The 55,610-nt window shown below is 71.0% G+C and carries 55 protein-coding genes (2 of these 55 only partly in view); 27 read left to right on the plus strand and 28 right to left on the minus strand.

Translation table 11 applies throughout. The features are described from left to right. Positions 1–1,318, minus strand: partial view of an ATP-dependent Clp protease ATP-binding subunit gene (locus CFK41_RS10670; RefSeq protein ID WP_096799633.1) — the beginning only. Its footprint begins 1,361 nt before the window's first position; only the first 1,318 of its 2,679 coding nucleotides appear in the window; it begins with the start codon at positions 1,316–1,318; the stop codon falls past the left edge of the window. 292 nt (positions 1,319–1,610) lie between these two features. On the opposite strand from CFK41_RS10670, the gene CFK41_RS10675 reads away from it, so the two are divergent. Further along, entirely contained in the window at positions 1,611–2,996 is a 1,386-nt protein-coding gene (locus CFK41_RS10675; protein WP_096799634.1) for a PrsW family intramembrane metalloprotease, read from the plus strand. A 121-nt stretch (positions 2,997–3,117) separates the two neighbouring features. Here the strand turns inward: CFK41_RS10675 and CFK41_RS10680 are convergent, their stop codons facing one another. Genes CFK41_RS10680 through CFK41_RS10695 form a run of 4 tightly spaced genes read right to left on the minus strand, consistent with a single transcriptional unit; the run spans position 3,118 to position 5,895 of the window. Further along, positions 3,118–3,540: an RNA-binding S4 domain-containing protein gene (locus tag CFK41_RS10680; RefSeq protein ID WP_096801044.1), complete on the minus strand. Its 423-nt coding sequence runs from the start codon at positions 3,538–3,540 to the stop codon at positions 3,118–3,120. Beyond that, entirely contained in the window at positions 3,537–5,006 is a 1,470-nt protein-coding gene (locus tag CFK41_RS10685) for an amidase (RefSeq protein WP_096799635.1), read from the minus strand. Before CFK41_RS10685 ends, CFK41_RS10680 begins: the two co-directional genes overlap by 4 nt. Then, the gene (locus CFK41_RS10690) at positions 5,003–5,530 is read right to left on the minus strand and encodes a low molecular weight protein-tyrosine-phosphatase (protein ID WP_096799636.1); all 528 of its coding nucleotides are present in this window, start codon (positions 5,528–5,530) and stop codon (positions 5,003–5,005) included. Before CFK41_RS10690 ends, CFK41_RS10685 begins: the two co-directional genes overlap by 4 nt. Next, positions 5,527–5,895: a GNAT family N-acetyltransferase gene (locus CFK41_RS10695; protein WP_096801045.1), complete on the minus strand. Its 369-nt coding sequence runs from the start codon at positions 5,893–5,895 to the stop codon at positions 5,527–5,529. Before CFK41_RS10695 ends, CFK41_RS10690 begins: the two co-directional genes overlap by 4 nt. A gap of 24 nt (positions 5,896–5,919) precedes the next feature. Between CFK41_RS10695 and CFK41_RS10700 the strand changes: the two genes are divergently transcribed. Next, on the plus strand, positions 5,920–6,285 hold the full coding sequence (locus tag CFK41_RS10700) for a DUF952 domain-containing protein (RefSeq protein WP_096799637.1): 366 nt from the start codon (positions 5,920–5,922) through the stop codon (positions 6,283–6,285). 79 nt (positions 6,286–6,364) lie between these two features. Next, entirely contained in the window at positions 6,365–7,000 is a 636-nt protein-coding gene (locus tag CFK41_RS10705; protein ID WP_096799638.1) for an L-threonylcarbamoyladenylate synthase, read from the plus strand. A 24-nt stretch (positions 7,001–7,024) separates the two neighbouring features. On the opposite strand, the gene CFK41_RS10710 is transcribed toward CFK41_RS10705, so the two are convergent. Then, positions 7,025–8,302, minus strand: coding sequence for an MFS transporter (locus CFK41_RS10710; protein WP_096799639.1), 1,278 nt, complete (start codon positions 8,300–8,302; stop codon positions 7,025–7,027). A 115-nt stretch (positions 8,303–8,417) separates the two neighbouring features. On the opposite strand from CFK41_RS10710, the gene deoD reads away from it, so the two are divergent. Continuing rightward, positions 8,418–9,146: a purine-nucleoside phosphorylase gene (gene deoD, locus CFK41_RS10715; protein ID WP_096799640.1), complete on the plus strand. Its 729-nt coding sequence runs from the start codon at positions 8,418–8,420 to the stop codon at positions 9,144–9,146. 83 nt (positions 9,147–9,229) lie between these two features. On the opposite strand, the gene CFK41_RS10720 is transcribed toward deoD, so the two are convergent. The 7 genes from CFK41_RS10720 to gcvT all read right to left on the minus strand — a co-directional run bounded on the left by CFK41_RS10720 (position 9,230) and on the right by gcvT (position 17,690). Continuing rightward, the gene (locus CFK41_RS10720) at positions 9,230–9,487 is read right to left on the minus strand and encodes a hypothetical protein (protein ID WP_096799641.1); all 258 of its coding nucleotides are present in this window, start codon (positions 9,485–9,487) and stop codon (positions 9,230–9,232) included. 66 nt (positions 9,488–9,553) lie between these two features. Next, entirely contained in the window at positions 9,554–10,297 is a 744-nt protein-coding gene (locus CFK41_RS10725) for a gamma-glutamyl-gamma-aminobutyrate hydrolase family protein (RefSeq protein ID WP_096799642.1), read from the minus strand. Between the two features lie 131 nt (positions 10,298–10,428). Then, on the minus strand, positions 10,429–11,574 hold the full coding sequence (locus CFK41_RS10730; protein ID WP_096801046.1) for a glycosyltransferase family 4 protein: 1,146 nt from the start codon (positions 11,572–11,574) through the stop codon (positions 10,429–10,431). 213 nt (positions 11,575–11,787) lie between these two features. Continuing rightward, positions 11,788–12,999, minus strand: coding sequence for a cobalamin-independent methionine synthase II family protein (locus CFK41_RS10735; RefSeq protein ID WP_096799643.1), 1,212 nt, complete (start codon positions 12,997–12,999; stop codon positions 11,788–11,790). 71 nt (positions 13,000–13,070) lie between these two features. Next, complete coding sequence (gene gcvP, locus CFK41_RS10740; protein WP_096799644.1) at positions 13,071–16,013, minus strand: aminomethyl-transferring glycine dehydrogenase; 2,943 nt, start codon at positions 16,011–16,013, stop codon at positions 13,071–13,073. 113 nt (positions 16,014–16,126) lie between these two features. Then, positions 16,127–16,498: a glycine cleavage system protein GcvH gene (gene gcvH, locus CFK41_RS10745; RefSeq protein WP_096799645.1), complete on the minus strand. Its 372-nt coding sequence runs from the start codon at positions 16,496–16,498 to the stop codon at positions 16,127–16,129. A 58-nt stretch (positions 16,499–16,556) separates the two neighbouring features. Beyond that, positions 16,557–17,690, minus strand: a complete 1,134-nt coding sequence (gene gcvT, locus CFK41_RS10750; protein WP_096799646.1) for a glycine cleavage system aminomethyltransferase GcvT — start codon at positions 17,688–17,690, stop codon at positions 16,557–16,559. A 202-nt stretch (positions 17,691–17,892) separates the two neighbouring features. Between gcvT and CFK41_RS10755 the strand changes: the two genes are divergently transcribed. After that, positions 17,893–18,465, plus strand: a complete 573-nt coding sequence (locus CFK41_RS10755; RefSeq protein WP_227873046.1) for a GNAT family N-acetyltransferase — start codon at positions 17,893–17,895, stop codon at positions 18,463–18,465. 49 nt (positions 18,466–18,514) lie between these two features. Here CFK41_RS10755 and CFK41_RS10760 read toward each other — a convergent pair whose 3' ends face one another. After that, positions 18,515–19,747: an arginine deiminase gene (locus tag CFK41_RS10760; protein WP_096799648.1), complete on the minus strand. Its 1,233-nt coding sequence runs from the start codon at positions 19,745–19,747 to the stop codon at positions 18,515–18,517. Between the two features lie 176 nt (positions 19,748–19,923). Between CFK41_RS10760 and CFK41_RS10765 the strand changes: the two genes are divergently transcribed. Together CFK41_RS10765 and CFK41_RS10770 are read left to right on the plus strand one after the other, a co-directional pair. Further along, entirely contained in the window at positions 19,924–20,769 is an 846-nt protein-coding gene (locus CFK41_RS10765) for an aldo/keto reductase (protein WP_096799649.1), read from the plus strand. Further along, positions 20,766–21,545 carry an SIR2 family NAD-dependent protein deacylase gene (locus CFK41_RS10770; RefSeq protein WP_096799650.1) on the plus strand — a complete coding sequence of 260 codons (780 nt, stop codon included), beginning with the start codon at positions 20,766–20,768 and terminating at the stop codon, positions 21,543–21,545. Before CFK41_RS10765 ends, CFK41_RS10770 begins: the two co-directional genes overlap by 4 nt. 48 nt (positions 21,546–21,593) lie before the next feature. Here CFK41_RS10770 and epsC read toward each other — a convergent pair whose 3' ends face one another. Both epsC and cysK read right to left on the minus strand, forming a co-directional pair. Beyond that, positions 21,594–22,181 (minus strand): serine O-acetyltransferase EpsC, encoded by a 588-nt coding sequence (gene epsC, locus CFK41_RS10775; protein WP_096799651.1) that lies wholly within the window; start codon positions 22,179–22,181, stop codon positions 21,594–21,596. Between the two features lie 11 nt (positions 22,182–22,192). Next, on the minus strand, positions 22,193–23,122 hold the full coding sequence (gene cysK, locus CFK41_RS10780) for a cysteine synthase A (protein WP_096799652.1): 930 nt from the start codon (positions 23,120–23,122) through the stop codon (positions 22,193–22,195). Positions 23,123–23,320: 198 nt separating this feature from the next. Here cysK and CFK41_RS10785 point away from each other — a divergent pair, with 198 nt between their 5' ends. After that, entirely contained in the window at positions 23,321–24,865 is a 1,545-nt protein-coding gene (locus CFK41_RS10785; RefSeq protein WP_096799653.1) for a DUF5129 domain-containing protein, read from the plus strand. Positions 24,866–24,884: 19 nt separating this feature from the next. On the opposite strand, the gene trpS is transcribed toward CFK41_RS10785, so the two are convergent. Both trpS and CFK41_RS10795 read right to left on the minus strand, forming a co-directional pair. Then, entirely contained in the window at positions 24,885–25,961 is a 1,077-nt protein-coding gene (gene trpS / locus CFK41_RS10790; protein WP_096799654.1) for a tryptophan--tRNA ligase, read from the minus strand. Beyond that, positions 25,958–26,977: a LacI family DNA-binding transcriptional regulator gene (locus CFK41_RS10795; protein WP_151904735.1), complete on the minus strand. Its 1,020-nt coding sequence runs from the start codon at positions 26,975–26,977 to the stop codon at positions 25,958–25,960. Before CFK41_RS10795 ends, trpS begins: the two co-directional genes overlap by 4 nt. A gap of 157 nt (positions 26,978–27,134) precedes the next feature. Here CFK41_RS10795 and CFK41_RS10800 point away from each other — a divergent pair, with 157 nt between their 5' ends. From CFK41_RS10800 to CFK41_RS10845, 10 genes are all read left to right on the plus strand, one after another. Then, a complete protein-coding gene (locus tag CFK41_RS10800; protein WP_096799656.1) occupies positions 27,135–28,409 on the plus strand; it encodes a sugar ABC transporter substrate-binding protein in 1,275 nt (424 codons plus the stop codon). A gap of 134 nt (positions 28,410–28,543) precedes the next feature. After that, on the plus strand, positions 28,544–30,121 hold the full coding sequence (locus CFK41_RS10805; RefSeq protein WP_096799657.1) for an ABC transporter permease subunit: 1,578 nt from the start codon (positions 28,544–28,546) through the stop codon (positions 30,119–30,121). Between the two features lie 20 nt (positions 30,122–30,141). After that, entirely contained in the window at positions 30,142–31,041 is a 900-nt protein-coding gene (locus CFK41_RS10810) for a sugar ABC transporter permease (RefSeq protein WP_096799658.1), read from the plus strand. Between the two features lie 78 nt (positions 31,042–31,119). Next, positions 31,120–32,832 (plus strand): glycoside hydrolase family 13 protein, encoded by a 1,713-nt coding sequence (locus CFK41_RS10815; protein ID WP_096799659.1) that lies wholly within the window; start codon positions 31,120–31,122, stop codon positions 32,830–32,832. Between the two features lie 105 nt (positions 32,833–32,937). Further along, the gene (locus CFK41_RS10820; RefSeq protein ID WP_096799660.1) at positions 32,938–34,197 is read left to right on the plus strand and encodes a carboxylate--amine ligase; all 1,260 of its coding nucleotides are present in this window, start codon (positions 32,938–32,940) and stop codon (positions 34,195–34,197) included. 20 nt (positions 34,198–34,217) lie between these two features. Continuing rightward, a complete protein-coding gene (locus CFK41_RS10825; protein ID WP_096799661.1) occupies positions 34,218–35,501 on the plus strand; it encodes a carboxylate--amine ligase in 1,284 nt (427 codons plus the stop codon). A 93-nt stretch (positions 35,502–35,594) separates the two neighbouring features. Further along, complete coding sequence (locus tag CFK41_RS10830; RefSeq protein WP_096799662.1) at positions 35,595–36,080, plus strand: YbhB/YbcL family Raf kinase inhibitor-like protein; 486 nt, start codon at positions 35,595–35,597, stop codon at positions 36,078–36,080. A gap of 192 nt (positions 36,081–36,272) precedes the next feature. Then, positions 36,273–37,526 (plus strand): glycosyltransferase family 4 protein, encoded by a 1,254-nt coding sequence (locus CFK41_RS10835; protein ID WP_227873047.1) that lies wholly within the window; start codon positions 36,273–36,275, stop codon positions 37,524–37,526. After that, positions 37,523–38,245: a TVP38/TMEM64 family protein gene (locus CFK41_RS10840; protein WP_096799664.1), complete on the plus strand. Its 723-nt coding sequence runs from the start codon at positions 37,523–37,525 to the stop codon at positions 38,243–38,245. Before CFK41_RS10835 ends, CFK41_RS10840 begins: the two co-directional genes overlap by 4 nt. Positions 38,246–38,258: 13 nt before the next feature. Further along, complete coding sequence (locus CFK41_RS10845) at positions 38,259–39,392, plus strand: glycosyltransferase family 4 protein (protein WP_096799665.1); 1,134 nt, start codon at positions 38,259–38,261, stop codon at positions 39,390–39,392. Here the strand turns inward: CFK41_RS10845 and CFK41_RS10850 are convergent. The 4 genes from CFK41_RS10850 to dnaK all read right to left on the minus strand — a co-directional run bounded on the left by CFK41_RS10850 (position 39,376) and on the right by dnaK (position 43,565). After that, positions 39,376–39,816, minus strand: coding sequence for a heat shock protein transcriptional repressor HspR (locus tag CFK41_RS10850; RefSeq protein WP_096799666.1), 441 nt, complete (start codon positions 39,814–39,816; stop codon positions 39,376–39,378). The genes CFK41_RS10845 and CFK41_RS10850 overlap by 17 nt on opposite strands. A 78-nt stretch (positions 39,817–39,894) precedes the next feature. After that, positions 39,895–40,899: a DnaJ C-terminal domain-containing protein gene (locus tag CFK41_RS10855; protein ID WP_096799667.1), complete on the minus strand. Its 1,005-nt coding sequence runs from the start codon at positions 40,897–40,899 to the stop codon at positions 39,895–39,897. 120 nt (positions 40,900–41,019) lie between these two features. Continuing rightward, positions 41,020–41,697 carry a nucleotide exchange factor GrpE gene (locus tag CFK41_RS10860; protein WP_096799668.1) on the minus strand — a complete coding sequence of 226 codons (678 nt, stop codon included), beginning with the start codon at positions 41,695–41,697 and terminating at the stop codon, positions 41,020–41,022. Then, positions 41,697–43,565, minus strand: coding sequence for a molecular chaperone DnaK (gene dnaK / locus CFK41_RS10865; RefSeq protein WP_096799669.1), 1,869 nt, complete (start codon positions 43,563–43,565; stop codon positions 41,697–41,699). Before dnaK ends, CFK41_RS10860 begins: the two co-directional genes overlap by 1 nt. A 327-nt stretch (positions 43,566–43,892) precedes the next feature. Between dnaK and CFK41_RS10870 the strand changes: the two genes are divergently transcribed. Beyond that, entirely contained in the window at positions 43,893–44,309 is a 417-nt protein-coding gene (locus CFK41_RS10870; protein ID WP_096799670.1) for an MmcQ/YjbR family DNA-binding protein, read from the plus strand. Here CFK41_RS10870 and CFK41_RS10875 read toward each other — a convergent pair. From CFK41_RS10875 to CFK41_RS10890, 4 genes are all read right to left on the minus strand, one after another. Further along, positions 44,300–45,007, minus strand: a complete 708-nt coding sequence (locus CFK41_RS10875) for a DNA alkylation repair protein (protein WP_096799671.1) — start codon at positions 45,005–45,007, stop codon at positions 44,300–44,302. The two genes, CFK41_RS10870 and CFK41_RS10875, sit on opposite strands and share 10 nt — an antisense overlap. A 28-nt stretch (positions 45,008–45,035) precedes the next feature. Then, on the minus strand, positions 45,036–45,611 hold the full coding sequence (locus CFK41_RS10880; protein ID WP_096799672.1) for an AAA family ATPase: 576 nt from the start codon (positions 45,609–45,611) through the stop codon (positions 45,036–45,038). A gap of 113 nt (positions 45,612–45,724) precedes the next feature. Continuing rightward, positions 45,725–46,981 (minus strand): formamidase, encoded by a 1,257-nt coding sequence (fmdA, locus tag CFK41_RS10885; RefSeq protein ID WP_096799673.1) that lies wholly within the window; start codon positions 46,979–46,981, stop codon positions 45,725–45,727. A gap of 57 nt (positions 46,982–47,038) precedes the next feature. Next, a complete protein-coding gene (locus CFK41_RS10890) occupies positions 47,039–47,326 on the minus strand; it encodes an FmdB family zinc ribbon protein (RefSeq protein ID WP_096799674.1) in 288 nt (95 codons plus the stop codon). A gap of 122 nt (positions 47,327–47,448) precedes the next feature. On the opposite strand from CFK41_RS10890, the gene CFK41_RS10895 reads away from it, so the two are divergent. Next, positions 47,449–47,808 (plus strand): HIT domain-containing protein, encoded by a 360-nt coding sequence (locus CFK41_RS10895; RefSeq protein WP_096799675.1) that lies wholly within the window; start codon positions 47,449–47,451, stop codon positions 47,806–47,808. Here the strand turns inward: CFK41_RS10895 and CFK41_RS10900 are convergent. Then, positions 47,803–48,276 carry a GNAT family N-acetyltransferase gene (locus CFK41_RS10900; protein WP_096799676.1) on the minus strand — a complete coding sequence of 158 codons (474 nt, stop codon included), beginning with the start codon at positions 48,274–48,276 and terminating at the stop codon, positions 47,803–47,805. The genes CFK41_RS10895 and CFK41_RS10900 overlap by 6 nt on opposite strands. A gap of 52 nt (positions 48,277–48,328) precedes the next feature. Here CFK41_RS10900 and CFK41_RS10905 point away from each other — a divergent pair, with 52 nt between their 5' ends. The 7 genes from CFK41_RS10905 to CFK41_RS10935 all read left to right on the plus strand — a co-directional run bounded on the left by CFK41_RS10905 (position 48,329) and on the right by CFK41_RS10935 (position 55,528). Continuing rightward, positions 48,329–49,147, plus strand: a complete 819-nt coding sequence (locus CFK41_RS10905; RefSeq protein ID WP_096801047.1) for a spermidine synthase — start codon at positions 48,329–48,331, stop codon at positions 49,145–49,147. 90 nt (positions 49,148–49,237) lie between these two features. Further along, positions 49,238–49,885, plus strand: a complete 648-nt coding sequence (locus CFK41_RS10910; RefSeq protein ID WP_096799677.1) for a DUF6318 family protein — start codon at positions 49,238–49,240, stop codon at positions 49,883–49,885. Between the two features lie 145 nt (positions 49,886–50,030). Further along, a complete protein-coding gene (locus tag CFK41_RS18160) occupies positions 50,031–50,930 on the plus strand; it encodes a PKD domain-containing protein (protein ID WP_227873048.1) in 900 nt (299 codons plus the stop codon). Positions 50,931–51,176: 246 nt separating this feature from the next. Continuing rightward, on the plus strand, positions 51,177–51,893 hold the full coding sequence (locus CFK41_RS10920; RefSeq protein ID WP_096799678.1) for a GntR family transcriptional regulator: 717 nt from the start codon (positions 51,177–51,179) through the stop codon (positions 51,891–51,893). Further along, positions 51,890–53,407, plus strand: coding sequence for an MmgE/PrpD family protein (locus tag CFK41_RS10925; protein WP_096799679.1), 1,518 nt, complete (start codon positions 51,890–51,892; stop codon positions 53,405–53,407). Before CFK41_RS10920 ends, CFK41_RS10925 begins: the two co-directional genes overlap by 4 nt. Further along, entirely contained in the window at positions 53,407–54,387 is a 981-nt protein-coding gene (prpB, locus tag CFK41_RS10930; RefSeq protein WP_096799680.1) for a methylisocitrate lyase, read from the plus strand. Before CFK41_RS10925 ends, prpB begins: the two co-directional genes overlap by 1 nt. Beyond that, complete coding sequence (locus CFK41_RS10935; protein WP_096799681.1) at positions 54,368–55,528, plus strand: bifunctional 2-methylcitrate synthase/citrate synthase; 1,161 nt, start codon at positions 54,368–54,370, stop codon at positions 55,526–55,528. Before prpB ends, CFK41_RS10935 begins: the two co-directional genes overlap by 20 nt. A gap of 24 nt (positions 55,529–55,552) precedes the next feature. Here CFK41_RS10935 and CFK41_RS10940 read toward each other — a convergent pair whose 3' ends face one another. Further along, positions 55,553–55,610, minus strand: the 3' portion of a protein-coding gene (locus CFK41_RS10940) for a FadR/GntR family transcriptional regulator (RefSeq protein WP_096799682.1). 722 nt of this gene lie beyond the right edge of the window; only the last 58 of its 780 coding nucleotides appear in the window; the start codon falls outside the window, past its right edge; it ends in the stop codon at positions 55,553–55,555.

Raw genomic sequence — 55,610 nt, forward strand, 5'->3', positions numbered from 1 at the left:
TCCCCGGGTCCTCGCTGCCGGCGAGCGCGAGTTCCTCCATCTTTAGCCGGTCCACCTGACGGCGCAGGATGTCCAGCTGCTCGGGCGAGGAGTCCAGCTCCATGCGCTGGCGGGAGGCCGCCTCGTCGACCAGGTCGATGGCCTTGTCCGGGAGCTGACGACCCGAGATGTAGCGGGCGGAGAGCGCGGCGGCCGCGACCAGGGCGGCGTCCGTGATGGTGACCTTGTGGTGCGCCTCGTACTTGTCCTTGAGACCGCGCAGGATCGTCACCGTGTCCTCGACGCTCGGCTCCCCCACCAGCACCTGCTGGAAGCGGCGCTCGAGCGCGGGGTCCTTCTCGATGTTCTCGCGGTACTCGTCCAGCGTGGTCGCGCCGACCATCCGCAGCTCCCCGCGGGCGAGCATGGGCTTGAGCATGTTGCCGGCGTCCATCGAGCCGTCCCCGGAGCCTCCGGCGCCGACCATCGTGTGGAGCTCGTCGATGAAGGTGATGATCTGCCCGTTGCTGGTGCGGATCTCGTCGAGCACGGCCTTCATCCGCTCCTCGAACTCGCCGCGGTACTTGGAGCCGGCGACCATGGAGGAGAGGTCGAGGGAGACCAGCCGCTTGCCGCGCAGGGAGTCCGGGACGTCGCCGGCGACGATGCGCTGGGCCAGCCCCTCGACCACCGCGGTCTTGCCCACTCCGGGCTCCCCGATGAGGACGGGGTTGTTCTTGGTGCGCCGCGAGAGCACCTGCACCACGCGGCGGATCTCGGCGTCACGGCCGATCACCGGGTCCAGCCCGCCCTCGCGGGCGAGCTCGGTGAGATCCACGCCGAACTTCTCGAGGCTCTGGAAGGTGCCCTCGGGGTGCTGGGAGTCCATCTGGTTCATGCGGTCATCTCCTGTGGTCAGTTCCATCACGGCATCGCGAAGGGCCTTCGGGGTCGCGCCGACGGCGGCGAGCAGCCGGGAGGCCGGGTCCCTGCCGAGCGCGATGCCGATGATCAGGTGCTCGGTGGACAGGTAGGTGCGGTGGGCGGCGTCGGCCTCGCGGCGGGCCGCCTCGAGCGCGTCATAGCCGGTGCCGACGAAGGTGGGCGAGGATCCGCCGCTCACCCGAGGCAGGGCGTCGACGGCCTGCTCGCTGCGGCGGACCACGTCGGAGGGGTCAGCGCCGACGGCCTCGAGGGCGGCACGGCCGATGCCGTCGGCCTGGCCGGCCAGCGCCCACAGCAGATGGAGGGAGCTGATCTGTGCGTTGCCGAGCTCGACAGCCCGCTCCGCCGCGGCGGTGACGGCCTCCTGCGACCGGGTGGTGAACTGGAACTCCACGGGGCTCCTCTCCTGGGTCCTCGGTGCTCGTGGGCAGGGATGCCACGACGTCTGATCTGAGCAACGTCAAGCAAGTTGAGTCTATTCCGCTCAAAGTCGAACAGGTCGGGTCCCGGAGCTGGCTGCGGCCGCCCGCCCCGACGGCTCCATGATCCGATATCCCCCGCTCGGCCGGGAGCGGAGCGCCCGCCTGTAGCATCGCACTGGCACGGTGGATCGGCGTCCAGGGGAACCGAGGCCGGCCCCGTGCCCGCACCTCCTCGTCCCTGAAGTCGCCGAAACAGAGGCTCTGATGACTCAGCCCCCACCGCCCCGGAACGGCCAGTACATGCCCAACGGCCGCCCGCGCCCCGGAGCGCCCGCCGCCGCGCCCGGCGCCCCGTCGTTCCAGTCGCAGCCGCGCTACATCGACTACGGCAACCCTCGCGCGTACGACACCTCGGTGCGCCCCGCCTCCGGGCTCACCGCGGCCCGCTTCGCCCCGGCCCAGATCCAGCGCCCCGATCAGGCCCAGCCGCAGTCGGCGTGGTCCACGCAGACCCGCCGGGTGCAGGAGGTCGCGCAGACCGCCGCCAAGGCGCCGGCGGTGAGCATCCTGGTGTGGCTCGCGCTGGTGGTGCTCGGCCTGCTCGTGCTGCTCGTGCTGGGCTACTTCTTCCTCGAGTTCGTCCTGACGGCGAGCTCGAGCCCTGCGTGGTGGCCGGTGACCGCCTTCCTCGCCGGTCTCTCGCTGCTCGTCATCGCAGGGATCATGATCCTGGCCGATCGCTGGGATCCCCAGCCGCTGCCCCTGCTCATCATCGCGGTGTTCTGGGGAGCCGCGATCGCCGCCGGGGTCAGCTATGTCCTGAACACCCTGAACGGCCTCCTGGTCTACCTGGCCACCGGCAGCGAGCAGGCGGCGGAGTTCGCCGGCCCGGTGATCAGCGCGCCCCTGGTCGAGGAGACCACCAAGGGCCTCGGACTGCTGCTCCTGCTGCTGCTGGCCCGCCGCTACTTCAACGGCCCGATGGACGGCCTGATCTACGGCGCGCTGCTGGGCGGAGGCTTCGCCTTCACCGAGAACATCATCTACTACACGCGCGGTCTCGAAGGTGCCGGTGCCGCGGGCGTCCTGGTGAGCTTCTTCTTCCGCGGGGTGCTGGGCATCTTCGGCCACGCGATCTACACCGCGACGACGGGCATCATCGTCGGCTTCGTGGTGCGCAAGTGGGGCAGCATCATGGGCTTCCTGGTGTTCCTGCCCGCGCTGATCCCCGGGATGCTGATGCACGCGGCGTGGAACCTCTCGGCCACGCTCGACGTCCCGCTCCTCCTCATGTACGGCGGTCAGGGTCTCCTCGTGCTGCTGGCGATGGTCGTGCTCGGCGTGCTGATCTGGGACGAGTCCCGACTGACCCGGGTGCGCCTGGGCGACTACGCGAACCAGGGCTGGCTCACCCATGAGGAGGTGGACATGCTCGCCACCTGGAAGGGTCGGCGCGAGGGCAAGCGCTGGGCCGGGCAGATCGGCGCGAAGCCCGTGATGAAGAGATTCATCCGGGAGAGCGCCGACCTCGCCTCGATCCGTCAGCGGCTGCTGGCCGACGGCGCGAACCCGAAGGTGGTCGCGACCGAGCAGAACCTCCTCCAGCGCCTCACCGCGAATCGTCAGGAGCTGCTGGCCCACGCGCGCTGACAGCTCGCCGAGCAATCGGGCGCACCTCACCCGCCGCGCACAGGAGAAGGGCCCCGCCGAGGCGGGGCCCTTCTCCTGTGCCGGGGGAAGGTGACCGAACGAGCACGGGCTCGATCGGCGCTCAGTGCTCGTCGTCCTCGTCGCGCTCCGGCTGCGTGTCCCGTCCCCGCAGCCGATCGAACTGCCGCCGCTCGCGCTTGGTGGGTCGCCCCATCCCCTTATCGCGCCGTGGCGGCGCCGCGGCCAGCTGGGGTGCGGGCTCGGGGCTGTGGTCCTCGTAGGCCTCCCGGGCGATCGGCGCCCCCACTCGCGTGGTGAGGATCCTCGTGACGACCACGACCTTCTCGCGGCCCCGCGAGCGCACCCGCAGCTCGTCGCCCACCACGATCTTCTGCGCCGCCTTGACCGGCTCGCCGTTGCGGCGCACGTGCCCGCCGCGGCAGGCCGCGGTGGCGGCCGAGCGGGTGGGCGTCAGCCGGGCGCTCCACAGCCAGATGTCCAGGCGGACGGTGCTCGGCCCGACGTCCTGATCGAGGGTGCTCATGCGGCGCGCGGCGTCCGCACCAGCGGCCACGGGTCGCGGGCCTCGAGCTGGGAGGCCAGGGCGAGCAGCAGGGCGTCATCCCCATGGCGGCTCGCACCGAGCTGCACGCCGAAAGGCAGCTCCACCCCGTCAACCGCCTCGCGGTGCAGCGGGAGCGCGATCGCGGCGGTGCCGAGCATGTTCCAGGTGCTGGTCCACGGGGTGAAGGCGCACTGCGCGGCGAAGTCGGCGGCGCCGTCGGCCAGCTGGAGCTCCTCGGGGCGTACCGGCGGGCCGGCGAGCGCGGGCGTGATCACCACATCGAACGGTCCGAAGGCCTCCAGGGTGCGCCGGGACAGGCTCTGCACGCCCGAGACGGCGCGGAGCAGGTCGACCCCGCTGTAGGAGCGACCGCGCTCGCGCAGCCAGCGGGTGAGCTCGAGCAGCTCGCCCTCGCGCTCCTCGGGGATCGGGATGCTCGCCGCGCCGACGGTCCACAGCGGCATGAACGCGGTCCAGTCCGTGGGAGTGAACGGTGCCGGGATCTCCGTCAGCTCGTGCCCCATCCCGCGCAGCAGCTCGAGCGCTCGCTCGAGGCCGCGCACGGCCGCCGGGTGCACCTCGGTCTCCGCCGCGAGCGGCTCCCGCAGGACCGCGATCCGCAGAGGCCCCGGCCCCCCACCGGGCCGGTCGAGCTGCTCGAGGTACCGGGTGGCGGGAGCGGGAACCGGCACGACGTCGCCGGGGCGCGGGCCGGCGAGGAGGTCGAGCCCGGCGGCGACGTCCCGGACGCCGCGGGCCAGGATGCCGTCGGTGACCAGGCCCGGCCCCTCGGTCCCGTACGGCCCCGGGGAGATCACGCCGCGGGAGGGCTTGAGGCCGACGATGCCGCAGCAGGCGGCCGGAATACGGACCGAGCCGCCGCCGTCGGAGCCGTGGGCGATGGGGACGATGCCGCTGGCAACGGCTGCCGCGGCGCCGCCGCTGGAGCCGCCGGCGGTGCGGGAGAGGTCCCAGGGCGTGCGGGCAGGGGCACCCGTGGCCGGTTCGGTGTAGCAGGGCAGCCCGAACTCGGGAGTGCTGGTCTTGCCGATGGTGAGCGTGCCGCCGTCGAGGATCTGCTGGGCGACGCCGTCGGTGACGGACGCGATGTTCCCGGCGAGCACGGTGCTGCCCGCCTCGAAGGGTGCCCCGGCCACCTGGGTGAGGTCCTTGATCGGCAGCGGGACCCCGAGCAGCGGCAGGGCCTCGCCGAGCTCCGGGAGGCGGTCGGTGCGGCGGGCGTCCCGGAGCCGGTCCCCGGCGGCGCGGGCCTGCTCGCGGGTGAGGTCCTCGAGCAGGTGGGCGAAGGCCCCCACCTCGGCTCCCGTGGTCCGTGCGGCATCGAGGGACTGCTCGGCGAGCTCCTCGACCTCGAGCTCCCCGGTGCGCAGCGCGGCGGCGGTCTCCAGGGCGCCCCGTGGCGCCGCGGCGTCGGGACCGGTCATCGCCGCTCCCTCCCGCTCGGCGGCAGACCGGCGGACGGTGCGTCCTCCAGAGCGGTGCGCACGTGCACCAGGATCCCCGGGACCGCGTCCTGGATCTGCTCCCAGACCGTCTCGAAGTCCTCCTCATCCCCGTACCACGGGTCGCGGATCCCGGTGTCCGGGACGGGGTCCGGGGCGAAGTCCCTCACCATCCGCAGCGTCTCCTCCGCCCGGGAGGCGCCGAGCACGCGACGCACGGGGCCGGCATGGTCGTGGTCGAGGGCGAGCACGAGATCCGCCTCGAGCAGCTCCGGGGCACCCATCTGCCGGGCGCGGTGCTCCTCGGGGTCGATGCCGTGGCGGCGCAGCAGCGCCCCGGCGCGGGAGTCGATCGGGTTGCCGATCTCCCACTCCGAGGTACCGGCGGAGGCCACCTCGACCCGGTCCCCGAGCCCGGCCGTCGTGAGCGCGTCGCGCAGGGCGAACTCGGCCATCGGGGAGCGGCAGATGTTGCCGGTGCAGATGGTGAGGATGCGATAGGTCATCGGGCGTCGCCCTCCTGATCCTGCGGGGCGTCCTCCAGCAGGTCCTGGTACTCGGGATGCCGTTCGATCCAGCCGCGCGCGAACCAGCAGGTGGCGCGCACCGTCATGCCCTGGCCCCGGATGTCGTCGAGGGCGAAGCGCACGATCGCCGAGCCGATCCCGGCACCGGAACGATCCGGGGCGACGACGGTCGAGCGGAGGTCGCGCACCATCAGCCCGAGGGCCCCGCCCTCGGCGTCCGGCCCGTCGGAGTCCCCGTAGGCGAGGACGGCGACGACCACGTCCCCGTCGAGTGCCTCGTAGCGGTCGCGGTCGTCATCGTGGACCAGGCGCACCGCGCCCGGTCCGGCGGAGGTCTCATCCATGCCGGTCACGGTACACTGCCGGTCATGCCCGCGCCCCTGATCTGGCACATCACCGAACTATCCGCCTGGGAGGCGGCGGTTCGGGCGGGCTCGTACACCCGCGCGACCCGCGGCCGAGAGCTCTCCGACGAGGGCTTCATCCACGCCTCCTGGCCCGAACAGGTCTCCAAGGTGGCCAAGCGCATCTACCCGGACCGTCCCGCGGATCTGGTGATCCTCGAGATCGACGTGGGCCGGGTCGAGGCGGCGGGCATCGCCGTGGACATCGAGGCCGACGTGGACGGCAAGGGCCGCGGCTACCCGCACATCAACGGCCCGCTGCCCGTCAGCGCCGTGCTGCGTCTGCGCCGCACCAAGTGGATCGGCCGGGAGTTCGTGGTCGTCGCCTGAGCCGTCGGCCGGGATCGCTGCGGCGGTGATCGACTCGGCCGACATCGACGCCCGAGGACCCTCCGACGTACCATCGGGCATGGCCAGATCACGTCGCTCCGCGAAGTATCTCGACATCCACCCGGAGGATCCGCAGCCCCGTCTGATCGAGCAGGCGGTCGCGGTGCTGGAGGACGGCGGGCTGATCGCCTATCCCACGGACTCCTGCTACGCGCTGGGCTGCGCGCTCGGCAACGCGGAGGGTCTCGAACGGATCCGTCGCATCCGCCAGGTCGGCAGGGACCACCACTTCACCCTGGTGTGCGCCGACTTCGCGCAGCTGGGACAGTTCGTGCTGGTCTCGAACCCCACCTTCCGCCTGGTGAAGAACTCGACCCCGGGCCCGTACACCTTCATCCTCCCGGCCACGAAGGAGGTGCCCCGGAAGATGGCCCACCCGAAGAAGAACACCGTCGGAGTGCGGATCCCCGACCATCGGGTGGCGCACGCCCTGGTCGAGGCGCTGGGCGCGCCGATCGTCTCCTCCACGCTGCTGCTGCCCGAGCAGGAGGAGCCGCCGACGGAGGGCTGGGTGGTCCAGGACCTGCTCGGCGAGCAGGTCGAGGCGATCATCGACTCCGGCGAGGTGGGCACGGAGCCGACGACGGTGGTCGACCTCTCCGCCGGTGACCTGGTGATCGCGCGCGAGGGCGCCGGAGACATCAGCCGCTTCTGAGCGGATGCCCCCGTGGCGCCGGACTCAGGCGGTGCGGAGCCGTTCGCGGGTGCTGAGCACTCCGGAGAAGAGCAGGATGCCCAGCGCGTACAGCGGGACCATCCACAGGGCGTAGCGCAGGGTCAGGACGTCGGCGAGGGCGCCGACCAGCGGCGGGGTGACGAAGAAGCCGAGCCGGGCGAACCAGCCCACCACCGTGATGCCCACGCCGTGGGGTACGCCGGGCAGCTCGTCGGCGGCACGGAAGGCGGCGGGGAAGAGCGTGGCCACGCCCCAGCCCGCGGCGGCGAATCCGATCAGCGCCGTGACCGGGGACGGGACCAGCAGCGCGAGGCTCATCCCGGCCATGCCGATCAAGGCCCCGAGACGCGCGGTGGCACGGTCGCCCAGCCGGTCCACGACGGCGTCCCCGGTGAAGCGGCCGATGGTCTGGGCCCCCTGCATCGCGACGAAGGCCATGCCGGCGACGAAGGGCGCCACGGCGAAGGTCTCGTTCATGAACAGGGCGCCCCAGGTGCTGCCGGCGTCCTCCGTGGAGCCGGCGAAGACCAGCACCATGCCGAGTGCGAGCACCAGCGCGAGGGCGCGCAGCCCCATCCCGGCGATCCGCAGCCCGTGAGGCGCCGCATCAGCCGGGACCTCCCCCGCCGAGGAGGCCGATGCCGCCGCGGTGGGGGCGGGCGCACGCTCGGTGGAGTCGTGACCGGCGAGCATGAAGCGGAAGGACCCTGCGGCCAGGGTTCCGAAGACGAACAGCCCGACCAGGCCCTGGCACCACAGCGGCAGCCCCAGCTGAGCGGCCGCCGCGCCGAAGAGGCCGCCGGTGACCGCTCCGAGCGACCACCAGCCGTGATAGCTGTTCATGATCGAACGGCGGTACCGGCGCTCGACCCGCATCCCGTGCGCGTTCATGGAGATGTCGGTGATCGCATCGGCCGCCGCGGCGACCGCGAGGGAGAGGGCGAGCCACAGCCAGCTGCCGGCGAGGTAGATCAGCAGATGGGAGGTCGAGGCGATGATCTGCGCCGCCACCGCGACCCGTGCCGATCCGTAGCCGCCCATCAGCCGCGCCGCGAAGAGCCCGGAGAGGAGCCCGCCGATGGGCCCGATGCCGACGGCGAGGCCGAAGACGGCGTTGCTCAGCCCGATCGACTCCACGAGCTCGGGATAGCGCGGCACGATCGCACAGAACGAGGCCCCGTTGAGGAAGAAGAGCAGCGAGACGGCCCACCGGGCACGACGCAGCTCCATCGGGAGCGCGGGGCGGCCGATGGGCGCGGAGGGCGGGACGTGAGCGTTCACGGGGCACCATTGTGTCCCATCCCCGCCGGGCCGACCACCGCTGCGGGGCCGGCGCCGTCCCCCTCCTCCCCCGCCCGCCGCGCATCATGGCGCCCGCCCGCCGTACCCTGGCGACATGTCGACACACCTCGGAGCCTCACCCGACCAGATCGCCCCCTACGTGCTCATGCCCGGCGACCCGTACCGCGCCCGCTGGATCGCCGAGACCTTCCTCGAGGATCCCCTCCAGTACAACGACGTGCGCGGGATGCTCGGCTACACAGGCACCTACGCCGGGGTGCGCATCTCCGCCCAGGGATCGGGGATGGGCCAGCCCTCCATGGCCATCTACGCCCAGGAGCTGTTCCAGGACTACGACGTGCAGGCCATCGTGCGCGTGGGGACCTGCGGCGGCCTCTCGGACGCGGTGAGCGTGCGCGACGTGATCCTGGGCCTGTCGGCCTCGACGGACTCCGCCATGAACGTGCCGCGCTTCGGACAGGTCTCCTTCGCCCCCGCAGCGGACTTCACACTGGCGCGGATCGCCGCGGCCGTCGCCGAGGAGCGTCTGCTGCCCCTGGTCGCCGGCGGGCTGTTCTCCTCCGACCAGTTCTACAACCCGGACACCGAGATCACCTCGACCCTCGCGGGCTACGGGGTGCTCGGGGTGGAGATGGAGGCCGCAGCGCTGTACACGCTGGCCGCGCAGTTCTCCCGCCGGGCGCTCGCCCTGTGCACGGTCTCCGACCATCTGCTCACCGGCGAGGAGACCAGCGCCGAGGAGCGCCAGGAGACCTTCGAGGACATGATCGTGGTGGCGCTGGAGTCGATCGTGCGCCTTGCGGCGGAGCACCCGCAGGCCTGAGCGGATCCGGACCGTCACCGACCCCGGACGCACTCGTGCCCGGCACCATCAGGTGCCGGGCACGAGGATCGCTCAGAGGGCGATCACCTGTTCAGGAAGCGCGGCACCAGGTCGAAGGTCGCCAGCAGCGCCACGATGCACATGGCCAGGCCGCCGCAGAAGGTGAGCACGGACGGGTTGTCCATGGAGATCAGCGACATCACGTACAGACCGCCCGCGAAGAGGCAGAACAGCACGGCGAACAGCACGATCGACAGGCCGAGGCTGTTGCCCTTCGAGGTCACGTTCTCGTCCTCGTGCACCTGTGCTCGGGGCGCGTCCGCGACGTCCTGCTTGCTCATGATCCCTCTTCCTCTGCCGGGGTGCTGTCGGGTCCGGCGACGGGGCACGGACGACCGGTCCCCATCTTAGACCAGAGAGTCGGCGCGGACGGACACCGCACGGTGGTCGATCGCCGTGAGCAGGCTCTCGAACAGGGTCGCCCCGACCTCGCCGTCGATCTCCGGATGCCACTGCACCCCGAGCACGCTCGAGCCGGAGGCCGCCTCCACCGCGAGCGGGAGCCCGCTGGCGTGGCGACCCACGACGCGGAGATCGCCGCGCACCGCGCGCACGCCCTGGTGGTGAAAGGCGGTGACCTCGGCGCGGGTGCCGAGGGCGAGACCGAGGTCGCTCGCGGCGTCGACCTCCACCTCGACGGCGGTGGGCTCGAGGCCGGTGGCCGGGTGGGCCGGGAGGTCCTCGGGCAGATGGCGGTGGAGCTCGCCGCCCTCGGCGATGACGATGATCTGCAGGCCGCGGCAGATCCCCAGCACCGGGACCCCGGTGCGGCGGGCGGCGCGGTAGAGCGAGGTCTCGAAGGCATCGCGCTCCGGATCCGGGACCATGTCGGTGGCGAGAGCCTCCTCGCCCCAGGCCGCGGGGTCCAGATCGGTGCCACCGGTCAGCACGATGCCGTCGAGCTCGGCGATCTCCTCGTCGGTCCACTCGTCCTGAGGGGCGAGGACGACCGGCCGGGCGCCGGCCTCGCGCAGGGCGCGCACGTAGTTCTCGTTGACGACCACGGCGTCATGACCCGCCCAGGCGCCGGACATCATGGTGCGGGCTCCTGCGGTCACGCCGATGAGCGGGCGACGAGTGCGCTGCGCCATGATGTTGTCCTTTCCGCAGAGGAGCGATGTTCCGGGCCGTCGGTCGACGACTGGACCCAGTCCACCGCATCCGCGACGGGACGGACGAGCTGTGTGGCGGAATGTGACGGCGGGCCGTCACAGAAGGGCCGTCACAGAAGGGCGCCGACGCGCCCATGCTGCTCGATGGCCTGCAGGTAGTAGCCGCGCAGCTGCTCGGCAAGGACGGGCCAGGTGCGCTTGCGGACCGACTCCTCGGCCGCGCGGCCGAACGCCCTTCGCTTCGCGTCGTCGAAGAGCAGGTCGCCGGCGCGGTCCCGCAGCTCGTCGAGCATCCCGGGCGTGTAGAGCCAGCCCGTGCGGCTCGGGGCGACCAGGTCCACCGGTCCTCCGCGCCGCGGAGCGATCACCGGCAGACCGGAGGCCATGGCCTCCTGGATCGTCTGGCCGAAGGTCTCGAGCTCCCCGGGGTGGATGAACAGGTCGGCGCTCGCGATGTGCGCGGCGAGGTCGGTGCCGGAGCGGAACCCGGCGAAGCGGGCGCGGGGCATCAGCCGCCGCAGGTTCTCCTTCTCGGGGCCGTCCCCCACGATGAGCAGGCGGACCCCGGGCATGTCGTGGATGACCTTGAGATCCGCGACCTGCTTCTCCGCGGCGAGGCGGCCCACGTAGACCACGAGCTTCTCGTCCAGGCGGGCGTAGTCGGCGCGCAGGGACTCGCTGCGCAGCGAGGAGGAGAACAGCGAGGTGTCCACCCCGCGCCGCCACAGGTCGACCCGGTCGATGCCGTGCTCGAGCATCTGGCCGCGGGTCGCGACCGACGGGGCGAGGTTCACGGTGGCGCGGTTGTGCACGTCGCGCAGCAGCTGCCAGGAGGCGCTCTCCAGGAACGGCATGCCGTAGCGGGCCGTGTACCCCGGGATGTCGGTCTGGTAGACGGCGACCGTGGGCACCCCGGCCTTCTGGGCCGCGACGACGGCGCGCCCGCCGAGGATCATCGGCGAGGCGAGATGGATGACGTCGGGCTCGAACTCGTCGATGCGACGGCGGAGCTTCGCGGCGCTGGTGGGCGCGATGCGCACCTCGGAGTAGCCGGGCATCGGGGCCGAGGCGATGCGGTGCACGCGCACCCGTCGGCCGCAGGAGGTGCGCACATGCTTGTCCGCACCCGGCCAGGCGGGGGCGATGATGCCGAGATCATCACCGGTCGCGGCGAAGTGGTCCGCGACCCGGAGCACCGAGTTGGTGACCCCGTTCATATGGGGAAGGAACGATTCAGAGACGAAGAGGATCCTCACGCGTTCGATCATGCTCCGCGAGGTCGACATCCGTGTCACGCCCACATGACGCTCAGGTGAACTCTTCGCGCCCCGCGCCGACCCGATCCCGCGCCGACGCACCGCGGCCGCCCTCCCTCAGGAGGACGGCCGCGGTGTGCAGGGCGGGACGGCCGCGGTGCGCAGGGCGGGACGGGCGCGGAGCGTGCGTCCCTGCCCGTCAGAGCCTGCCCGTCAGAGCCTGCCGGAGGCGATCTTCGCACCCTCGGCGAGGGACTCCAGCTTCGCCCAGGCGATCTGGGGGTGGATCCTTCCGCCCAGACCGCAGTCGGTCGAGCCGATCACGCGCTCGGGACCCACGAGCCGCGCGAAGCGCTCGAGGCGCTGGGCGACCAGCTCCGGGTGCTCGACGACGTTGGTGGCGTGGGAGACGATGCCGGGGACCAGCACCTTGTCCTCGGGCAGGGTGAGCTCCTCCCACACCGTCCACTCGTGCTCGTGGCGCACGTTGGCGGCCTCGAAGGAGTAGTACGTCGCGTCGATCTCGAGCAGGAGCGGGGCGAGGTGGCGGAACTCGATGTCGGTGGTGTGCGGACCGTGCCAGGAGCCCCAGCAGAGGTGGAAGCGGGTCTGCTCGGTGGGGACGTTCACCAGCGCGCGGTTGACGGCGTCCACGCGCTTGCGGGTGAAGGCGAGGTAGTCCTCGACGCTCGGCTCGGGGTTGATCTGATCCCAGTTCTCGGCGATCGAGGGATCGTCGACCTGGACGGTGAGGCCGGCGGCGGCGATCGCCTCGTACTCGGGGCGCATCACCTCGACCCAGGCGTCCAGGAAGGAGTCCACGTCGCCGTAGTGGTCGTCGACGATGCGGCTGCCGGAGCCGGGCGAGAGGGAGTTGAGGAAGCCGTGCTCGTAGCCGGAGGCCGCGAGCGCCGCGCGCACGTTGGCGACGTCCTGGTCGACGAGCTCGCGCCCGGTCTGAGAGAAGGCGAGGGGGCCGGTCGCGGCCGGGAAGGTGGTCTGGGCGCCGACGGTGATGCCCGAGCTCGGGTCCTGATAGGCCTCGGCGAAGATCGTCCAGTCGCGGCGGTCCGGGAAGGTGGTCAGGCGCACGTCCCCGGGCTCCGAGCGCACGGGCTCGGCGGAGAAGTGGTCGGATCCGGTGAGCTCGAGGCCGCTGACCCGGTCGAAGATGTAGGACCACCAGGATCCGTAGTTCACGGCCGAACCCATGAGGTGCCCGTACTCGCCGTCGTTGGGCAGGGAGATCCCGATCTCGCGCTGGCGGGCGACGACGTCGAGGACCGCCTGGCGCAGCACCTCGCGGAACTCCTCGGTCGGGGCCGGGGTCAGCCCGTCCTCGCCGACCGGGCGGGCGGCGTTGGCGGCGATCAGTTCGGGCGTGCGCGGGAGCGACCCGGCGTGGGTGGTGAGGATCTCGGTCATGCTCCGAGCGTACGAGCAATGACGCCCTGGTCAGAAACCAGGGCGTCACAGCAGTTCACACGGATCCTGGGTCAGTCCCGGGGCCAGGTGGGGACCAGGTTGCGGTCGCCGTAGGCCTGCTCCACGCGGCGCACCGGCGGCCAGTACTTCGACTGGATCCGCATCTGGGCGCTGTCATGCACCGAGTCGTCCTCGAGCGCGGTCCAGCTGCCGGGATAGACGGCGATCTCGCGGGAGTAGGGGTGGGTCCACTCCCCCGTCGCGATCGAGGCCGCGGTGTGCGGGGAGTTGACCAGCGGGTTGTCGTCGGCGGGCCAGGTGCCCGCCACGACCTCGTCGGCCTCCTTGGCGATCATCAGCATCGCGTCGACGAAGCGGTCGAGCTCGGCGAGGTCCTCGGACTCCGTCGGCTCCACCATCAGCGTGCCCGCCACCGGGAACGACATGGTCGGAGCGTGGAAGCCGTAGTCGATGAGCCGCTTGGCGACGTCGTCGACGGTGATCCCGGTCCGGTCGGTGAAGGGCCGCAGGTCCACGATGCACTCATGGGCCACCAGGCCGTTCTCGCCGGTGTAGAGGATCTCGAAGGACTCCGAGAGCCGGCGCGCCATGTAGTTCGCGGCGAGCACCGCGGAGGCGGTCGCGTGGCGCAGCCCGTCCGGCCCCATCAGACGGATGTAGGTCCAGGTGATCGGAAGGATCGACGCCGAGCCGTAGGGCGACTGGGAGACGGGCGGTCCGTCATGGGTCCCCTCCCCCTGGCCGACCACCGGGTGCTGCTCCTGCTGCATCGCGGGATGGCCCGGCAGGAAGGGCGCCAGGTGCGCCTTGGCCGCGACCGGGCCCACGCCCGGACCGCCGCCGCCGTGGGGGATGCAGAAGGTCTTGTGCAGATTCAGGTGCGAGACGTCACCCCCGAACTCGCCCGGGCGCGCCACCTGCAGCAGCGCGTTGAGGTTCGCGCCGTCCACGTAGACCTGGCCGCCGGCGTCGTGGACGAGCTGGCAGACCGTGCGCACCTCCTCCTCGTAGACGCCGTGCGTGGAGGGGTAGGTGATCATGATCGCGGCGAGCTCGTCGCCGTGGTCCTTGATCTTCTGCTTCAGGTCGTCGAGGTCGATGTTGCCGCGCGCGTCGGAGGCGACCACCACCACGCGGAGCCCGGCGATCACGGCGCTGGCGGCGTTGGTGCCGTGCGCCGAGCTCGGCACCAGGCACACCTCGCGGCCGCTCTCGCCGCGGGAGGCGTGGTAGGCGCGGATCGCGAGCAGGCCCGCGAACTCGCCCTGCGAGCCGGCGTTGGGCTGCAGGGAGACGGTCTCGTAGCCGGTGAGGTCCGCCAGCCAGCTCTCGAGCTGGGTGATCATCTCGAGGTAGCCGGTGACGTCCTCTCGCGGGGCGAAGGGGTGGACGGCGTTGAAGCCGGCCCAGGTGATGCCGGCCATCTCGGTGGCGGCGTTGAGCTTCATGGTGCACGAGCCCAGCGGGATCATCCCGCGGTCCAGCGCGAAGTCGCGGTCCGCGAGACGGCGCAGGTAGCGCATCATCGCGGTCTCGGAGTGGAAGGACGAGAACACCGGGTGCTGGAGGAAGGCGTCCTCGCGCACCAGCGCATCCCAGCCCGTGCCGGGCTCGACCGCGGCGAGGTCCTGGCCGGGGGTGGGGGCGTGCGGGGCGAACGCGGCGGCGATCGCCTCGAGGTCGCCCTCGGTGACGGTCTCGTCCAGCGAGAGGTGGACCAGGTCGTCCGCTGCGGTGTGCACCAGGAAGCCGGCCTCGGCGAGCGAGGCGGCGATGTCGCCGGCGGCGCCCGTGGCCCGCACCTCGAGGGTGTCGAAGAAGCTCTCGGAGACCAGCTCGAAGCCGCTGCGTTGCAGCAGGTCGGCGAGCGCGGCGGTGCGATCGGCGACCGTGCGGCCGATCCGGGTCAGGCCCTCGGGGCCGTGGTAGACGGCGTACATCGCGGCCATCACGGCCAGGAGCACCTGGGCGGTGGTGATCGAGCTCGTCGCCTTCTCGCGGCGGATGTGCTGCTCGCGGGTCTGCAGGGAGAGTCGGTACGCGGGGTTCCCGTCGGTGTCCTGCGAGACGCCCACCAGGCGGCCCGGGAGCTGGCGCTCCAGACCCTTGCGCACGGCGACGAATCCTGCGTGGGGACCGCCGAAGCCGAGCGGGATGCCGAATCGCTGGGAGGTGCCGACGGTGACATCGGCGCCGAGGGAGCCGGGCGAGGCGAGCTGCGTCAGGGCCAGCAGGTCGGCGGAGACGATCGCGACGGCCTTGGTGGACTTCAGCTCGGCGATCACGTCGCGCGGGTCCCAGACCCGGCCGGAGGCGCCGGGGTACTGGATCAGGGCACCGAAGTAGTCGCCCTCGGGGGCGCCGTCGGCGGCGAAGTCGACCTCGCGCAGCTCGATGCCGAGACCGTCGGCACGGCCCTGGAGGACCGCCTTGGTGGCGGGGAGCGCGTCGGAGTCCAGCAGGAAGACGTTGCCGTTGCGCTTGACGCTGCGACGGGCGATCAGCATCGCCTCGGCCGCGGAGGTGGCCTCGTCCAGGGTGGAGGCGTTGGAGATGTCCATCCCGGTGAGGTCGCAGATCATGGTCTGGAAGGTCAGCAGGGCTTCCAGACGGCCCTGGGAGATCTCCGGCTGGTACGGGGTGTAGGCCGTGTACCAGGCCGGGTTCTCCAGCACGTTGCGCTGGATGACCGCAGGGGTGTGCGTGCCGTGGTAGCCCAGTCCGATCAGCGAGCGGCGCACCGTGTTGCGGTCGGCGAGCGCCTGCAGCTCGGCGAGCGCGGCGGGCTCGGAGATGCCGGCGGGGACCGCGGAGGCGACGCTGCGGGCGCCCTCGGCGTCATCGAGCAGGATCGTGCCGGGCACGGCCGCGGCGAGCATCTCGTCCAGGGACTCGTGACCGAGCACCTCGAGCATGTGACGCTGCGCGTCGGGATCGGTGCCGACATGGCGGCGGACGAAGGAGTCGTGTGCGTGCGCAGACGATGCGGTCATGGAGTGGCGCCCCTGGGAGAGTTCGTGCGGCGGGAGGTGGGTGGCGGATCACCGGCGCACGACGGCGCACGGCACCGCTCGGGGCGGCCGTGCGGCGGCCGCCCCGAGAACGGTCAGGACTGGGTGAAGGCGGCGTAGTCCTCGGCGCTGAGCAGATCCTCGGGGATCGACTCGAAGCTGACCTTGATCAGCCATCCCTCCTCGAAGGGCGAGGAGTTGACCAGCTCCGGGGAGTCGACCACGGCCTGGTTGATCTCGGTGACGGTGCCGTCGATCGGCGAGAAGAGGTCCGAGACCGACTTGGTCGACTCGATCTCGCCCATCTCGGTGCCGGCGCTGACGGAGCCGTCGACCTCGGGCAGATCGACGTAGACGACGTCGCCGAGCTGGTCGGCGGCGAAGTCGGTCACGCCGATGACGGCGACGCCGTCGGACTCGACGCGGACCCACTCGTGGTCCTTGCTGTAGCGGAGCTCTGCAGACATGGGATGGTCCTTCCTGGGGACGGGGATATCGGGGGAGATCAGGGGCTCGGTCGGAGGGTCAGGGGCGGGAGTAGAACGGCATCGCGACGACGCGGACCGGGAGGTCCTTGCCGCGCACGTTAGCCACCAGCTCGGTGCCGATCTCGGCGGAGCCGGGCACCACGAAGGCCATGGCGATGGGGTGGCCGAGGGTCGGGGACAGCGCACCGGAGGTGATCGTCCCGACGGCGTTCCCCGCCGCGTCGCGCACCTGGGCGTCGGCGCGCGCGGCCCGTCGGCCCTCGGCGACCAGACCGACCAGGACCGGCTCGTCGGAGACGTCCGCGGACTCGACGCCGGCGCGGCCCACGAAGTCCCCCTTGGACGTCAGGGCGACGACGCGGCCCATGCCGGACTGCGCGGGGTGCAGGTCCCGGCCCAGCTCGTGGCCGTACAGGGGCATGCCCGCCTCGAGCCGCAGGGTGTCGCGGCAGGCGAGCCCGCAGGGGACCAGACGCTCGCCGCCGGCGACGGTCAGCTGCTCCCACAGCGCCGCGGCGAGCTCGTCGTCGACATACAGCTCGAAGCCGTCCTCGCCGGTGTACCCGGTGCGGGCGATCAGCATCTGCTCGCCGCGGTAGGTGCTCTGCGCGACCCGGTAGTACTTCATGCCGGTGATGTCCTCGGCGCTGAGCCCCTCGACGCCGCTGTCCGCTCCGAGGAGGGCGTCCAGCAGGATCTGTTCGCTCGCCGGGCCCTGCACGGCGATCAGCGCGGTGCGCGCGGAGGCGTCGTCGATCTCGACGTCGAAGCCCTGCGCCCGGGCGCTGAGCTCGGCGGAGTCGACGTCTGCGTTCGAGGCGTTGGCGACCACCAGGAAATGCTCCTCGGCGAGCCGATAGGTGATGACGTCGTCGATCACCCCGCCGTCCTCGGTGAGCAGCAGCGAGTACTTCGCGCGCCCCACGGACATCGCGGACATCTTCCCGGCGAGTGCGTGGTCGAGGGCGTCCGCGGCCTGGGGACCGCGCAGATGGATCTCGCCCATGTGGCTGAGGTCGAAGAGACCGGCGCTCTCCCGCACCGCTCGATGCTCCGCGAGGTCCGAGTCGTACCGGACCGGCATGCGCCAGCCGGCGAAGTCGGTGAACGTGGCACCGAGCGATTCGTGGACCGACTCGAGGGCGGTGCTGCGGAGGTCCTGCTCGGCCATGGTGCTCCTTACTCGTCCTGGGGCGGTCGTCGCCCGGTCGCTGTCTCGCACAGCGGGGCGTCGTGACGACCTGTGCGCCACGTCGCTGTGCCGCGGCTTCACCATACCGCCCGGCACCGAGGAACGGCGCCGGGGCGTGGACGACCGGGCGGTCCGGGCGGAGGTGCCTGTCCGGGGCCCCGCAGCGAGTACCGTGGTGCTCGTGACAACCGAAGGCACGACCGAGTGGCCGGTACGGATCCACAGCCCGCGGCTGGTGATCCGGCCGCCGGGCGACGCCGATCGCGCCTCGATGATCCGGCTCATGACCGACCCCGTGACCAGGGAGTATCTCGGCGGCGCCGTGGACTACGCGTCACGACAGGCGCTGGAGCTCTCGCCGCTGGGCCTGACCTGGGGACGCTGGGTCCTCGCCCTCGCCGGGGGCGACACCATGATCGGGTCGATCACCCTGGGCTACGACCGCGGGGAGCTCGAGCTCTCCTATGCGCTGCTCCCGGAGTGGACGGGGAGGGGCTTCGCGGCGGAGTCCTGCATCGCCCTGCTCGGCTGGGCGCGTCAGGAGCTCGAGGACGAGCAGGTGATCGCCGTCAGCCAGACCCGCAACAAGCGCAGCGTGGCCCTGCTGCGCAAGCTCGGCTTCACGGTGCGCAAGGGGCTCGAGGAGTTCGGCAGCCAGCAGCTGCTCATGGAGCGCGACCAGCTCGAGCCGCTGCCGGAGTACGCCCAGCCGCTCCAGACCGCGGCCGACCCGCCGCCGCCCACCCGCCGCTGAGCGGAGCGGCGCAGCTCGGACAGCAGGGATCCTCCTCGCCCGGGCTCGCTCAGCCGCGCGCCACCGGACAGCTCATGCATCGGGGGCCGCCGCGCCCCCGGCCCAGCTCGTCCCCGGCGAACTCGAGGACCTCGACGCCCTGGGCGCGGAGGTACTCGTTGGTCGCCGCGGCGCGCTCATAGGCGACCACCCTGCCGGGCGCGAGCGCGAGCACGTTGCAGCCGTCGTCCCACTGCTCGCGGGCCGCGGCGTACGCATCCAGCGGAGGGGTCAGCACGCGCAGCGACTCGACCCCCAGACCGCGGGCGAGCACCTGGTCCATCTCGTCGGCCGCGCGGGCCCGGGAGACCAGACGGCCCGCGGGGCGCTCGATCTCGAAGGTCTCCAGCTGCCCCAACGGGCCGAACCGCAGCATCGACTCCTCGTCGACCACGGTGGTGACCGTGTCGAGGTGCATCATCGATCGCCGATGCGGGAGGGCGATCGCGATCACCCTGTCCACGGTGCCGTCGGCGAGGAGATCCGCGGCGAGGCGCTCGACGCCGACGGCGCTGGTGCGCTCCGACATGCCCACCGCCACCACGCGCGGCGACAGCATCATCACGTCACCGCCCTCCACGGTCGCCGCCCCGGCGCCGTCGCTGCCCACGATGCGTCGCGGCGCGGCCGCTCCCCCGAAGGCGGGATGGTGGCGATAGATCATCTCCAGGTGCAGGCTCTCGCGCCGACGCGCGGGATGGCGCATCGGGCTGACCGAGACCACGTCCCCGATCCATGCCGAGGGGTCGCGGGTGAAGAGGTGGTTGGGCAGAGGATCCAGCACCAGGTGCTCGGGCGGCACCCGGTGCAGGGCGATCGATCGCGGGTTGACGCCGAGGTCGCGCAGCTCGCCGACGGTGATCCCGCCGATCAGCACGTCCACGAGGGGCAGCGGTGCGAGCTCGGCGAGCGCGCCGTGGAGGTCCTGCACGGCGATGTCGCCGAGCACCGCAGGGTCCAGGGCCCGCTCCAGCAGCTCCTCGCGCAGAGCCGGCTCGGCGAGCAGATCGGCGAGCAGACCGGTCAGCTCGAGCACCTCGACGCCCTCTCCGCGGAGCAGCTCGGTGAACGCCCGGTGCTGGACGTGGGCTCGGCCGCGCCAGAGCACCTCGTCGAAGAGGAGCTCCTCGCGGGTGTCGGGCGTGAGCCGTTCGAGCTCCGGCCCCGGACTGTGCACGATCACCCGGCGCAGTGCCGAGATCTCGTCGTGCACGCCGACCGGGAGCGCGCCGCCCGCCGTCATGCGTCTGCTCGCTGCCGCGCCGTCGCTGCCATGGGACTCCTCCGGTCGGGATCTGCGTGCACGCTAGCACCGGGCTCACCGCTCCGGCGGCGGAACCGGTCTGTCCGCGGTGCACGACGGGTCCCCGGATCGATACGCTGGTGGGGTTCGCACCCGTTCCGCTCCAGGAGGACCCTGTGACCGCTCCCGCGCTGTCCATCCCCACCACGCCCCTCGCCGACGGCACCGCCTTCCCGCTGCTCGGCCTGGGCACCGGAAACCCCAAGGGCTCCGAGGGAGCCGAGGTGGTCGCCGCCGCGCTGCGCGAGGGCTACCGCCTCGTCGACACCGCCGCCCAGTACGGCAACGAGGCCGCGGTGGGCGAGGGCGTGCGCCGCTCCGGCATCGACCCCGCCGAGATCCTCGTGACCACCAAGATCGCCGGCGGCGACCAGGGCCGGGACGCGGCCCGTCTGGGCTTCTCCGAGTCGCTGCGGCGCCTGGGGCTGCCCTCGGTGGCACTGCTGCTGATCCATTGGCCCAACCCCTCCCGCGGGCTCGCCCTGGACACCTGGCGGACCCTCGTGGACCTCAAGGAGGAGGGCCTCGCCCAGCACATCGGCGTCTCGAACTTCCGGCCCGAGCAGCTCCAGGAGCTGTTCGACGCCACCGGCGTGTGGCCCGAGGTCAACCAGATCCAGTTCTCCCCGGCGCTGCCCCGCCAGACCTCCCTCGCCTTCCACCGCGAGCACGGGATCGTCACCGAGGCCTGGGGGCCGCTCGGCGGTCGCGAGGGCGTCGGCGAGCAGTTCGCGCTGCGCCGCGTCGCCGAGAAGCACGGGGCCACCACCTCCCAGGTCACCCTGCGCTGGATCCGCGACCAGGAGGTCGTGGCGATCCCCCGCTCCTCGAACCCGGAGCGGCGCCGCCAGAACGCGGAGCTGGACCAGCTGGTCCTCGACGACCAGGACCGCGCCCTGCTGGCCTCCCTGGACCTCGGGGAGGACGCCGCCTGGGACTCCCGCGAGCACGAGGAGTGGTGAGAGCGGGCGACCGCTTCGTCCCGGGGCCGGCGCATCGGGAGATCGTCTTCCTCACCGGCTCCGGGATCAGCGCCCGCACCGGTCTGGGGACCTTCCGGGGCCCCGACGGCCTGTGGGCCCTCGAGCCCGAGACCGAGGCGGCGATGCAGGCCTCGTGCCTGCCGGACTCGCTCCCGCAGCTGTGGCAGGTCTGGGGCAGGATGGCGCGGATCGCCCGTGATCACGGCCCGACGCCGGGACATCGGGCGATCGCCCGTCTGGGCGCCCCGGTGATCACCCAGAACATCGACGGCCTGCATCAGGCCGCGGGCAGCGCGGTGGTCTCCGAGCTTCACGGCAGCGCGCTGCGCGCCGCATGCCTGGGAGATGACTGCCGATGGACGCTCGCCGTGGAGCCGGGCGAGGGTCCGCGCGCCGAGGACCACGGCGTGCCCGGTCGCTGCCCGCGGTGCGGTGCGCCGACCCGCCCCGACGTGGTGCTCTTCGACGAGCAGCTCCCGTCGGCCGATCTGGGGCTCGCGATGGAGCTGGCCCAGCGGGCGGACCTGTTCGTCGTGGTGGGGACCAGCGGGGTGGTGTTCCCCGCCGCCCAGCTGGCGCCGATGGCGGCCTCCCACGGTGCGACGACGGTGCTGATCGACATCGCCCCGCCGGTCGGATCGCGCACGCTCTTCGACCATGTCCTCGCGGTGGACGCCCACGAGGTGCTGCCGGACTGGGAGCGCCGCATCCATCAGGTGGGCGGGACCTCGTTCCTGGATCCCTTCCCGGGCTGATCCATCCCGAGGTTCCGCGCCGGACCGCATCGGGGACCCGATCGGCGCTCAGATCCAGATCGCGGGATCCATCTGCTCCTCGGGGTGGGCGCCTCCCCGACGCACCGTGGCGGGGATCCCCACGGCGGTGGCGTGCGCCGGGACGTCCTTGACCACCACGGCGTTGGCGCCGATCTGCGCGCCCTCACCGATCACCACCGGCCCCAGCACTCGAGCGCCGGCGCCGATGGTCACCCCGTCCTCGACGGTGGGGTGGCGCTTGATGCGCTCCATCGACCGGCCGCCGAGGGTGACGCCGTGGTAGAGCATCACGTCGTCGCCCACCTCGGCGGTCTCCCCCACCACCACCCCCATGCCGTGGTCGATGAAGAAGCGGCGGCCGATGCTCGCCCCGGGATGGATCTCCACGCCCGTGATCGAACGGACGCCCTGCGCGAGGACCCGCGCAGGCAGGCGCGCCCCGCGCTTCCACAGGCGGTGGGCGATCCGATGGCTCCAGATCGCATGCAGGCCGGGCGAGGTGAGCAGGACGGAAAAGTCGTCGGTCGCGGCCGGGTCACGACGACGCGCCGCCGCGAGGTCCTCGCGGACCGTCGCGACGGCGCCCATCACCCGATCCATCGGGCTCGTGGTCATCTGGCCGCGGCTCAGTCCGCGAGCTCGGCGTACAGCGGGGTGGAGAGGTAGCGCTCCCCGAAGGAGGGGACCACGACGACGATCGTCTTGCCGGCGAACTCCTCGCGGGAGCCGATGCGCACGGCGGCCTCGATGGCGGCGCCGGAGGAGATGCCCACCAGAAGACCCTCGGTGCGGGCCACGGAGCGGGCGCGCTCCATGGCGGTCTCGGCGTCGATGTCGACGACCTCGTCGTAGATCTCGCGGTCCAGGATGCTGGGGACGAAGTTCGCGCCGAGGCCCTGGATCTTGTGGGGGCCGGGCTGGCCGCCGTTGAGGATCGCGGACTCCTCGGGCTCGACGGCGATGATCTTCACCTCGGGCTTGCGCTCCTTGAGCACCTGGCCCACGCCGCTGATGGTGCCGCCGGTGCCGATGCCGGCGACCAGGACATCGACGGTGCCGTCGGTGTCGTTCCAGATCTCCTCGGCGGTGGTGCGGCGGTGGACCTCGACGTTGGCCGGGTTGTCGAACTGGCGCACCTGGACCGCGCCGGTCTCGGCGGCGATCTCCTGGGCCTTCTCGACGGCGCCCTTCATGCCCTTGGGGGCCTCGGTGAGGATGAGCTCCGCGCCGTAGGCGCGCAGCAGCATCCGCCGCTCCTTCGACATCGACTCGGGCATCGTGAGGATGACCTTGTAGCCGCGGGAGCTGCCGATCATCGCGAGCGCGATGCCGGTGTTGCCGCTGGTCGCCTCGACGATGGTGCCGCCGGGCTGGAGCTCGCCGGACTTCTCGGCGGCGTCGATCATGGCCACGCCGATGCGGTCCTTGACGGAGCTGGCGGGGTTGTAGAACTCGAGCTTGGCGACGATGGTCGCCTTGACGTCCTCGCCCAGGCGGTTGAGCTTCACCAGCGGGGTGCGACCGACCAGCTCGGACACGTTCTCGTAGATGGGCATGCTTCTCCTCGACATCGGGGGCGCCCGCTCGGAGCGCGACTCTAAGGTCTTCTTGGCCCGATCATAACCGGGCACGGCACGGCGGGGTCCAGGTTCCCGGAGCGTGGAGCTGGATTGCTCTCCTCCTCCTCTCCTCCGGGGCGGTCACCGACCTTGGTCGGAGCCCCTTCGCCGTGCCCATTCCCTAGTCTCCAGGACATGGCCCCGCAACTCCAGACCGCTCCCCCGCCCGATGCCCGCTCGGTCCGCGCCGTCGCCGCCACGTCGCTGACGGCGGCGCTGCTGCTGCTCCTCGCCGCGCTGAGCCCGTTCGGCGCCGCAGCGCTCGCGGTGCCGCCCGGCGCCGTGACCGTGCACGACACGACGGGGACGGTGGACAGCACCGGCCTCTCCGAGGATCTGGCCCAGGTGGACTTCCGTCGCGAGGTCGATCTGGTGGTCCTGGTCGTGGACGTCACCGATCATGGGCACTCGTCCGCCGAGGACACCGCCCTGAACGACACGGTCCGGGACGTCGCCCAGGAGGACCTGACGGAGCTGCTCTCGGCGGATGGCGACCACTTCGCCGACGGCACGGTGATCATCGCGCTGGATCCCGACAACCGGTTCCTGGGCACCTATGCCGGAGAGGATGTGAAGCTCTCCGACGACGGCTTCTCCGCCGTGCAGGACGCCATGCGCGGGGACGCCCGGGACGCCGACTGGGAGGCGACGCTCGAGGCCGGGGCGGAGAAGTACGCCGCTCTGCTGGACCGCCCCTGGTGGCAGCATCCCGTCTCTCTGGTCGCCGCCGCCGTCGCAGCGTGCGCCGCAGCGGCCACGGGGATCGGGATCCTGGGACTGCGCCGGGGAGCTCGACGCCGGGTCGATGAGGCCCTGCCGCGATACGGCGAGGTGCTCTCCCGCCGCGAGATCACCGACTCCGCCGCCCGCACGCTGCCCGCCACCTCGCCCTATGCACAGGCGGTGCTGCGACAGCATGAGACCTACACCGAGCAGATCAGCACGGCCGAGCGCCTGCACGCCGATCTTCCCGTCGAGCAGGACCGCACCTGGGGCTGGGGATTCAGCTCCGAGCAGCGCCGGATCGCCCACGAGTTCTCGAGCACCGTGGAGAGCCTGGACGAGGCGGAGGGCGAGATCATCGCCGCCGCGGATCTCCTGCACCGGATCGGGCAGTGGCGTGCGGCCTGGGACCGGGAGCTGGAGCCGCTGCGCGACTCCCTCACGCAGCTGGACGAGCTGACCGCGGATCCCGGCGCGGACGGGGCCTCTCCCGAGGAGGAGGCCGCGCTCGCCGAGCTGAGGGCTCTGGGCGAGGACGCGTCCGCGGAGATGGATTCCCTGACCGCGCGCCTCGAGGCCGACGAGATCGATCCGGACTCCGCGCTCGAGGCCCTGGACACCCTCACCCGTGAGCTCTCGGCGGCCGTCGCGCGGCTGCAGGGCCACCGGATCAACCACCTCGCCGAGGACGAGGAGGAGGCGGAGGTCCTGCGCGAGGCCGCCGAGGAGGTGGAGGACTCCGACTACCGCACGCTGCGCGGGCGTCGGCATGTCCTGGAATCCCCGGCCGGCCAGGACCAGTTCTGGAACCTCAGCCCGGTGCTGTGGTACGCGAGCTGGCGGCACGAGTCCACCGGCGCACTGGACATCTACCGCAACCCGCCCAGCTCGAGCGGCTCCACCAGCGGTTATTCGGGCGGCGGGTTCTCCGGCGCCGGCAGCTCGAGCCGCTTCTGAGGCCCGACTCCACGAAGGGTCAGTACACCATCCCCATGAACTCGCGGACCTTCGCGAGGGTGGCATCGGCCTCGGCGTTCGCCTTCTCGTTGCCCGCACGGAGCACGTCGAAGAGGTAGCCGGGATCCTTCTCGAGCTCGGCACGGCGGGCGCGGATCGGCGCGAGATGCTCGTTGAGCACCTCGGCGGTGTAGAGCTTCAGGGTGCCGGCGCCGCGGCCCCCGATCTCCTCGGCGATCTCCTCCGGAGTCCGCCCGCTCGCCTGGGACGCGATGGTCAGAAGGTTCGCGACCTCGGGTCGACCCTCGGGATCGTAGGTGATCTCCCGATCGGGGTCCGTCTTCGCCTTCTTGAGCTTCTTGAGCGTCTCGTCGGGGTCCATCCGCAGCATCACGGTGTTGCCGCGGGACTTGCTCATCTTGTGCTCGCCGTCCAGGCCCAGGATCGTCGGGGACTCGGAGAGCAGCGCATCGGGCTCGGGGAAGAAGGCCTCTCCCCCGGCGTAGCGCTCGTTGAAGCGGCGCGCGATGACGCGGGTCTGCTCGATGTGCGGCAGCTGGTCGCGGCCCACCGGCACCAGGTTGCCGTGGCAGAACAGGATGTCCGCGGCCTGATGGACCGGATAGGTCAGCAGCAGCCCGCCCATCGCGGACTTCCCGGCGGCGGCGAGCTCGTTCTTCACCGTGGGGTTCCGCTCGAGCTCGGGCTGGGTCACGAGCGAGAGGAACGGGAGCATCAGCTGGTTCAGCGCCGGCACCGCGGAGTGGGTGAAGATCGTCGAGCGCTCCGGATCGATGCCGACGGCCAGGTAGTCCGTCAGCAGCTCGCGGACGGAGCCCTTGATGTCCCCGATCACCTCACGATCGGTGATGACCTGGTAGTCCGCGACGATCACCCACGTCTCCACCCCGGAGTCCTGGAGCCGGACGCGGTTGCGCAGCGAGCCGAAGTAGTGGCCGACGTGCAGGGCGCCGGTGGGGCGGTCACCGGTGAGCATGCGCAGCCCCGAGGGGTCGGACCGGATCTTGTCCCAGATCCGGTCGCTGCGCTGCTGGGCGGTGTCGTAGCTGGTGCGGGTGTCGTTCGGTGCGGTCACCGCTCCATGCTAGCGGCCCCGTCGGGTGCCGCCGCCGTCGAGCCGCGCACGATGAGCTGGGGCCGGACCACGACCTCGGTGCGGGCGGGCCGGCGCGAGTCCTCGCCGCCGCCCAGTGCCGAGCGCACGGCGGCCCGGGCGATGGAGCCGACGGCCTGGCGCACGGTGGTCAGCGGAGGGCTGGTCAGCGCGGCCCAGGAGACATCGTCGTACCCAGCCACGGAGACGTCCCGCGGCACGTTCAGCCCCTGGGACCGGACGCCTTCGAGCGCACCCGCCGCCATCACGTCCGAGCCGCAGAGGATCGCCGTGGCGCCGCGGTCCACGAGGTCGCGCGCCGCCTCGTAGCCGCCGGCGTAGGAGAAGTCGGTGAAGGAGACCGGCTGCTCCTCCTGCCCCCACTCGGCGGTGACGGCCTCGAAGACCCGCAGCTTCTCGCGCACCGGCCAGGTGTGCTCGTCGCCGACCGCGAGGCCCACCCGCTGGTGGCCGAGCTCCTGGAAGTGGGTGAGCACGGAGCGCACCGCATGCTCCTCGTCCGTGGAGAGGAAGGCCGCGTCGAGCTCCTCGCGCACGCCGTTGACGAGGACCAGCGGGGTGCCCGCGGCGGTGATCCCCCGGTAGTGGTCGATCGGCCCGCGGTGCTGGGCGTGGTGGCCGGAAACGACGATGATCGCGTCGACCCCGCATTGCAAGAATCGTTGCAAGAACTCGTGCTCGCGCTCCACCGTGCGGGCCCTGATGGCCACCAGCGCGGAGGCGCCGCGCTCGAAGAGCTCGGCCTCGATGCGCTCCACCCAGGCGGCGAAGACCTGGTTGTCCAGGTCGGGCACGAGCACGCCGACGAGCGGCCCCGACCCGACCTGGACCGGCCCCGGATCCCGACCCAGCCGTCGGGCGATCTCCTGCACTGACTGGCGGGTCGCCTCGTTGACGCCGGCCTTCCCGTTCAGCACGCGCGAGACCGTCGCCTCGCTGACCCCCGCGGCCCGGGCGATGTCGATGAGACGCGCCATCCCGGCCTCCTTCCCGGCCGCACGCATCCTCACGTGTGGCCGAATCGATACCTGCAAGTTCTTGCGCATTCTTGCACAGAAGGTGCTTCCCGGCCTACTGTGTCCGCATCGAGCGCCGCCACGGCCGGCGGGCGCTCCGCGATTCAAAGGAGAACACGTGCTGATTCGTCGAAAGAGTTTCCTCGCCCTGAGCGGCCTCGCCGTCGGGACGACCCTGCTGGTCGCCTGCGGCGGCGGTTCCGGATCCGGCTCCGACGCCGGCGGTGACACCGGAGGCGGCGCGTCCGACAGCGGCGGCGGCGATGCGGCCGGCAAGCTGGTGATCTGGGCCGACGAGGAGAAGGCCCCCGCGCTCGAGCCCTCGGCGAAGGCCTGGGGCACGGAGAACGGCATCGAGGTCGTCGTGGAGGTCGTCCCCGGTGACGAGCTGCAGGGCAACTTCGTCACCGCCAACCAGGCCGGCAACGGCCCGGACGTCACCATGGGCGCCCACGACTGGATCGGGAACCTCGTGCAGAACGGCGCGATCTCCCCTGTGCAGCTGCCCGCCGACGTCGCGGACACCATCGCGCCGATCGGCATCGAGGCCGTGACCTACGACGGCCAGACCTACGGCGTCCCCTACGCCGTGGAGACCCTCGCGCTGTACGCGAACCACGCGCTCACCGACGTCCCGGAGCCCAGCTCGCTCGAGGAGCTCATCTCCGCCGGGAAGGCCGGCGGCGCGGACAACATCCTCTCGCTCCCCATCGGCGAGTCCGGCGATCCGTACCACATGCAGCCGATCTACACCTCGGCCGGCGGCTACCTGTTCGGCAAGGACTCCGAGGGCAACCTCGACCCCGCCGACCTCGGCGTGGGCAAGGAGGGCTCCCTCACCGCGGCGGACAAGATCGCCGAGCTCGGCACGCAGGGCGTGCTGAAGAACTCCATCACCGGAGACAACTCGATCTCCCTGTTCGCCGAGGGCAAGTCCGCCTACCTGATCTCGGGCCCCTGGGCGCTCGCGGACGTCCGCAAGTCCGGCATCGAGTTCACCGTCTCCGCGATCCCCGGCTTCGAGGGCATGGAGCCGGCGGCCCCCTTCGCAGGCGTGAACTCCTTCTACGTCGCCTCCGCGGCCAAGAACGCGGGCTTCGCCCAGCAGTTCATGACCGATGTCGCGAGCTCGCCCGATGTCGCCAAGGCGATGTACGAGGCCAACCCGCTGCCTCCGGTGAACCTGCAGCTGCGCGAGGACATCGCGGGCTCCGACGAGCACGTGATGATCTTCGCCGAGGCCGCGGAGTCGGCCGACCCGATGCCCGCCATCCCGGCGATGGCGGCGATCTGGGAGCCGCTGGGCATCGCCCAGGCCAACATCGTCGGCGGCGCCGATCCGCACGCGACCATGACCAAGGCCGGCGAGGAGATCGCCGCCGCGATCGGCTGATCCTCCCCCGGGAGCGATCCACCGCGCCGCCCTGAGGCGGCCGCGGTGGATCGCTCCGCCCTCGGCGCCGTCCCGTCCGCGCCGCCCCGTCCGCGCCGTCTCCCGCCCCTGTCCCCGAAAGGCGCAGTCGCCTCATGACCTCGACCCATGCCCCCGCGCACCGGACCCGGTCCACCACGGTCCCGGCCGTGCTGACCCGCATCGCGGTGCTCGGCATCACCCTGGCGGTGACGGTCTTCATCGCCCCGGTCCTGATCTCCCAGCAGTCCTGGATGTGGCTGGCCGTGCTGCTGATCTCCGCGATCGGCATCTTCGTCCTGTACTCGACGAAGCGCTTCGTGCCGGGCAAGTACCTCTTCCCCGGCACCTTCTTCCTCTCGGTGTTCCTGATCCTCCCTATCGTGCTGACCATCGGGTACTCCTTCACCAACTACGGCGACGGGACGCGCGGCACCAAGGAGCAGGCGATCGGCTCGATCGTGGCCAGCTCCGTCCAGCAGTCCGCGGACTCCCCGCGCTACTCGATGACGGTCGCCACCTCCGGATCCCCGACCGAGGGCCCCTTCGAGCTCTACCTGGTCGATCCCGCCGACGGCACGATCCATCGCGGCGGCGCCGAGACCGAGCTCGAGGAGGTCGATCCCGGCGACGCCACCGTGGTCGACGGCCGGGTCACCGAGGTCCCCGGGCTCACCGTCCTGGACCCCGGACAGGTGAACGCCATCTACAACGACCTCATGGAGCTCGCGGTCCCGGTCGACGACTCGAGCGCCGTGCGCCCGCTCGGCGTGAACCAGGCCTTCGTGGGCACCACGGTGCTGCAGTACGACGAGGCGAGCGACACCATCACCGACACCTCCTCCGGCGAGGAGTACACGGTCGCCACGATCGGGGACTCCGAGTACTTCGTGGACTCCACGGGCGAGCGGGCCTTCTCGCAGGGCTGGCTGCAGGGTGTGGGGCTGTCCAACTACCAGCGGCTGTTCACGAACTCGACCGTGGCGGGGCAGTTCTTCTCGGCCTTCGGCTGGACCCTGGTGTTCGCGGCCGGGTCCGTGCTGACCACCTTCGCACTGGGGTTCGGCCTCGCCGTGATCCTCAACGACCAGCGCCTGCGGGGCCGCCGCCTCTACCGCTCGATCCTGATCATGCCGTACGCGGTCCCCGGCTTCATCTCGCTGCTGGTCTGGTCGAACTTCTACAACCGCGACTTCGGCCTGATCAACGAGACGCTGGGCCTGCACCTGGACTGGTTCGGCGATCCGACGCTGGCGAAGGTCGCGGTGCTGCTGACGAACCTGTGGATGGGCTTCCCCTACATGTTCATCGTCTCCACCGGCGCGCTCCAGGCGATCCCGGGCGAGCTGACCGAGGCCTCCCGGATGGACGGCGCCACCCGCTTCCAGACCACCTCGAAGATCGTGCTGCCGCTGCTGCTGGTGGCCGTCGCCCCGCTGCTGGTCTCGTCCTTCGCCTTCAACTTCAACAACTTCAACGCGATCGAGCTGCTCACCGAGGGCGGGCCGTTCCCCGACGGCTCCGGCCGCGGCGCGACGGACATCCTGATCTCGATGGTCTACCGGATCGCCTTCGGCGGGTCCGGGGCGGACTTCGGCTTCGCCTCCGCGGTCTCGGTGTGCCTGTTCGTGCTCACCGGCGTGCTGGCCGCGCTCCAGTTCCGATTCACCAACGTTCTCGAAGACGTCAACTGAGCCCGCGGAAGGGGTCCATCATGAGTTCCACCTCCGTCCCGCAGAGCGGGCCGAAGCATCGCATGTCGTTCGGTCGCTGGTTCGCCGAGCTCGGGTGGCGGCACGTCGTCGGCATCCTGGCCGTCGTCTTCGCCGTGTTCCCGATCCTGTTCGTGCTCTCCGCCTCGCTCAACGAGAGCGGGTCGATCTCCGCCGCGGGGCTGCTCCCCACGGAGCGGATCACCCTCGAGCACTACGCCGTGATGCTCAACGGCGAGCGCGCGAACTTCCTGCGCTGGTACCTCAACACCATCATCGTGTGCGGTGTCGTCGCCATCGGCCAGGTGTTCCTCTCCCTGCTGGGCGCCTACGCCTTCAGCCGCCTGCGCTTCGCGGGCCGACGGGACGGCATGCTCGCCGTGCTGCTGGTCATGATGTTCCCCGCCATCCTCTCGATGATCGCCGTGTACACGATGGTCGCAGGCCTGGGCGAGGCGGTGCCGTGGCTGGGCCTGAACACCCTCTCCGGCTACATCGCCGTTCTCATGGGCGGCGCCTTCGGGCAGGTGTGGCTGCTCAAGGGCTTCTTCGACACCATCCCCCGGGAGCTGGACGAGGCAGCGATCCTCGACGGCGCGAGCCACTGGCAGGCCTTCTGCAGGATCCTGGTCCCGTCGATGACCCCGATCCTGGCCACGACCCTGCTGCTGGCCCTGGTGGGCTCGATGAGCGAGTTCCTCATCGGCTCGATCTTCCTCACGGATGACTCGAAGAAGACCCTCGCCGTGGGGATGTACGGGATGTTCGCCTCCGACCGCTCGAACAATCTGGGCGTCTTCGCCGCCGGATCGGTCATGATCATGATCCCGGTGATCGTGCTCTACCAGTTCCTCCAGCGCTACATCGTCGGCGGCTCCACCGCCGGCGCCGTCAAGGGCTGACCCCACCCACCGCACCACCGCACCACTGCACCACTGCACCACTGCACCACTGCACCACTGCACCAACGGAAGGACCCCATGACCCTCCCCGCCCGCGCCGCCGCACCCGCTCCCCTGCCCGGTTCGCCCGGCAGCGACCGTGACCGTCAGTGGTGGCGCGACGCCGTCGTCTACCAGGTCTATCCCCGATCCTTCTCCGACTCCGACGGCGACGGCATGGGCGACCTGCCCGGCATCACCGCCCGCCTGCCCTACCTCCGCGACCTCGGCGTGGACGCGATCTGGCTCTCGCCCTTCTACACCTCCCCCCAGAACGACGGCGGCTACGACGTGGCCGACTACACCGACGTCGATCCCCGCTTCGGCTCCCTGACGGACGCCGACGAGATGATCGCCGCCGCGCACGCGCTGGGGCTCAAGGTGATCGTGGACATCGTCCCCAACCATTCCTCGAGCGAGCACGTGCTGTTCCAGCAGGCCCTCGCCGCGGGTCCCGGCTCCCCCGAGCGCGACATGTACGTCTTCGCCGAGGGCAGGGGCGAGCACGGCGAGCTGCCCCCGAACAACTGGACCTCGATCTTCCACGGCCCGGCCTGGACCCGTCTGACCGAGGCGGACGGCACGCCCGGCCAGTGGTACCTGCACATCTTCGACACCAGCCAGCCGGACTGGAACTGGAAGAACCCACGGGTCCACGAGCTGTTCCAGGACGTGCTGAGGTTCTGGCTGGACCGCGGGGCCGACGGCTTCCGTGTGGACGTCGCCCACGGCATGGTCAAGCCCGAGGGTCTGCCCGATGCCGCGGTGAACGCCGAGGGCCTGATCGACATCCCCGAGGGGGAGGTCCCGGTCTACTTCGACAACGACGGCGTGCTGGACATCTACCGCGAATGGCGACCGATCCTGGACTCCTACGAGGGCGACCGGATGATGGTGCTGGAGGCCTGGATCCCCGAGCACCGCCTGCCGCTGTACATCGGGGACGAGAAGGCGCACCAGTCCTTCAACTTCGGCTTCCTCCAGGCGCGCTGGGGCGTGGAGACGATGCGCGCCGCGATCGAGAAGCCGCTCGCGCTCGCCGACGCCGTCGACTCCCCCACCACCTGGGTGCTCTCGAACCACGACGTGATCCGCCACGCCACGCGCTACGGCTTCGCCCCCGATCACCGCTTCGGCGAGGGGCTCTCGCGCGAGGAGATCCCCGATGCGGAGCTGGGGCTGCGCCGTGCCCGGGCGGCCACCCTGCTGATGCTCTCGCTGCCCGGCGCCGCCTACCTCTATCAGGGCGAGGAGCTCGGCCTGCCCGAGGTCGCGGACATCCCCGACGAGCTGCGCGAGGACCCCTCGCACAAGCGCGCCGGCGTGCCCGGCCGGGACGGCTGCCGCGTGCCGCTCCCCTGGGAGAGGGACGCGCCGGCCTTCGGGTTCTCCTCGACGGCCGCGAGCTGGCTGCCGCAGCCGGCCGACTTCGCGGAGCTGGCCGCCGATGTGCAGGAGGGCGTCGAGGGATCCACCCTCGAGATGTACCGCGCGGCGCTGCGTCTGCGCAGCGAGCTCGGTCTGGGTCGTGACGATGCCGCGGTCACCTTCCTCGAGGATCTCCCCGAGGGAGTGCTCGGCGTCTCCCGCGGGGACGTCCGCGTCCTCGTGAACACCTCCGACGTGGAGGTCCCCCTGGCTGAGGCGGGCGGTTCGACGGCTCCGGCCGGCGCCGAGCTGCTCGTGGCCTCGGGCCCTCTGCCTGCGGACACCCTCCCGGCCGACACGGCGGTGTGGCTGCGCACGCGGTGACGGTGATCTCCGCGCCCGCCCGCGGAGTCGGACAGATCACGCCGCGCCGCGGAGTCCCCACGGGGCTCCCCGGCGCGGCGTGCCCGCGCCGCTAGGATCGCGATCATGCGCACGCCCTCCTCCCCCGCCGATCCCGGGTTCGACGTCGTCGTCCTCGGAGCCGGGCTGAACTCGCTGAACCTGACCATCGCGTTCCACCAGCAGTACGGGATGCGGTGCACCACGGTGATGCGGGTCCCCGTGGCGATGAACGAGCACACCGTCACGAGCGACCAGCTGATCCTCGGCGCGGACGCCACCGACGAGCAGATGCGCGATGCGCTGATCGAGCTCGCGGAGCAGCGCCCGACGGACCGCCCCGCCCTGCTGCTGACCAACGCCGACTCCCTGATCGCCTTCATCGATCAGTTCCGGGTCGAGCTCGAGCAGCACTACCTGCTCGCCCAGGTCGACGGCGCCCTGCTCTCCCGCCTGGCCGACAAGGCGGAGTTCGCCGAGATCTGCCACGAGCTCGGCATCGGCACCGTCCCCACCGTCACCGTCGACTTCTCCCGTGCGGGCGGGGCGGGCTGGAACGGCGAGGAGGAGCTGCCCTGGTCCTACCCGGTGGTCGGCAAGGCCGCCAACACCGCCGAGTACCACCACGTGAGCTTCCCGGGGAAGCGGAAGGTCTTCTTCCTCGAGACCCCGCAGGAGCGGGAGGATCTCGTGCGCCGCCTGCGCGAGGCAGGCTTCACCGGCCGCTTCCTGTTCCAGGAGCTTATCCCCGGCGATGACACCGCCGAGCGCTCGATCACCGCCTACCGCTCCTCGCGCGGGAAGGTGACCCTGCTGTGCGCCGCGCAGGTGCTGCTCGGCGAGCACACCCCGGAGGCGCTGGGCCGTCCTGCCGCGATGGTCACCGGGGACTTCCCGAGCCTCACCGCCGCCGCCGAGAAGTTCCTCGACGCCGTGGACTACGTGGGCTTCGCGAACTTCGACGTGAAGGTCGATCCGCGCACCGGCGCCGAGTGCTTCTTCGAGATCAACCCGCGCATCGGCCGCAACAACTACTACGTCACCTCGACCGGGGAGAGCGTGGCCCGCCATGTCGTGGCGGACCGCGTGCTCGGCGATGACCTCGACCAGGTGGTCGTCACCCGCGAGGTCCTCTACTCGATCCTCCCGGTGCGCCTGGTGCTGCGCTACCTGACCGATCCCGCTCTGCGCGAGCGCATCCGGGTCCTCGCCCGAACGGGCCTGCGCAACCCCTTCCGGTATCGCGCCGAGGGTGCGTGGATGCGCGCCTACAGCGTCATCTCCGGCCTGAACTTCGTGCGCAAGTACCGCGCCGTCTATCCCCGACCCACCGACACCGGCTTCTGAGCCCGGGAAGGACCCTCTCGATGCCCGCCTCCTCCGCCTCCTCGGCGACCTCCTCCGCTCCCACCCCGACCCCTGGGGTGGACCTCGTCCTGCTCGGCGGGGACATCGGGATCTACGCCCTGGCCCGTGCCTTCCACGAGAAGTACGGCGTGGTCTCCACCGTCGTCACCCGCAAGGTCGCCGGCCCTGTCGCCGACTCCACCATCCTGCGCACGGTCGAGCTCGGGATGGAGGCGAGCGAGGAGCAGATGATCCAGGCCCTCGTTCGGGTGGGCGCGGACAAGGCCTCCCGCCCGGGCGGCACCCGGCCGATCCTGCTCGCGAACGCCGACTTCCTGGTCGCGCTGCTGGCCTCCCACCGCGAGCTCCTGGGCACCTACTACCACCTGCCGCTGCTGGACGACGAGGTGCTGAGCGACGTCGCCGACAAGGCGACCTTCTCCGAGATCTGCGCGCAGATCGGCGTGCCCACCCCGCGCACCGTCGTCCTGGACTTCTCCTCCGGCACCGCGCCCGAGGTGCCCGATCTGGATCTCGGATGGCCGCTCGTGGCCAAGGCCTCCCGCTCCTCCGCCTACAACGCGGTCTCCTTCCCGGGCAAGCGCAAGGTCTTCGAGATCGCGGATCGCGCGCAGCTGGTGGACCTGGTCGATGCCCTCACCACAGCCGGATACCGGGACCGCTTCGTGGTCCAGGAGATGATCCCGGGCGACGACACCTCGATGCTGTCCGTGACGGCGTACGTGGACACCCGCGGCGAGGTGACCCTGCTCGGCGGGGCCCAGGTGCTGCTCGAGGAGCACACCCCGGGCGCTCTCGGGAACCCGGCGGCCATGTTCACCACGGAGCTGCCCGACGTCTTCGACCAGTCGGTGCGCTTCCTCGAGCACTCCGGCTACCGCGGCTACGCGAACTTCGATGTCAAGATCGATCCTCGCGACGGCGTCGCGAAGTTCTTCGAGGTCAATCCCCGCATCGGCCGGAACAACTACTACATGACCGCGGCCGGGGCGAACGTCGCCGAGCCGGTGGTCGCCGATCTCGTCGAGGGCCGCGAGCTGGCCCGCGTGGTCCCCTCCCGCGAGGTCCTCTACTCGATCGTTCCCTGGACGCTGCTGCGCCGCTACATCCTCGATCCGCAGCTCCGCGCCCGCGTGCAGGCGATCCGGTCGCAGCGCACCGTGCACCCCCTGTGGTACCCCGTGGAGGGCATGAGGCGTCGCGCCTACGTGCTCGCCGCCCAGGCCAACCAGGTCAAGAAGTTCCTGCAGCACTACCCCCGCCCGTCGGCCGACGGGTTCTGAGCCGGCGCCTCCGCCGGAGCGAGAGCTCCGCCGGTGCGAGAGTTCCGCCGGAGCCTCGCCGCATCCGTCTGTGGTGGTGGTTACACTCGAGGCATGCCTGCCACGGACCCCTTCACCCTGCAGTCGGACGCCACGCCCTCGGGGAGCATCGTCGCTCCCCAGCAGCTGGTCGAGGCGCTCGGCGGCGAGAACCTCTCCCCCGACCTCCGGTGGACCAACGCCCCGGAGGGCACCCGCTCCTTCGCCGTGACCTGCTACGACCCCGATGCCCCGACGGGCTCGGGCTTCTGGCACTGGATCGCCTGGGACCTCCCCGCCACGACCACCTCGCTGCCGCTCGGCGTGCCGCGGGACGACGCCTCCCTGAAGCAGGCGCTCAACGACTTCGGCCTCCGCGGCTACGACGGGCCGCAGCCGCCTCCCGGCGCCCCGCACCGCTACCAGTTCTCGGTGCACGCGCTGCCCGTGGAGTCGATCGAGGTGGATCCCGAGAGCCCGCACATCGCGGCCCGCTTCGCGATCTTCTCCCAGCAGCTGGCCTCCACCGACTTCACAGCCCGATATCAGGTGACAGGCTGAAATACTAGGGGGAAACACCCCGCGACGGATCGGGCGTGCCCTGTGTCCGGCCTCTGACCTCGGTCGTAGGCTCGAATCATGGACGCCAGGAGAATCCGCAGCACGCGGCGAGCACAGGGATCAGACCATGGTCTGACGCCTCTCATGCGCTCGGGGGACGCGCTCGCACCCTCGGGATGTGAGTCTCGAGGAGTGAACGAGAACCGTACTTCCCCGCCCCCCTCCCAGGTGATCTCCCCGCAGCGCCCGCTGCGGGTCCTGCTGACCACCGACTGGTGGGAGCCCGTCGTCAACGGCGTGGTCGCCTCGGTGCAGACCCTGCGCCGCGAGCTGATAGCGCTGGGCTGCGACGTGCGCGTGCTGACCCTCTCGCAGGGTCTGCGGTCCCGCAACGAGGAGGGCGTCTACCGCCTCGGCTCCGTCTCCGCATCGATGGTGTACGACCGCGCCCGGATCGGCATGCCCACCGCGCGCCGCGTGCTGCGCGACGTGCTGGACTGGCGGCCCGACGTCGTGCATTCCCAGGCCGAGTTCTCCACCTACGTGTGGGCACGCCGCATCGCCCGCACCCTCTCGATCCCGCTGGTGCACACGTACCACACCATCTACGAGGACTACACGCACTACTACTCCCCCAGCCGCACCATGGGCCGCAAGGTCGTGGAGACCTTCTCCCGCCGGGTGCTCTCACGGACCGATGCCGTCATCGTGCCCACCCAGAAGGTCTCCCGCCTCCTGACGGGCTACGGCGTGCTGCGTCCGCTGCACGTGATCCCCACCGGGCTGGACCTCGAGCGGTTCCGCCCGGCCCGCACCGAGGAGGAGCACGCCGACGCCCGCGCGCTGCGCGCCTCCCTCGGCATCGAGCCCGGCCGGAAGGTGCTGCTGTCCGTCTCCCGTCTGGCCAAGGAGAAGAACCTCGACGAGGTGCTCGACATGGTGGCCGTCGCGGACCGCGAGGACACCGTGCTGGTGCTGGTGGGCGATGGTCCCTACCGGCCGGAGCTCGAGGCCCGCGCGGCGAGCCTCGGGATCACCGATCGCGTCCGCTTCACCGGTGTGGTCGCCCCCGCGGACATCCCCCGCTGGTACCGCATGGGCGACGTCTTCGTCGGCGCCTCCCTCAGCGAGACGCAGGGCCTGACATTCATCGAGGCGATGGCCTGCGGGCTGCCGCTGCTCTGCCGCCGCGACCCCTCGCTCGCGAGCGTCGTCGTCGAGGGCGTCACCGGCTGGCAGTTCGAGGGCGCCGCCCAGTTCACCAGCCACCTGAGCGCGCTGCTGGACGATCCGATCCGTCGTGAGCAGATGTCCCGCGCGGCCCTGGACCGGGCCCTGGACACCTGCGATGCGAAGGAGTTCGGCCGCGGCGTGCTCCGCGTCTACCAGGAGGCACGCGGAGTGCGCGCCCCGGTGATCGCCCGCCGCGAGCCGGTGGCGGCATGAGCACCACGACGGGACCGATCCCGCGCCTCGCACCGATCCCCGTCGTCCCGACGGATGTCGCCGTCCGGCCGTCGGCCGCTGCGGCACGGCCCTCGGCGCTCGCGGCACGGCCCTCGTCCGGCGAGACCCGTCCCCGCCGCGACCCGCTGCGGATCGCCGCCCAGCTCTCCCCGCTGCTGGGCCTGGGCCTCAGCATCACCCTGGTCTGGTGGGGGCTGGACACCGGAGTGCTGCGCTCGCTCGAGAACCTGCAGGTCTTCATCGGCTCGCTCGGCGCCTGGGGGCCGGCGGTCTTCATGCTCGCCTCCGCCGCGTCGGTGGTCTTCCCGATCGTGCCCGCCGGGCTGCTGGTGATCGCCGGTCCGGTGCTCTTCGGCCCGATCGAGGGGACGCTGTACAACTACCTCGCGGTGAGCGCCGGCTCCCTGCTGAACTTCGCGATCGCCCGGCACGTCGGACTCTCGCTCATCGAGCGGATCTTCGCTCCCCGCACGGTGGAGAAGTTCCTCGGGTGGACCCGCAGCGGCCACTTCACGCGAGCCTTCGCGGTCGCGATCGTGCTGCCCGTCGCCCCCGACGACCTGCTCTGCTACATCGCCGGCACCACCCGGATGCGCTGGCGCACCTACGTCGCGATCATCCTGCTGTGCAAGCCGTGGGCCCTGATCGCCTACGGCCTCGGCATCAGCACCCTCATCCTTCGCTTCCTGCCCTGGTGAACGGAACCTCGTCATGTTCATGAGATCCCGCGCCCGTCGGCGCCCCGCCCCTGCCCCTCTCGCCGCCGCACCCGTCGACGGCCGGCCTCTGCGCGTCCTCCTGCCGACAGGCCTCGCCGCCCTCGCCAAGGAATCCGGGATCGGCGCGGCCATCCGCCATCAGGAGTCGGCGGTGCGCTCGCTGGGCCATGAGGTGGTCACCAACCCGCTGCGCCCCTTCGACGTGGTCCACCTGAACACCCCGTTCCCGGACACCCTGCTGCTGGCGCGCTGGGCACGGCTGCGCCGGCGCCCGGCCCTCGTATGGGCGCACTCCACGGAGGACGACTTCCGCGACTCCTTCCCGGGGTCGAACCGCCTGGCGCCGATGTTCCGGCGCTGGATCGCGCACCTGTACCGCCGCGGCGACACGGTGGTCACCCCCAGCCAGTACTCGAAGGATCTGATCTCCGCGCCGAAGTACGGTCTGCGCGCCCCGATCCGGGTGCTCTCCAACGGCGTGGACACGACCTTCTTCCGCCCGGACCCGTCGGCTCGTGAGCGCCTGCGCGACTCCCTGGGCCTCGCCCCGGAGGCGCAGGTGGTCATCAGCGTCGGTATGCAGCTGCGCCGCAAGGGGATCCTGGACTGGGTCGAGGTGGCCCGTCGGATGCCGGAGGTCACCTTCGTCTGGTACGGCCGGACCGATCCTCGCCTGCTGACCGCCGAGGTGGAGAAGGCCCTGGCCGACGCGCCGGCGAACGCCCTCTTCCCCGGCTACGTGCAGGCTGAGCAGCTGCGCGAGGCGTACTGCGGCGCGGACGCCTTCTGCTTCCTCACCAAGGAGGAGACCGAGGGGATCGTGCTGTGGGAGGCGCTCGCCTGCGGGATCCCCGCGCTGGTGCGCGGGATCCCGCTGTACCGCGACGCGATGCCCGACGGCGTGCTCACGCACCAGGTCACCGGGGACGGCCCCGGCTTCGCGGGCGAGGTCGCGCAGCGCCTCGAGGCGCTGCTCACCGGAGAGCTGGAGGACCTGACGGCGGCCGGTCGCCGCGCCGCCGAGGGCGTGGACCTCGACGAGGTCGCCCAGCAGCTGCAGGAGATCTACCGGCTCGCCGGGGTGCTCCCGGCGCGCTCCTCGCAGATCGTCACGGCCGGCGCGTAGGCCGCCACACGACCAGCGCGTTGCCGCTGTCGCGGCGGCGGGGACGCTCACCGCGGCGCAGCGCGCTGATCTCCCCGTCGCGGTCGGCGGAGAACACGCGCCGCTGGGCCGGGGTCATCGTCTCCAGGGTGTCGCGGACACGACCCAGCTGGTCTTGCAGCGAGGTCACCTCGTCCTGCAGCTCGAGGATCCGCTTGATGCCGGCGAGGTTGATGCCCTGGTCCTGGGAGAGCTCCTGGATCTCCCGCAGGCGGACGATGTCCCGGGTGCTGTAGCGCCGGCCGCGGCCGCGCGTGCGCTGAGGTATCACCAGGCCCAGCCGGTCGTACTGGCGCAGGGTCTGGGGGTGCATGCCGGAGAGCTCGGCAGCCACCGAGATCACGAACACCGGCGCCCGGTCGTCCAGGCGGTGCGACGCGTGCATCAGGTGCTCCTTCCGATCGTGCGGTGCGGGCCGGAGCCGGCAGCAAGGGGTCGACCTCGTGGGGCCGGCGCCGTGACGTCAACGCGCGGCGGCCTCGGTGAGCCCGGCTCGCGGGTCCTCCTCGGCCAGGGCCGCACGCAGGTCCTCGACGGCCTGCTTAGCGGCCCCCTCGACATGGGTGGGGACGGCGACCTGGACGGTGACGTGGAGATCGCCGGTGGACTTCTTGGTCTGAAGCCCCTTGCCGCGCACCCTCAGCGTACGACCCGACGGCGTTCCCGCCGGGACCTTGAGCGAGACCGTGCCGCCGTCGAGCAGCGGGACGGACAGGGTGGTGCCGAGCACCGCCTCGTCGAAGGAGATCGGGACGGTGATCCGGAGATTCGTGCCCTCGGCGCTCCAGACGGAGTGCTCCTCGACGTCGAGGGTCAGCAGCAGGTCTCCGGCGGGCGCACCGCCGGGGCCGGGGCGTCCCTTGCCGCGCAGGCGGATCTTCTGGCCGTCGTGCACCCCGGCCGGGATGCGGACGGTGACCGTGCGGCCGTCGACGGTGAGGCGCAGCTCGGTGCCCAGCGCCGCGTCGCGGAAGCTGACACGGGTGCGGGCCGAGGTGTCCGAGCCCTTCGCCGGGGCGCGGTTCGGGGAGAACCCGGCGGGCCCTCCGCCGCCGAAGCCGCCGCCCTGGCCGCCGAACATCTTCAGCAGGTCGTCGATGTCGGGGTTGCCCGCGCCGCCGCCGGCGGGACGGGCACCGGGCTGGCCGCCGCCGCCGAACATCGAGGAGAAGATGTCCTCGAAGCCGGCACCGCCGGGGCCGCCCTGTCCGGCGGAGAAGCGCGCGCCGCCGGAGCCCATGGCCCGGATCGCGTCGTACTGCTGGCGCTGCTCGGGATCGTTGAGCACCGAGTAGGCCTCGCCGATCCCCTTGAACTTCTCCTCGGCCACCGGGTCGTCGGGGTGGTGGTCGGGATGGAACTTGCGGGCCTGGGTGCGGTAGGCCTTCTTGATCTCCGCGGCGCTCGCGTCCTTGGAGACGCCGAGGACCGCGTAGAAGTCCTTGTCGAGCCAGTCCTGTCCGGACATGTGCGTCTCCTTCCGGGAGCTTCCGATGCGTGGTGGTGTCGTTCAGGGGCGACGGGCGCGGGGCCGGCCGGTGAGGCCGGCCCCGCGTCCGTCAGATGGTGCCGATGGTGGGCACGTCGCTCAGGCAGGACCCCGGGTGCCGACGCGGGCGGGACGGAGCACGCGCTCGCCCATCCGGTAGCCGGGCTGCATGACGAGCGAGACGGTGGTGGTCTCGGCGTCCTCGGAGTCCTCGTGCATGAGGGCCTCGTGGAGGTTCGGATCGAACTCCTCCCCCACCTCGCCGAAGCGCGTCAGCCCGTGGGAGCCGAGCACCTCCTCGAGCTTCTGCGCGATCGCGTGGAACGGGGTGCCCTCGACGATGTCGCCGTGCTGGCGGCCCAGCGACACGTCGTCCAGGACGCCGATCAGCGAGCCGAGCACGCCGGCGATCGCCGCGTCCTTGCTCACCTGGGCGGCTCCCTCGATGCGGCGGCGCGAGTTGACGTACTCGGCCTGATCGCGCTTGAGCTGCTCGGTGAGCTCGGTGACCCGGCCCTCGAGCTCGGCGACCCGTCCGGCGTCCGCCGGGAGCGAGGACTCGTCCCCGCCCGCGGCGGCCTGCTCGAACAGCTCCGCCGCCTCGGCGTCGAAGGGATCGACGGTCTCGTCGGCCACCTGGCCCTCGGGTGCGGGGGTGTCCCCGGTGGGACGGACGCTGCCGTCCTCCGGGTTCACCTTGCGCTTGTCGGTGAAGGAGAACCTGGGCTCGCCCTCGGGACGCTGCGCGTCGTCAGGAGTGCTCCGGTCCTCGGTCATCACTTCTTCTCCTCGTCCTCGTCCACGATCTCGGCGTCGACGACGTCGTCATCATCCGAGGCGCCGGTGGCGCCTGCGGCGTCCTCAGCACCCTCGGCGCCCTCAGCGCCCTCGGCCTGCGAGTAGATCGCGGTGCCGACGGCCTGCAGGGCCTCGTTGAGGGAGTCGCGCTTGGCCTCGAGGTCCTCGGTGGAGGCATCCTCGGTGGCCAGCACGTCCTTGGCCGCCTTGATGGAGTCCTCGGCCTTGGTCCTGTCGCCGTCGGAGACCTTCTCCGCGTTGTCCTTGAGCAGCTTCTCGCCCTGGTAGACGAGCTGCTCGAGGGTGTTGCGGGCGTCGGCGTTCTTGCGACGCTCCTCGTCCTCGGCGGCGTGGGCCTCGGCGTCCTTCACCATGCGGTCGATGTCCTCGTCGGACAGGGCCGAGCCGCCGGTGATCTGGATGGACTGCTCGTTGCCGGTGCCGCGGTCCTTCGCGGTCACGTGCACGATGCCGTTGGAGTCGATGTCGAAGGTGACCTCGACCTGCGGGATGCCGCGCGGGGCCGGGGCGATGCCGGTGAGCTCGAAGGTGCCGAGCAGCTTGTTGTCCCGGGTGAACTGACGCTCGCCCTGGAACACCTGGATCGCCACGGAGGGCTGGTTGTCCTCGGCGGTGGAGAAGACCTCGGAGGTCTTGGTCGGGATGGCCGCGTTGCGCTCGATGAGCTTGGTCATCACGCCGCCCTTGGTCTCGATGCCGAGGGAGAGCGGGGTGACGTCCATGAGCAGGACGTCCTTGCGCTCGCCCTTGATGACGGCGGCCTGCAGCGCGGCGCCGACGGCGACGACCTCGTCCGGGTTCACGGACTTGTTGGGCTCCTTGCCGCCGGTGAGGGACTTGACGACCTCGGTGACGGCGGGCATGCGGGTGGAGCCGCCGACCAGCACCACGTGGTCGATGTCGGAGACGGAGATGCCCGCGTCCTTGATGACCTGGTGGAAGGGAGCCTTGGTGCGCTCGAGCAGATCCGAGGTCATGTCCTCGAACTGGGCCCGGGTGAGCTTCTCGTCGAGGTGCAGCGGGCCGTTCTCGGTCATCGACAGGTACTGCAGCGAGATGCTGGTCGAGGAGGAGGAGCTCAGCTCCTTCTTCGCCTGCTCAGCGGCCTCCTTGAGGCGCTGCAGGGCGATGCGGTCCTTCCCGAGGTCCACGCCCTCCTTGTTCTTGACCTGCGAGATCAGCCAGTCCACGACCTTCTGGTCCCAGTCGTCGCCGCCGAGGCGGTTGTCGCCCGCGGTGGCCTGGACCTGGATGGTGGAGCCCTCCTCGTCCTTGCTCACCTCGAGCAGGGAGACGTCGAAGGTGCCGCCGCCGAGGTCGAAGACCAGGATCTGCTCGTCGTCCTTGCCCTTCTCCAGCCCGTAGGCGAGAGCCGCGGCAGTGGGCTCGTTGATGATGCGCAGGACGTTCAGGCCCGCGATGGTGCCGGCGTCCTTGGTGGCCTGACGCTCGGAGTCGCTGAAGTAGGCCGGGACGGTGATGACCGCGTCGGTCACGGCCTCGCCCAGGTAGGACTCGGCGTCCTTCTTGAGCTTGCCGAGGGTGCGCGCGGAGATCTCCTGCGGGGTGTACTTCTTGTCGTCGATCTCCTGGCTCCAGTCGGTGCCCATGTGGCGCTTGACGGAGGAGATGGTGCGGTCGACATTGGTGACGGCCTGGCGCTTGGCGACCTCGCCCACGAGGACCTCGCCCTGCTTGGAGAAGGCGACGACCGACGGGGTGGTGCGGGAGCCCTCGGCGTTCGCGATGACGGTGGGCTGGCCACCCTCGAGGACGGCGACGGCGGAGTTGGTGGTACCGAGGTCGATTCCGACGACACGGGACATGGGTGCCTGCCTTTCTGCGACGGATGCGCCGCACGGGATCTTCGCTGCCGACCAGCGGTCGACGGCAAGACTTGAGCTGTACGGACTCAAGTAGAGAACGCCGGATCGACATTGTCAATCTGAGGATCACTGAACTTGAGCACACCTGACTCAACTTCGATCCGGCCAGGTTCATTCCCGGTGCGGCAGGTCGTGACGGAGGGCACATCCGCGCCGGTCCGGGGAGCCGCCCCGCCCCCCCCCCCCCCCCCCCGTCACCCCGATGCCGCAGAATGCTGTCGACCGATGATCACTCCGAACCGACGATCGACACCGAGGAGCGTCACGATGGACGGCATCACCCTGCAGGACATCGCCCGCGCCCGCGCCGAGGAGCTGCCCGCCGCGGCGATCACCCATCCGTTCGGGCCGGACTACGACGTGGCGAAGGTGCTCGGGAAGATGTTCCTGCTGCTCACCGAGGTGCACGGAGTCCCCAAGGTGGTGCTGAAGGCCGAGCCGCACGACGCCGAGGCGCTCCGCTCGATCCACGCGGACATCACTCCCGGGTATCACATGAACAAGCGTCACTGGATCACGCTCGAGCCGGACGGGAGCCTCGACGAGGAGTTCGTGCGAGAGCTGGTGACCGACTCCTACCTGCTGGTGGTCGAGGGACTGCCCCGGGCGCAGCGGCCTGTTGAGCCCGCATCCTTCCTGGCCGCCGAGTCCGCTCCCGATGGCGGGGACGCGTCTCAGGCCTGATCGGCGCGGCGCACCATCTCGTCGATCCAGATCGGCGCGAACGGCGAGGTGCAGTTCGGCGGCGTCGGGTAGTCCTTGAGCACCTCGAGCCGTTCACCGATCGCGCGGGCGCGCTCCCGGAGCACGGGGTTCGTGATCCCGATCTGGGCGAGGCACTCGTTCATCGCCCACTGGAGCGGCTCCGGGGAGGTCTTCATCTCTGCCTCGATCTGGTCCAGCAGGGCGGCCTGGTCGATGCCGTCGGGCGTCTTCACGACGCGCTGGCTGGTCAGCGCCCAGCCCGCGCTCGCGACGGCCGGGTCGACGTCCCCGAACCACTCCTCGCGGAGGGCCTCCCGATGCCGGGACTTCTTGACCAGGATGCTCAGCAGCCAGTCCCGGACCTTCGGAGTGGGTGCCGCGCGCAGCATCCGGTCGAGCTCGTCCGGGCCGAAGTGCGAGGGCCGGGAGACGAGGATCGCGAGGAGCTTCGGGGTGGAGTCCTCGGCGCTCGCATCCCACAGGTCGCGGGCGAGGTCCGGGCGGGCGCCGAGCCGCTTCCCGATCGCCCGCAGCGCGCCGAGGTTCACGGCGTGATCGTCGCCGTGGCGGAGGTTGATCTCACGGACCCTGGGGTCGGCGAGCTGGTCCAGCTCGGAGAGCAGCGCCTGCATCTCGTCGGCGGGCGCGGCGTCCTGCGCTGTGGCGTTCGTGGTCATCGTGCTCCTCCGCGGTCCGACGGCCAGCTTATCGAGCAGTTCGGCGACTGTCGTCCTGTGCCCCGGGCAGGAGCGACTCGAGCTCGGCGAGCATGTCCTGCAGCGGCCGGGAGGCGTCGAGTCGCCGCGCGTGCGGTCGCCGGGCGAGCAGCTGCTCGAGGGAGGCGACCAGGTCCTCGGCATCCTCCGGGCCGACGAAGCGGTCGTTGGCGGTCTGCTCGGGCCGGTCCGGCGCGCGGCGCCGGGCCATCAGCCGCTCGGCCAGTGTGGGCACGTCGAGCACGAGGGCGGTTTCGACGAAGCGGGCTCCGCACTGCTCGGCGAGGGCTTCGAGCTCGACGAGGAAGGGTGTGCGGGCGAGATACTGCCCGATCACCACGTCGTGACCGTCGTCCAGGTGCGCGCGGGCCAGGGCGAGCGCGAGCCGGCGGGCCTGCAGCCCGGAGGCGTGCAGGTCCCGGTCCCAGTCTCCGAGGGAGTGCTTGAGGGTGTCGATGTCCAGTGCCAGGGCGAGCGGGCGGCGGGCCGCGGCACGGGCCGCGAGGGTGGACTTGCCGCTGCCCGGGGCGCCGTTGAGCAGCAGGAGGATCGGCCGTGCGGTCATCGCGTTTCCCTCGTCACTGGTGCGGTCGTGCGCCCGCCCGTCATGCACCGCGCCCGTCGGCCGAGTGCGGGCCCCGTGGCGCAGAAACGCCACAGGGCCCGTTCCCGGTCGGTTCAGCCCACGCTCGCGCGGGGTGCTCCGATGCCCGGATCGATCGTCGGCACCTCGCCGCTGCCGGGGCGGATGTCGATGTCGAAGATGTCCAGCGGAAGATACACCGTGGCGCAGGCGTTGGGGATGTCGACCACACCGGAGAACCGCCCCTCGATCGGCGCAGCGGCGAGCAGGAGGTAGGCCTGCTCCTTGGCCCAGCCGAAGGTGGAGAGGTAGTCGATCGCGTGCAGGCACGCCCGCTGATAGGCCAGATGCGAGTCGAGGTAGCGCTGCTCGCCGTCGAGCGTCACCGAGGTGCCGGAGAAGGACAGCCAGCGGCTGTGCTGCGGCGCGGTGTCCCCCGGCATGAAGATCGCGTTCTCGGAGACGTTGTACTTCTCCATCCCGCCGGGGATGACGTCGACGTGGACGTCGATGAAGCCGCCCATCTCGATGCCGCCGCAGAAGGTGATCTCGCCGTCGCCCTGGCTGAAGTGCAGGTCGCCCACGGAGAAGTTCGCCCCGTCCACGAACACCGGGTAGAAGATCCGGGTGCCCTTGGTGAGGTTCTTGATGTCCTGGTTGCCGCCGTTCTCCCGCGGCGGGGCGGTGCGGGCGGCCTCCCCCGCGACCCGGTCACGATCCGCCTCGCCGACCCCTCCCAGGACCGCCCCGTCGGGCTCCGGAGGCAGGGCGAGCGCCGGCACACGATCCGGCTCGGTGGCGATCAGCGCCGCCTCGCGGGAGTTCCATCTCTTCAGGAGCTCCGGCGAGGGGGCGGTGCCCATCAGGCCCGGGTGGATCATTCCGGTGAACTCCACGCCCGGGACGTGGCGGGAGGTGGCGCGGTCGCCGCGGAAGTCCCAGATCGCCTTGTACGCGTCGGGGAACTCGTCGGTGAGGAAGCTGCCGCCGTTGCGCTTGGCGAAGATGCCGGTGTAGCCCCAGCCCTGGCCGGCCAGAGGCCCGGAGTCCTCCTGCGGGATGGGGCCGACGTCGAGGATGTCCACGATCAGCAGATCCCCGGGCTTGGCCCCTTCGATGCGGAACGGGCCGGAGAGGGTGTGGACGGTGTGCAGGGGCGCGCTGGCGATGTCCTCGGCGGAGTCGTCGTTCTTGATGTAGCCGTCGAACCATTCGCGGCAGTCCACACGGAAGGTGTCGCCGGGCTTGACGCTGACCGCCGGAGGGATGTCCGGGTGCCAGCGGTTGTGACCGAGGATCTTCTGCTCGGTGAAGGGCTTCGCGGAGTCGAGAGGGAACACGTTCTGGGGCATGCTTCTCCTTCCACAGCGACGGGCCCATCGGCCGGGCCCGCCAGGTTCATCGCCGCCTCAGGGGCGCGGCAGCATGGCATGGCGCGGGTCGTGGGTGGTGCGCGCACCCCCACGCCCGGGCCTTCCCGGGACCCGGTCCACGACGCCGGGCTCGTGGGCGCTCGCGGCGGTGGAGTCCAGGAGCCTCCCGGCCGGGGTGCCGAGGGCGCTGAGACGGGGGGCGCTGATCCGGCGCCGGGCCGCCGCGCCGCAGCGGGGGCAGGTGAGGTCTTCGTCGCGGGCGCTCATCGGCACGGAGCGCTCGTACTCGTGTGCGCTCTCGCAGCGGAACTCGTAGATCGGCATCGCCGCCTCCTCGTCGCCTGCAGGACATCTCGGGATGACCTCACCATAGAGCGCCCTCTCTCGGCGCGCAGAGGAATCAGGGGGAACCGACCCGTCGGTCGTCGACCAGGGATACTGCCCGCATGCGCCCAGCCCTGACCCGCTATCGCGGCACCGACTTCTACTGCGATGTGGCGATCCCGGACCCTGCCGCGCTCGAAGTGGTCCATGAGGACGAACGCGTGCTCGCCTTCCACCACACCCGACCGTTCTGGCAGGTGCACCTCGTGGTCGTGCCGAAGCGCCATATCGCCTCGCTCACGGCGGCAGGCCCGGAGGACGCCGAGGATCTCCGCGCCGTGCTGGCGACGGTGACCGACGTGGCGCGGCAGGTCGAGCGAGAGCACGGCGCGGCGGCGGTGCTCACGAACCTCGGCGAGTACCAGGACTCGAAGCACCTCCACGTCCATGTGCACTCCGGGCCCCGCCTGCGCAGCTCATAGAGGCAGCTTCATCCCCACGTGGCTGGGGGAATAGCCGAGCCGCTCATAGAAGCGCTGCGCGTCCGCTCGGGCGGTATCGGTGGTGAGCTGCGCCAGGGTCGCGCCGTGCTCGCGGCCCCAGCGATGCGCCCAGGTGAACAGGGCGGTGCCGAGCCCGCTGCCGCGTGCGGTGGCCCCGACCCTCACCGCCTCGATCTGGAGGCGGGTGGCGCCGCCGCGGGACAGCGAGGGCATGAGGGTGAGCTGCATGGTCGCGACCACCGCCGCCTGCTCGTCCCTCACCGCCAGGAGCAGTTGGTTCGGGTCCTCATCGATGCGCGCGAACGCCTCGCGGTACGGGGCCGGGTCCGCGCTCTCCCGCTCGCGGCCCAGCACGTCGTCGGCCAGGAGGGCGACCAGAGCGGGGACGTCCTCCTCGACGGCACGGTCGATGCTGAAGCGGCGATCTGCGAGGGTGAGCGTGTCCATGCCCCCAGTGTTCCAGGCCCGATCGGCGCACCGCATCGCCGACAATGGCTCCATGGCCACCCACGACTTCCTTCCCGGCGCGCAGCGCAGCGCCCAGCTGAGCTTCTCCGACCAGCCCGCCTGGATCGTGAAGGACGAGGTCTCCGGAGGGTGGGTCCTGCAGATCGGCGGGGTCGAGCAGTCCCATGTCGATCTCGAGGACCCCACGCACGTCGTGCACGAGTACCTCCGACGGATGGCCAACGTGCTGGACGAGGCATGGCCGGGCGGACAGCCGCTGCGCATCGCCCACCTGGGGGCCGGGGCCCTGACGCTGGCCCGCTACGTGCAGGCGACGAGGCCGGGCTCGGCGCAGCTGGTCGTCGAGATCGAGCGGGAGCTGCCCACCCTGGTCACCACGGCGCTGCCGATGCCCGAGGGCACCGATCTGGAGGTCGTGATCGGGGACGCCCGCGAGGAGCTCGTCGCGATGGAGGGCAGGCGCTTCGACGCGATCGTGCTCGATGTGTTCTCCGGCGAGGAGTCCCCCGCGCACCTGGCCACGAAGGACTTCTACCTCGAGGCGATCTCGCACCTGGAGGTCGACGGGCTGCTGCTGGTCAACGTCGGCGACGACGCCGGCCAGCGCTTCCTCGGCGCACAGGTGCGAGAGCTCGAGGACGCCGCCGCCGAGGCGGGGCTCTCCGGCGTGTGGACGCTGACGCTCGCGTCGCTTCTGACCGCTCCGGCCGACGGGAACATGGTGCTCGTGGTGGGCGGGGCGCTCTCCTCCCCTGAGGTGGAGACCTGGCGGAAGGCCTGGCAGGCGGCCGGGCCGCATCCCGGCGCCGTGCTCGATCCGATGGAGACCGCTACGGCGTTCCGCCGCTGAAGTTGTCCACAATCCAGCGAACCGATGGCGCGGCTGTGCGTTCCCTGGATACCGTGGCGGTGATCTGACGCACTCCCGGAAGAGTTCTCCATGCACCGTCGCCTCCTCAGCGCCGCCGCGACCGGCGCCCTCCTGCTCGGCCTCGCGGCATGCGGAGAGACCACAGAAGGCCCCGTCACCACTCCTCCGCCGGACCTCGGCGTCGAGGCTCCGAGCGATGGCGGAGGCGACTCGCCGACAGCGAGCGACGGCGGCGGAGAGTCCGAGGAGCCGACGGCCGAAGCGCCGGACATCCCCGCGCCGGACCCCGCCGACTTCGCCGGGATGGACGAGCACACGGCGGAGGGGGCGGAACAGGCTTTCAAGTACTACATCGCGGTGTCAATGTGGGCGCACCAGACCGGTGACGACTCAGTGTCCAACGACCTGACTTCTCAGAATTGCGATACCTGCTCCTCATTCATGGAGACCTTTCGCGAGCTCCAGGACCACAACGACACGTGGGGTGAGTTCTCGCTAAATGACGCCTCTCTAGAGGCGCACAAATCCGAGAACTTTGACTTCGAAGTTGCCTACGACTTCACCACAACTCCACATGAACGACCAAAGGATGATTTTTCTGGACGCGTCAATGTTGGCGAGCTTGAGTACAGCACCGTGGGAGGCATGACCTGGACTGAGGACCATTGGAAGCTCGAGGCCATCAGTGCCGAATGGGGTGACGATGTACTCGGCTAGAAGACCCGCGCTTGCGCGGACAGCTTTCGCTTTAATGGTGCTTCTGGTTGTTCCGTCAATCCTCTTCGCGTCGCCAGCGTTTGGCGACCAGACCAGCGGGTCAATCAAAGATAAAGAACTCAAGATTGAAACCCTTAGTGAAAAAATGGCAAAACAACTTGCCAACACCGATATCGACACCAGTGGGAGAAATTCTGCACAGGGCGAGAAGGCTCCCTTCAGCTACATCTGGGTTCCCGCATCACAGTTCACCGGATGCGGTGCCGACCTGAACACGGGCGGCGCCTCCTGGTCCTGCACCCCGCATGCAGATTCGTGCGAGGCCGGCAGCGGGAGCCGGATCGCCGGAGAGGGGGATGCCCTGGTGATCGGAGCGACCACCGGGCCCCGTCGTCCCGTCGAAGGCGTCACCCAGCGCGGCACCCGCGTCGACAACAAGACCGGGGATCGCATTGACCTCGGAGTCCGCTGCGCCCGTCCTGGAACCCCTGAGGCCGCCGAAGCTGCACCCGTGGTCATCACCGTGACCCGCGAGGACTTCGCCAAGATGCCCGTCAAACCCCTCCAGGCCAACGCCGGCCCCCAGGACGGATGGCTGCCGGTGAACATGGTCAACGTCCTCTACACCGAGCCCACCACTCAGGAGCTGTCGGTCGAACTCCTCGACACCCCGGTCGCCATCCGAGCCACCCCGGCCTCCTATCACTGGGACCTCGGTGACGGGAACACGATCACCACCAGCGACCCCGGCAAGCCGTACCCGGCCGAGGTCGTCACCTCCACGTACACCCAGGAGGGCTGGTACGACATCACGCTCACCACCACCTTCTCCGGACAGTTCTCCGTCGCCGGCGGCGAGTGGCAGGACATCGACGGCACCATCGAGGTCGCCTCCGACCCCGTTCCGATCTTCTCCAAGTCCCTCGAGTCCCGACTCGTCAACGGCGACGTGCCCATCGACGAGGATGAGGATCCCTGGGTCCCCGAGCGCGCCCCGGACACCGAAGGCCCCAAGGACCCCGAGGCCCGACACCGCAACATCTGACCGAGCACAGGGCATGGCTCCAGACACGGACCTGGGTCACCAATCAGGACTCCCCTCGGCTCGGCAGGAGTTCCGGGTGACGAAGATGGGGCTACCGGGACGCCATTCCCCCATCTTTGTTGCACCGACGCCAGGGCAGCAGCTCGATCGGCATACCTGTTCCCGATCTGTATACACACCTGCCGCGATCATCCCGGATGATGGCTTGAACGCCGAATCTTGACCATCTCTGTATACACTCCACCCATGCGAGCCAGCGACCGTGCCTACGTGACGCTCCGTGAGGAGATCGTCGACGGCGACCTGCTCCCCGGCGCCCTGCTCGGCGAGGTCGAGCAGTCGATGCGCCTCGGGATCTCCCGCACCCCGCTGCGCGAGGCTCTCTCCCGCCTCATCGCAGACGGGCTCGCCGAGCCGTCCAGAGGGCGAGGCATCGTGGTCTCCGCCGTGTCCCTCGACGCGGCTCCCCACCTCTTCGACCTCCGCCTCGCCCTCGAGACGCTCGCCGCCCGTCGCGCCGCGGAGCGCGCCGCCGAGCCCCATGACGGCGCGGCGCTGCGCGAGAGTTTCGCGACCCTCGCCATCCGCTTCGACGAGGCGACCGCCGATCTCGCCGCCGGCGTCGACCCCACCGACTACTACACCCTGACCGCTGACCTCGATGCGGCCCTCGATGCGGCCTGCGGCAATCCCTTCCTCGCCGACTCCCTGGCGGGCCTGCGCCTGCACCTGGGACGATTGCGCCGACTGGCCCGCCACTCCCCCGACCGCCTCGCCGCCTCCGCCCGGGAGCACGCCGCGATCGCCCGGGCCATCGCCCTCGGGGACCCCGACCTCGCCGCCGCCACCACGACCGTCCACCTCCACCAGGCCCTCGCCCACCTGCGAGGCCCGGTCGAGGACCACCCAGCGTCCGCGCCGACCAGCTCTTCGACCTCGACCACCCAGGAGACCGCTTCATGATCGACAACGACGTCCGCGTCCACCGCTCCGACGAGAACCTGTCCCGCGAGGACCAGCTGGCCTGGAAGATGGCCGAGGTCGCCGTCGACCCCGTCGAGATCGACAACGACGTCGAGGAGATGATCATCAACCGGATCATCGACAACGCCTCCGTCGCCCTCGCCTCCCTGAACCGCGCCCCGATCGTCTCGGCCCGAGCCCAGGCGCTCGGCCACCCCGTCTCCACCGGCGGCTCCGGGGCCAGCATCACCGGCGTGGAGCAGAGGACCTCCCCCGAGTGGGCGGCGTGGGCCAACGGCGTCGCCGTGCGCGAGCTGGACTACCACGACACCTTCCTCGCCGCGGACTACTCCCACCCCGGCGACAACATCCCCCCGATCCTCGCCGTCGCCGAGCACACCGGCCGCTCGGGCCAGGACCTGATCCGCGGCATCGCCACCGGCTACGAGCTGCAGGTGGACCTGGTCCGCGCGATCTGCCTGCACGAGCACAAGATCGATCACGTCGCCCACCTCGGCCCGTCGGCCGCCGCCGGCATCGGCACCCTGCTGGGACTGGACACCGAGACGGTGTTCCAGGCGATCGGCCAGGCCCTCCACACAACCACCGCCACCCGCCAGTCCCGCAAGGGCGAGATCTCCACCTGGAAGGCGCACGCCCCGGCCTTCGCCGGCAAGCTCGCCGTCGAGGCGGCGGACCGTGCGATGCGCGGCCAGACCTCCCCCGTCCCGATCTACGAGGGAGAGGACGGCGTGATCGCCTGGCTGCTCGACGGCCCGGATGCCCGGTACACGGTGCCGCTGCCCGCCCTCGGCGAGGCGAAGCGCTCGATCCTGGACACCTACACCAAGGAGCACTCGGCCGAGTACCAGGCGCAGGCCTGGATCGACCTGGCCCGCAAGCTCCACACCGAGCACCCCGAGGCGACCGATCCCGCGAACGTCGCCTCGGTCCTGATCCGCACCTCCCATCACACGCACTACGTGATCGGCTCCGGCGCGAACGACCCGCAGAAGTACGACCCGACGGCGTCCCGCGAGACCCTCGACCACTCGATCCCGTACATCTTCACCGTCGCCCTCCAGGACGGATCCTGGCATCACGTGGACTCCTACGCCCCCGAGCGCGCCGCCCGGGCGGACACCGTCGCCCTGTGGCACAAGGTGACCACGGAGGAGGACCCGGAGTGGACCCGCCGGTACCACTCCCTGGATCTGTCGGAGAAGGCGTTCGGCGGCGCGGTGGTCATCACCCTCACCGACGGCACCGTCATAGAGGACAGCATCGCCGTGGCCGACGCCCACCCGCTCGGGGCACGGCCCTTCGCCCGGCAGCAGTACGAGCACAAGTTCCGCACCCTCGCCGAGGGCGTGGTCGACGCAGCCGAGATCGACCGCTTCCTCGAGGCCGCCTCCCATCTCGCGGAGCTGCCCGCCGGCGAGCTGGGCCGGCTGAACATCCAGGCGGCACCGGGTGTGATCGACCCGTCGGCCGCCCCGAAGGGACTGTTCTGATGCTGAGCGCCACGAGGACCCCCGCGCAGAAGCGGCAGGACCTGCGCGCGCTGCTCACCCCGGGCGCGGCCCAGCCGTTCCCCGGTGCCTTCACCCCGCTCTCGGCGAAGCTCATCGAGGAAAAGGGCTTCCCCGGGATGTACATCTCCGGCGCCGTGATCGCGAACGAGCTGGGCCTGCCGGACATCGGCCTGACCACCCTGACCGAGGTCGCCCAGCGCGGCGCCCAGATCGCCCGTGCCACCGATCTGCCGTGCCTGATCGACGCCGACACCGGCTTCGGCGAGCCGATGAACGTGGCCCGCACGATCCAGGAGCTGGAGGACGCGGGCCTGGCCGGATGCCACATCGAGGATCAGGTCAATCCCAAGCGCTGCGGCCACCTCGACGGCAAGACGATGGTGGACCTGCCCACCGCCGTCCAGCGCATCGGCGCCGCGGTCGACGGCCGACGGGACCCCGACTTCCTGGTCATGGCCCGCACCGACCTGCGGGCGACCGACGGCCTGGACGCCGCGATCGACCGCATGAAGGCGCTGGTCGACGCGGGCGCCGACGCGATCTTCCCCGAGGCGCTGAAGGACCTCTCGGAGTTCGAGCAGGTCTGCGCCGCCCTGGACGTGCCGGTGCTGGCGAACATGACCGAGTTCGGGAAGTCCGCCCTGTTCACCCGCGAGCAGCTCGCCGGGACCGGGGTGGCGATGGTGATCTACCCCGTCACCCTGCTGCGGGCCGCGATGGGAGCCGCCGAGCGGGTGCTGGACACGATCCTCGAGGCCGGCACCCAGGAATCCCAGGTTCCCGAGATGCTCACTCGCGCTCGACTCTACGAGCTGGTGGACTATGAGTCCTACAACCGCTTCGACTCCTCGGTCTTCGCCATGGACGTCCCCGGCGCGCACCCGAGCAGCCCCGAGATCAGCACCACCACGACACCGACGTCGACGCAAGGAGCGAGCCATGAGCCCCGAGACCAGTGACATCCGCAAGGGCCTGAACGGTGTCGTAGCCGACGTCACCGCCATCTCCAAGGTCAATCCAGAGACCAACTCCCTGCTCTACCGCGGCTACCCGGTGCCGCAGCTGGCCGCGACCCAGCCGATCGAGGCGGTCGCGCACCTGCTGTGGACCGGCGAGCTGCCGAGCCCCGAGCAGCTCACCGAGGCGACCGCCCACGAGCGATCCCACCGTGCGCTCGCGCCGGAGGTGAAGGCAACGATCGACGCCCTGCCGGTCACCTGCCATCCCATGGACACCGTGCGCACCGCGGTCTCGCTGCTCGGCGCGCTGGACCCGGCCGCGGAGGACTCCTCCCCGGAAGTCGAGCTGGAGAAGGCGAAGCGCCTCTTCGCCCAGCTCCCCGCCGTGATCGCCTACGAGCAGCGCCGCCGCACGGCGGGCGGTCCGACCGAGCCGATCCCGCCGCGCGAGGACCTGGACTACTCCCAGAACTTCCTGTGGATGACCGTCGGCGAGGAGGCCGCCCCTGCAGTGGTCGATGCCTTCCGGATCTCGATGGTGCTGTACGCCGAGCACTCCTTCAACGCCTCCACCTTCACCGCCCGGGTCATCACCTCGACCCTGTCGGACCTGCACTCCGCGGTCACCGGCGCGATCGGCGCGCTGAAGGGATCGCTGCACGGCGGGGCGAACGAAGCCGTCATGCACACCTTCGACGAGCTCGGCATCCGCCCCGAGGAGTCCGAGGCCGAGGCGAAGGACCGGGCCAGGGCCTGGATGGAGGACGCCCTCGCGCAGAAGAAGAAGGTGATGGGATTCGGGCACCGCGTCTACAAGAACGGCGACTCCCGAGTGCCCACCATGAAGCAGGCGATGGACTCCCTGATCGAGCACTACGGCCGGCCCGAGATCCTGGGCCTCTACAACGGGCTGGAGCTCGCGATGGAGGAGGCCAAGGGGATCAAGCCGAACCTCGACTACCCCGCCGGCCCCACCTATCACCTGATGGGCTTCGACACCGAGCTGTTCACCCCGTTGTTCATCGCCGCGCGGGTCACGGGCTGGACCGCGCACGTCATGGAGCAGCGCGCGGCGAACGCGCTGATCCGCCCGCTGGCGGCCTACGACGGCCCCGACGAGCGCCCGGTGCCCGGCGCCTGAGATCCGCCTCCGACCTGATCCCTCTCAGTCCGTCGAGAGGTCGGGCAGCAGCGCCATGGCGGTGCGGATGTGCTCGGAGCTC

This window comes from Brachybacterium ginsengisoli, assembly GCF_002407065.1.
In the GTDB taxonomy this organism is placed as follows: domain Bacteria; phylum Actinomycetota; class Actinomycetes; order Actinomycetales; family Dermabacteraceae; genus Brachybacterium; species Brachybacterium ginsengisoli.

Bases quoted from the DNA above. Each gene is read 5' to 3' on its own strand.
- CFK41_RS10675 (WP_096799634.1), top strand. From the start codon at position 1,611: ATGACTCAGCCCCCACCGCCCCGGAACGGCCAGTACATGCCCAACGGC.
- CFK41_RS10680 (WP_096801044.1), bottom strand. From the start codon at position 3,540: ATGAGCACCCTCGATCAGGACGTCGGGCCGAGCACCGTCCGCCTGGAC.
- CFK41_RS10685 (WP_096799635.1), bottom strand. From the start codon at position 5,006: ATGACCGGTCCCGACGCCGCGGCGCCACGGGGCGCCCTGGAGACCGCC.
- CFK41_RS10690 (WP_096799636.1), bottom strand. From the start codon at position 5,530: ATGACCTATCGCATCCTCACCATCTGCACCGGCAACATCTGCCGCTCC.
- CFK41_RS10695 (WP_096801045.1), bottom strand. From the start codon at position 5,895: ATGGATGAGACCTCCGCCGGACCGGGCGCGGTGCGCCTGGTCCACGAT.
- CFK41_RS10700 (WP_096799637.1), top strand. From the start codon at position 5,920: ATGCCCGCGCCCCTGATCTGGCACATCACCGAACTATCCGCCTGGGAG.
- CFK41_RS10705 (WP_096799638.1), top strand. From the start codon at position 6,365: ATGGCCAGATCACGTCGCTCCGCGAAGTATCTCGACATCCACCCGGAG.
- deoD (WP_096799640.1), top strand. From the start codon at position 8,418: ATGTCGACACACCTCGGAGCCTCACCCGACCAGATCGCCCCCTACGTG.
- CFK41_RS10720 (WP_096799641.1), bottom strand. From the start codon at position 9,487: ATGAGCAAGCAGGACGTCGCGGACGCGCCCCGAGCACAGGTGCACGAG.
- CFK41_RS10725 (WP_096799642.1), bottom strand. From the start codon at position 10,297: ATGGCGCAGCGCACTCGTCGCCCGCTCATCGGCGTGACCGCAGGAGCC.
- CFK41_RS10735 (WP_096799643.1), bottom strand. From the start codon at position 12,999: ATGACCGAGATCCTCACCACCCACGCCGGGTCGCTCCCGCGCACGCCC.
- gcvP (WP_096799644.1), bottom strand. From the start codon at position 16,013: ATGACCGCATCGTCTGCGCACGCACACGACTCCTTCGTCCGCCGCCAT.
- gcvH (WP_096799645.1), bottom strand. From the start codon at position 16,498: ATGTCTGCAGAGCTCCGCTACAGCAAGGACCACGAGTGGGTCCGCGTC.
- gcvT (WP_096799646.1), bottom strand. From the start codon at position 17,690: ATGGCCGAGCAGGACCTCCGCAGCACCGCCCTCGAGTCGGTCCACGAA.
- CFK41_RS10760 (WP_096799648.1), bottom strand. From the start codon at position 19,747: ATGACGGCGGGCGGCGCGCTCCCGGTCGGCGTGCACGACGAGATCTCG.
- epsC (WP_096799651.1), bottom strand. From the start codon at position 22,181: ATGACCACGAGCCCGATGGATCGGGTGATGGGCGCCGTCGCGACGGTC.
- cysK (WP_096799652.1), bottom strand. From the start codon at position 23,122: ATGCCCATCTACGAGAACGTGTCCGAGCTGGTCGGTCGCACCCCGCTG.
- CFK41_RS10785 (WP_096799653.1), top strand. From the start codon at position 23,321: ATGGCCCCGCAACTCCAGACCGCTCCCCCGCCCGATGCCCGCTCGGTC.
- CFK41_RS10795 (WP_151904735.1), bottom strand. From the start codon at position 26,977: ATGGCGCGTCTCATCGACATCGCCCGGGCCGCGGGGGTCAGCGAGGCG.
- CFK41_RS10805 (WP_096799657.1), top strand. From the start codon at position 28,544: ATGACCTCGACCCATGCCCCCGCGCACCGGACCCGGTCCACCACGGTC.
- CFK41_RS10810 (WP_096799658.1), top strand. From the start codon at position 30,142: ATGAGTTCCACCTCCGTCCCGCAGAGCGGGCCGAAGCATCGCATGTCG.
- CFK41_RS10815 (WP_096799659.1), top strand. From the start codon at position 31,120: ATGACCCTCCCCGCCCGCGCCGCCGCACCCGCTCCCCTGCCCGGTTCG.
- CFK41_RS10820 (WP_096799660.1), top strand. From the start codon at position 32,938: ATGCGCACGCCCTCCTCCCCCGCCGATCCCGGGTTCGACGTCGTCGTC.
- CFK41_RS10825 (WP_096799661.1), top strand. From the start codon at position 34,218: ATGCCCGCCTCCTCCGCCTCCTCGGCGACCTCCTCCGCTCCCACCCCG.
- CFK41_RS10830 (WP_096799662.1), top strand. From the start codon at position 35,595: ATGCCTGCCACGGACCCCTTCACCCTGCAGTCGGACGCCACGCCCTCG.
- CFK41_RS10840 (WP_096799664.1), top strand. From the start codon at position 37,523: ATGAGCACCACGACGGGACCGATCCCGCGCCTCGCACCGATCCCCGTC.
- CFK41_RS10845 (WP_096799665.1), top strand. From the start codon at position 38,259: ATGTTCATGAGATCCCGCGCCCGTCGGCGCCCCGCCCCTGCCCCTCTC.
- CFK41_RS10850 (WP_096799666.1), bottom strand. From the start codon at position 39,816: ATGCACGCGTCGCACCGCCTGGACGACCGGGCGCCGGTGTTCGTGATC.
- CFK41_RS10855 (WP_096799667.1), bottom strand. From the start codon at position 40,899: ATGTCCGGACAGGACTGGCTCGACAAGGACTTCTACGCGGTCCTCGGC.
- CFK41_RS10860 (WP_096799668.1), bottom strand. From the start codon at position 41,697: ATGACCGAGGACCGGAGCACTCCTGACGACGCGCAGCGTCCCGAGGGC.
- dnaK (WP_096799669.1), bottom strand. From the start codon at position 43,565: ATGTCCCGTGTCGTCGGAATCGACCTCGGTACCACCAACTCCGCCGTC.
- CFK41_RS10870 (WP_096799670.1), top strand. From the start codon at position 43,893: ATGGACGGCATCACCCTGCAGGACATCGCCCGCGCCCGCGCCGAGGAG.
- CFK41_RS10875 (WP_096799671.1), bottom strand. From the start codon at position 45,007: ATGACCACGAACGCCACAGCGCAGGACGCCGCGCCCGCCGACGAGATG.
- CFK41_RS10880 (WP_096799672.1), bottom strand. From the start codon at position 45,611: ATGACCGCACGGCCGATCCTCCTGCTGCTCAACGGCGCCCCGGGCAGC.
- fmdA (WP_096799673.1), bottom strand. From the start codon at position 46,981: ATGCCCCAGAACGTGTTCCCTCTCGACTCCGCGAAGCCCTTCACCGAG.
- CFK41_RS10890 (WP_096799674.1), bottom strand. From the start codon at position 47,326: ATGCCGATCTACGAGTTCCGCTGCGAGAGCGCACACGAGTACGAGCGC.
- CFK41_RS10895 (WP_096799675.1), top strand. From the start codon at position 47,449: ATGCGCCCAGCCCTGACCCGCTATCGCGGCACCGACTTCTACTGCGAT.
- CFK41_RS10900 (WP_096799676.1), bottom strand. From the start codon at position 48,276: ATGGACACGCTCACCCTCGCAGATCGCCGCTTCAGCATCGACCGTGCC.
- CFK41_RS10905 (WP_096801047.1), top strand. From the start codon at position 48,329: ATGGCCACCCACGACTTCCTTCCCGGCGCGCAGCGCAGCGCCCAGCTG.
- CFK41_RS10910 (WP_096799677.1), top strand. From the start codon at position 49,238: ATGCACCGTCGCCTCCTCAGCGCCGCCGCGACCGGCGCCCTCCTGCTC.
- CFK41_RS18160 (WP_227873048.1), top strand. From the start codon at position 50,031: ATGGCAAAACAACTTGCCAACACCGATATCGACACCAGTGGGAGAAAT.
- CFK41_RS10920 (WP_096799678.1), top strand. From the start codon at position 51,177: ATGCGAGCCAGCGACCGTGCCTACGTGACGCTCCGTGAGGAGATCGTC.
- CFK41_RS10925 (WP_096799679.1), top strand. From the start codon at position 51,890: ATGATCGACAACGACGTCCGCGTCCACCGCTCCGACGAGAACCTGTCC.
- prpB (WP_096799680.1), top strand. From the start codon at position 53,407: ATGCTGAGCGCCACGAGGACCCCCGCGCAGAAGCGGCAGGACCTGCGC.
- CFK41_RS10935 (WP_096799681.1), top strand. From the start codon at position 54,368: ATGAGCCCCGAGACCAGTGACATCCGCAAGGGCCTGAACGGTGTCGTA.